General features: G+C 50.5%; 45 protein-coding genes (2 of these 45 only partly in view). 8 read left to right on the top strand and 37 right to left on the bottom strand.

Going from position 1 to position 57,671, the window contains the following annotated elements:
• Positions 1–388, top strand: the 3' portion of a protein-coding gene (locus WC959_04055; GenBank protein ID MFA5688305.1) for a hypothetical protein. It extends 155 nt beyond the left edge of the window; the window shows 388 of its 543 coding nt (coding positions 156–543); its start codon lies beyond the left edge, outside the window; its stop codon occupies positions 386–388.
• A gap of 373 nt (positions 389–761) precedes the next feature.
• Entirely contained in the window at positions 762–1,805 is a 1,044-nt protein-coding gene (locus tag WC959_04050) for an NAD-dependent epimerase/dehydratase family protein (protein MFA5688304.1), read from the top strand.
• A 3-nt stretch (positions 1,806–1,808) separates the two neighbouring features.
• Here the strand turns inward: WC959_04050 and WC959_04045 are convergent, their stop codons facing one another.
• The 7 genes from WC959_04045 to WC959_04015 are packed head-to-tail and all read right to left on the bottom strand — an operon-like array spanning position 1,809 to position 8,963.
• Positions 1,809–2,879 (bottom strand): Gfo/Idh/MocA family oxidoreductase, encoded by a 1,071-nt coding sequence (locus tag WC959_04045; protein MFA5688303.1) that lies wholly within the window; start codon positions 2,877–2,879, stop codon positions 1,809–1,811.
• Between the two features lie 20 nt (positions 2,880–2,899).
• On the bottom strand, positions 2,900–3,934 hold the full coding sequence (locus WC959_04040; GenBank protein MFA5688302.1) for an alcohol dehydrogenase catalytic domain-containing protein: 1,035 nt from the start codon (positions 3,932–3,934) through the stop codon (positions 2,900–2,902).
• Positions 3,935–3,944: 10 nt separating this feature from the next.
• A complete protein-coding gene (locus tag WC959_04035) occupies positions 3,945–5,147 on the bottom strand; it encodes a M20/M25/M40 family metallo-hydrolase (protein ID MFA5688301.1) in 1,203 nt (400 codons plus the stop codon).
• A 2-nt stretch (positions 5,148–5,149) separates the two neighbouring features.
• Positions 5,150–6,472 (bottom strand): aspartate aminotransferase family protein, encoded by a 1,323-nt coding sequence (locus WC959_04030; GenBank protein ID MFA5688300.1) that lies wholly within the window; start codon positions 6,470–6,472, stop codon positions 5,150–5,152.
• A gap of 1 nt (position 6,473) precedes the next feature.
• A complete protein-coding gene (locus tag WC959_04025) occupies positions 6,474–7,475 on the bottom strand; it encodes a C-terminal binding protein (protein MFA5688299.1) in 1,002 nt (333 codons plus the stop codon).
• Entirely contained in the window at positions 7,454–8,539 is a 1,086-nt protein-coding gene (locus WC959_04020) for a Gfo/Idh/MocA family oxidoreductase (GenBank protein MFA5688298.1), read from the bottom strand. Before WC959_04020 ends, WC959_04025 begins: the two co-directional genes overlap by 22 nt.
• Entirely contained in the window at positions 8,520–8,963 is a 444-nt protein-coding gene (locus WC959_04015) for a fumarylacetoacetate hydrolase family protein (GenBank protein ID MFA5688297.1), read from the bottom strand. The genes WC959_04020 and WC959_04015 overlap by 20 nt, the downstream gene beginning before the upstream one ends.
• A 123-nt stretch (positions 8,964–9,086) precedes the next feature.
• Between WC959_04015 and WC959_04010 the strand changes: the two genes are divergently transcribed.
• Positions 9,087–9,566 carry a uroporphyrinogen decarboxylase family protein gene (locus WC959_04010; protein MFA5688296.1) on the top strand — a complete coding sequence of 160 codons (480 nt, stop codon included), beginning with the start codon at positions 9,087–9,089 and terminating at the stop codon, positions 9,564–9,566.
• Between the two features lie 184 nt (positions 9,567–9,750).
• Here WC959_04010 and WC959_04005 read toward each other — a convergent pair whose 3' ends face one another.
• A complete protein-coding gene (locus WC959_04005; GenBank protein ID MFA5688295.1) occupies positions 9,751–10,539 on the bottom strand; it encodes an AraC family transcriptional regulator in 789 nt (262 codons plus the stop codon).
• Between the two features lie 102 nt (positions 10,540–10,641).
• Here WC959_04005 and WC959_04000 point away from each other — a divergent pair, with 102 nt between their 5' ends.
• Positions 10,642–11,739 (top strand): glycoside hydrolase family 172 protein, encoded by a 1,098-nt coding sequence (locus WC959_04000; protein MFA5688294.1) that lies wholly within the window; start codon positions 10,642–10,644, stop codon positions 11,737–11,739.
• 127 nt (positions 11,740–11,866) lie between these two features.
• On the top strand, positions 11,867–12,811 hold the full coding sequence (locus tag WC959_03995; protein MFA5688293.1) for a hypothetical protein: 945 nt from the start codon (positions 11,867–11,869) through the stop codon (positions 12,809–12,811).
• A gap of 61 nt (positions 12,812–12,872) precedes the next feature.
• On the opposite strand, the gene WC959_03990 is transcribed toward WC959_03995, so the two are convergent.
• From WC959_03990 to WC959_03955, 8 genes are all read right to left on the bottom strand, one after another.
• Complete coding sequence (locus tag WC959_03990) at positions 12,873–13,646, bottom strand: sugar phosphate isomerase/epimerase family protein (GenBank protein MFA5688292.1); 774 nt, start codon at positions 13,644–13,646, stop codon at positions 12,873–12,875.
• A gap of 34 nt (positions 13,647–13,680) precedes the next feature.
• Complete coding sequence (locus tag WC959_03985) at positions 13,681–14,904, bottom strand: Gfo/Idh/MocA family oxidoreductase (GenBank protein MFA5688291.1); 1,224 nt, start codon at positions 14,902–14,904, stop codon at positions 13,681–13,683.
• Between the two features lie 26 nt (positions 14,905–14,930).
• Entirely contained in the window at positions 14,931–16,277 is a 1,347-nt protein-coding gene (locus tag WC959_03980) for an MFS transporter (GenBank protein MFA5688290.1), read from the bottom strand.
• A gap of 29 nt (positions 16,278–16,306) precedes the next feature.
• Positions 16,307–18,715, bottom strand: coding sequence for a hypothetical protein (locus tag WC959_03975; protein MFA5688289.1), 2,409 nt, complete (start codon positions 18,713–18,715; stop codon positions 16,307–16,309).
• 447 nt (positions 18,716–19,162) lie between these two features.
• Entirely contained in the window at positions 19,163–20,104 is a 942-nt protein-coding gene (locus tag WC959_03970) for a PEP-CTERM sorting domain-containing protein (GenBank protein ID MFA5688288.1), read from the bottom strand.
• 146 nt (positions 20,105–20,250) lie between these two features.
• The gene (locus WC959_03965; GenBank protein MFA5688287.1) at positions 20,251–21,534 is read right to left on the bottom strand and encodes an alpha-L-fucosidase; all 1,284 of its coding nucleotides are present in this window, start codon (positions 21,532–21,534) and stop codon (positions 20,251–20,253) included.
• Positions 21,535–21,564: 30 nt separating this feature from the next.
• The gene (locus WC959_03960; protein ID MFA5688286.1) at positions 21,565–22,464 is read right to left on the bottom strand and encodes a hypothetical protein; all 900 of its coding nucleotides are present in this window, start codon (positions 22,462–22,464) and stop codon (positions 21,565–21,567) included.
• A 13-nt stretch (positions 22,465–22,477) separates the two neighbouring features.
• Entirely contained in the window at positions 22,478–26,152 is a 3,675-nt protein-coding gene (locus WC959_03955) for a LamG-like jellyroll fold domain-containing protein (protein MFA5688285.1), read from the bottom strand.
• A 513-nt stretch (positions 26,153–26,665) separates the two neighbouring features.
• Here WC959_03955 and WC959_03950 point away from each other — a divergent pair.
• From WC959_03950 to WC959_03940, 3 genes are read left to right on the top strand one after another with little or no spacing between them, the layout of a single operon-like run.
• Positions 26,666–27,298 (top strand): TetR/AcrR family transcriptional regulator, encoded by a 633-nt coding sequence (locus WC959_03950; GenBank protein ID MFA5688284.1) that lies wholly within the window; start codon positions 26,666–26,668, stop codon positions 27,296–27,298.
• A 36-nt stretch (positions 27,299–27,334) separates the two neighbouring features.
• The gene (locus WC959_03945) at positions 27,335–27,556 is read left to right on the top strand and encodes a serine dehydratase beta chain (GenBank protein MFA5688283.1); all 222 of its coding nucleotides are present in this window, start codon (positions 27,335–27,337) and stop codon (positions 27,554–27,556) included.
• 57 nt (positions 27,557–27,613) lie between these two features.
• The gene (locus WC959_03940) at positions 27,614–27,898 is read left to right on the top strand and encodes a hypothetical protein (protein MFA5688282.1); all 285 of its coding nucleotides are present in this window, start codon (positions 27,614–27,616) and stop codon (positions 27,896–27,898) included.
• A gap of 558 nt (positions 27,899–28,456) precedes the next feature.
• Here WC959_03940 and WC959_03935 read toward each other — a convergent pair.
• The 21 genes from WC959_03935 to WC959_03835 all read right to left on the bottom strand — a co-directional run.
• Complete coding sequence (locus WC959_03935; GenBank protein ID MFA5688281.1) at positions 28,457–29,863, bottom strand: MFS transporter; 1,407 nt, start codon at positions 29,861–29,863, stop codon at positions 28,457–28,459.
• A gap of 46 nt (positions 29,864–29,909) precedes the next feature.
• Positions 29,910–31,409: a glycosyl hydrolase gene (locus WC959_03930; GenBank protein MFA5688280.1), complete on the bottom strand. Its 1,500-nt coding sequence runs from the start codon at positions 31,407–31,409 to the stop codon at positions 29,910–29,912.
• Between the two features lie 9 nt (positions 31,410–31,418).
• Complete coding sequence (locus WC959_03925; protein MFA5688279.1) at positions 31,419–33,140, bottom strand: hypothetical protein; 1,722 nt, start codon at positions 33,138–33,140, stop codon at positions 31,419–31,421.
• Positions 33,137–34,483, bottom strand: coding sequence for a sulfatase (locus tag WC959_03920; GenBank protein ID MFA5688278.1), 1,347 nt, complete (start codon positions 34,481–34,483; stop codon positions 33,137–33,139). Before WC959_03920 ends, WC959_03925 begins: the two co-directional genes overlap by 4 nt.
• Before the next feature lie 86 nt (positions 34,484–34,569).
• Positions 34,570–35,664, bottom strand: a complete 1,095-nt coding sequence (locus WC959_03915) for a GntR family transcriptional regulator (protein MFA5688277.1) — start codon at positions 35,662–35,664, stop codon at positions 34,570–34,572.
• Between the two features lie 136 nt (positions 35,665–35,800).
• The gene (locus tag WC959_03910) at positions 35,801–36,535 is read right to left on the bottom strand and encodes a PEP-CTERM sorting domain-containing protein (protein ID MFA5688276.1); all 735 of its coding nucleotides are present in this window, start codon (positions 36,533–36,535) and stop codon (positions 35,801–35,803) included.
• A gap of 270 nt (positions 36,536–36,805) precedes the next feature.
• A complete protein-coding gene (locus WC959_03905; GenBank protein ID MFA5688275.1) occupies positions 36,806–37,552 on the bottom strand; it encodes a PEP-CTERM sorting domain-containing protein in 747 nt (248 codons plus the stop codon).
• 174 nt (positions 37,553–37,726) lie between these two features.
• The gene (locus WC959_03900; GenBank protein MFA5688274.1) at positions 37,727–38,422 is read right to left on the bottom strand and encodes a hypothetical protein; all 696 of its coding nucleotides are present in this window, start codon (positions 38,420–38,422) and stop codon (positions 37,727–37,729) included.
• A 158-nt stretch (positions 38,423–38,580) separates the two neighbouring features.
• Complete coding sequence (locus WC959_03895) at positions 38,581–39,243, bottom strand: hypothetical protein (protein ID MFA5688273.1); 663 nt, start codon at positions 39,241–39,243, stop codon at positions 38,581–38,583.
• A gap of 16 nt (positions 39,244–39,259) precedes the next feature.
• Positions 39,260–41,731: a 1,3-beta-galactosyl-N-acetylhexosamine phosphorylase N-terminal domain-containing protein gene (locus tag WC959_03890; GenBank protein MFA5688272.1), complete on the bottom strand. Its 2,472-nt coding sequence runs from the start codon at positions 41,729–41,731 to the stop codon at positions 39,260–39,262.
• A gap of 14 nt (positions 41,732–41,745) precedes the next feature.
• A complete protein-coding gene (locus WC959_03885) occupies positions 41,746–43,278 on the bottom strand; it encodes a sulfatase-like hydrolase/transferase (GenBank protein MFA5688271.1) in 1,533 nt (510 codons plus the stop codon).
• A 14-nt stretch (positions 43,279–43,292) separates the two neighbouring features.
• Positions 43,293–44,276: an alpha/beta hydrolase gene (locus tag WC959_03880; protein ID MFA5688270.1), complete on the bottom strand. Its 984-nt coding sequence runs from the start codon at positions 44,274–44,276 to the stop codon at positions 43,293–43,295.
• A 118-nt stretch (positions 44,277–44,394) separates the two neighbouring features.
• Positions 44,395–44,625: a hypothetical protein gene (locus WC959_03875; protein MFA5688269.1), complete on the bottom strand. Its 231-nt coding sequence runs from the start codon at positions 44,623–44,625 to the stop codon at positions 44,395–44,397.
• 29 nt (positions 44,626–44,654) lie between these two features.
• Positions 44,655–46,007, bottom strand: coding sequence for a sulfatase-like hydrolase/transferase (locus tag WC959_03870; GenBank protein ID MFA5688268.1), 1,353 nt, complete (start codon positions 46,005–46,007; stop codon positions 44,655–44,657).
• Positions 46,008–46,024: 17 nt separating this feature from the next.
• The gene (locus tag WC959_03865; protein MFA5688267.1) at positions 46,025–48,835 is read right to left on the bottom strand and encodes an FAD-dependent oxidoreductase; all 2,811 of its coding nucleotides are present in this window, start codon (positions 48,833–48,835) and stop codon (positions 46,025–46,027) included.
• Between the two features lie 16 nt (positions 48,836–48,851).
• Positions 48,852–50,417: a sulfatase-like hydrolase/transferase gene (locus WC959_03860; GenBank protein ID MFA5688266.1), complete on the bottom strand. Its 1,566-nt coding sequence runs from the start codon at positions 50,415–50,417 to the stop codon at positions 48,852–48,854.
• A gap of 3 nt (positions 50,418–50,420) precedes the next feature.
• Entirely contained in the window at positions 50,421–51,962 is a 1,542-nt protein-coding gene (locus WC959_03855; protein ID MFA5688265.1) for a sulfatase-like hydrolase/transferase, read from the bottom strand.
• A complete protein-coding gene (gnpA, locus tag WC959_03850; protein ID MFA5688264.1) occupies positions 51,959–54,082 on the bottom strand; it encodes a 1,3-beta-galactosyl-N-acetylhexosamine phosphorylase in 2,124 nt (707 codons plus the stop codon). Before gnpA ends, WC959_03855 begins: the two co-directional genes overlap by 4 nt.
• Positions 54,079–55,815 carry a hypothetical protein gene (locus tag WC959_03845; GenBank protein MFA5688263.1) on the bottom strand — a complete coding sequence of 579 codons (1,737 nt, stop codon included), beginning with the start codon at positions 55,813–55,815 and terminating at the stop codon, positions 54,079–54,081. The genes gnpA and WC959_03845 overlap by 4 nt, the downstream gene beginning before the upstream one ends.
• The gene (locus WC959_03840; GenBank protein MFA5688262.1) at positions 55,812–57,575 is read right to left on the bottom strand and encodes a hypothetical protein; all 1,764 of its coding nucleotides are present in this window, start codon (positions 57,573–57,575) and stop codon (positions 55,812–55,814) included. Before WC959_03840 ends, WC959_03845 begins: the two co-directional genes overlap by 4 nt.
• 2 nt (positions 57,576–57,577) lie before the next feature.
• Positions 57,578–57,671, bottom strand: partial view of a sulfatase gene (locus WC959_03835; GenBank protein MFA5688261.1) — the 3' end only. It continues 1,379 nt past the right edge of the window; only the last 94 of its 1,473 coding nucleotides appear in the window; its start codon lies off the right edge, out of view — the gene reads right to left on this strand; it ends in the stop codon at positions 57,578–57,580.

The following is a 57,671-nucleotide window of genomic DNA, read 5'->3' as shown; positions in this document are numbered from 1 at the left end:
CCGGTTTTATTCTCTGCTTGCGCGCTCAGGACAACAGCGGTTGTTTGTTTCAACCCATCGACTTGGTCGTTTTCTGAAAACATTTCAAATTCTCGAACAGGTCGATTATGCCGGATTAACCCGGGTGTTAACGGATAAATTAAAAGAAACAGATCACGCGGCCAGGCTGGAGCATTATATTGATGAATTCGAAATGGCTAATATCCGCAACTTTAATCCGGAACTGATTCAGCAAATTGAAACAGTCCGGCAATTTGCAGCAGCGCAGGATGAACCCGGACGGGAATGCCGTGTCGTTGCCGGCGCTTATGGAATTGATAACCGGTACCGGATGAAGTGCGTTCACCTAAAGCGATTGATGTCAGCAACGTCGCGATTACGATGGTGAGGTGTTTTGTGTCGCACGCACCATATCCGTAGATGTAGCCGTCACGTAATTCAGCGGCAAACGACGGAACGGTTATACCGGCACTAGATGGCAGTGCAAATGCAATTCGCCGGCGCGTAGTTTAAACGACGCAATCAGGAGGATGCCCCAGTTGCGTATCCATCAATTTCACCAAGGCATCATCATTGATTGCAGATATTCCGCCACGCGGATTTCATCGGTTAAATCAGTCCCCGGGGCACCCTCGGGACTTACACTCGGTGGTTTTATCAGGTCGCAAATAATTTTTTCAGACACGCGGCTATATGCAAAACGAAAAATAATCAAAAATTTGTGTTGCAGTTAATCCGCGCCGTAACTATTAAGTTACTTATTGATTGATACGTGGATTATGAATACTCCTTTTACAAAAAATACACTGGATAGTTTTATTTCCCGCCCGGGTATATGTGCGCTTGATACCGCCGGAAATTTAGATGATGACGTTCTTGTTCTGGGTGCCTCTGGAAAAATGGGGCCGCACCTCTGTTTGATGCTGAAGCGCTGTTTTGAACAAGCGGGAAAATCAAATCGGGTGATTGCTGTGTCCCGGTTTTCTTCCCCTGACTCAAAACGCTGGTTTAAGAAAAACGGAATACAAACAATTACCTGCGATCTAAGCGATACAGTACAACTGGAAAAATTACCAGATGCTGAAAATCTCTGGTTTATGGCAGGAGTAAAATTCGGCGCCAGTGATAAACCGGAACTGCTACATAAAATGAATGTTGAAATGCCGGGACTGGTGACGCAGCGATTTAAAAATTCCAGAATTGCTGCACTATCCACTGGCTGTGTTTATTCATTTGTGCCGGTGACTTCGGCCGGATCAACCGAAGATGGAGAGACTGCATCAGAAAGCGGCTATGCTGAGTCCTGCCGGGGCAGAGAAAAAGCGTTCTGCGATGCATCGGAAAAATCAGGATTACGAACTATACTTATCCGGTTAACTTATTCAGTAGAAATGCGTTACGGCGTGTTAGTCGATATTGCCCAGAAAGTTCTTCATCGCCAGCCAATTGATATCAGCATGAATCGCTTTAACTGCATCTGGCAAGGCGATGCACTTTCATATATTATTGCATCAATCAATCTAGCAAAAAGCCCGGCAGATATTTTAAATATCACCGGCGAAGAAATACTCTCCATCAGGGAAACCGCTATTACATTTGGGAAACTTTTTGATGTCAATCCGATATTTACCGGCGTAGAACAAGATACAGCTTGGTTGAATAATTCACAGAAGGCGTTTGATCATTTCGGGAAACCCTCTCTGACCTCAGAACAAATGATTCCATGGATCGCTGACTGGCTGAAAAACGGCGGCGAGACGCTCGGAAAGCCCACTAAGTTTGAGGTCCGCAATGGAAAATTTTAGCCGTTAATTTTTCCAAACCTCTGGATCATCAAAAATCGGCCACTGCACTGACGCTTTCCGGTAAGCGGACTGATACATCGCTAAAACAATTTCCAGAGTCGGGCGCACTGATTTTACCGGAATGACTACATCTTTGGCGGTATCGATACAATTAATCATATCCTGAACCACCACGGTGTGATCGACATGCCCGAAATCAGCCGCACCGCCGGCTCCAGTCGCCTGAGCGGCATTCCCGATTTTGCGAATATCGACATCTTCCGGCTGTTCCTCTTTAAACTTCCAGCATTGCATTACTTCGCCGGACATGATGGCAGTGCCATCTGTGCCATTCAGTTCAATCCGGATATCTGTCCCCGGCCACAGTGCAGTAGAAAGTTGAATAACGCCCTGTGCACCATTGGCATAATTCACAAAAGCAATCGCATCATCTTCAAGAGAAATATCAGGATGATTCAGATTGTTCATTTTCGCTTCCAGTTGAATTGCCGGACCGGCGAGATGTTGTAACAAATCGATATAATGAAAACCCTGCGCCACAGTGACACCACTGCCGGATTCCTGTTTTCCGCGCCAGCCGGAAGCGGTGTAATATTCCGGCGGCCGGTACCATTTCATATAGGCATCAGCACGTAACAGTTTGCCGAACCGTTCCTTTTCCACCGCGAATTTCATCGCTTTGATCGCTTTGCGAATCCGGCACTGAACAAAACACCCGAATTTCACTCCCGCCTTTTCACACGCGGCAATCATTTCGTCAGTTTCCGCCAGACTCATTGCCGGCGGTTTTTCCGTTAACACATGTTTTCCGGCTTCGGCAGCGGCAATAACGATATCGTGATGTAGATGATTCGGTGTTGCCACACAAACTACCTGAATTTTATCATCTACCAGCATTTCCACCAGAGAACGGTAGGCCTTGATGCCGAACTGCTCCGCAATTTTTCTGGCGCGATCAAGGTCAATATCAAAAATACCAACGGCTTTTCCGCCAGCAGAATCTTTAACCGCATTCAAATGAAACGGTGCAATTAAACCGGCACCGACAACTCCAAACCCTACTGTTTTTTTCATCTTATTTCCTCACAATAATATCATGGAGTCAGCACTGCTTTGATCGCCTCAAGATTTTCCACAGCAGCGAATGCGCCTTCCCAATCGGCCAGTTTTACCTTGTGTGTGATCAGCTCTTCCGCGCGGACTCTTCCCGACGCAACCAGATCAATCGACTTATCCCACGATGTATAAAATGTGGACATATTAAAGACGACCGTCAGCGCCTTGAATGCGAATTTATCCCACGCCAGCTCAACCTGCCGTCCGCCGGTTAAACCAATCACGCAAACCCGTCCCTGCTTGCGTAACAGATCCGGGATCAGCGGGATCGCTCTCGGCGCGCCGCTGCACTCGACGACGATATCGGCGCCTTTGCCGCCGGAAAGCTGCATCACATAATCCACCGGATCGGTTTCAGCAATGTTCACCAGATGTTTAAATCCAAGTTCCGCCGCTTTTTTAAAACGGGTGCCGGCATCCGCCGGTGTTCCAAGAATGACGACATCGCGCGCACAGACGGCTTGTGCAACCATAGCGGCGAGCAATCCGATAGCGCCGGGGCCTTGAACAACCACCAGATCGCCGGCGTCCACGCGCGTGCGCTCCAGCAAATCTGTTACGACGTTAGCTACCGGTTCAATCATTACTGCCTGATCCCATGTCATGTGTTCCGGAATGCGGTGCAACAGTTTTTCGGGATAGCAGATGTATTCCGTCATGCCGCCGTCGATGCCCCAGCCGGGACTGCGTTTGTCCGGACAGATTTGTATGTTGCCGGTGCGGCATAAATAGCAGTGTCCGCAGGCTTTGGTGTGCGGTTCGGCGACGACGCGGTCGCCGGTTTTAAACACGCGGCAGTCTTTGCCGGTTTCTACCACCGTACCGGTAAATTCGTGGCCGAGAATCACCGGCGGCCAATACGGAAAATTATCATGCTTCACATGAATGTCTGTGCCGCAAATTCCGCAAGCTTCAATTTTGATTAATACTTCATTGTCCTGTGGACGCGGTGCGTCGACCTCGCGCAGTTCAATATTGCCGATGCCTTTGGCGATTTTTACGAGTGCTTTCATAACGCTCCTTTTAATTGACCACCATGTCGAAAATGGCAGCGGCGGCCTGTTCAATTTCCTTTAACTGAATATGCTCATTTTTTGAATGCGCAACGGACAGTGATCCCGGCCCGAAGACAACCGTCGGAATCTTTAATATGTTGTTATACAGCCACGCATCGCAGCTCGCCGGCATCGCATCAATTTTAGAATCGAAGCCGTGCTGCCGGCAGCTTGCCAGCAGCAGCTGCGGCAGCTCGCCGGCGGGATCGGTGACGCTGCAATCGTGCTGGTAGGTAAACGTCAGTTTAAAATCGTCCGGACCCAGGCCGGTGCCGAGAAGCGCCGCTTCCATTTCAGCACAGATTTCTTCTTTGGTTTTGTTCGGCAGCAATCCTAATACACCTTCGAGCGTTGCGCGGTTCGGCGCGGCCGCCGGCCAGTTGCCGGCGATCAGTTTGCCGAACGTAATCGGCATCGGATTTTCATAATCATCAAACAGCGGAATGCCTTTCGATGCCGCCAGCAGATTCCGGTGATAGTCTGTTAGCGCGCTGATAGCATCACACGCCGTTAACAGTGCGCTGCGGGTTTTACCGGCCTGTCCGCTGTGTCCGGCCACGCCGGTAAACTCAATATTAAACCAGACGGCGCCGCGGATTGAGGTGAGAATTTTCCCTTCGGTGGGTTCGAGCACGATACATCCGTCCGCCTTTTCACCGTGACGAACCATGGCCAGCGAACCGTTTCCGCCGTTTTCTTCTTCCACCACCAGATGAAAAATCAAATCGCACTCCGGAGTTTTATTCTGTTCCTGAAGCATGGTCAGCAGACAGAAAATTGTGGAAAGCGGACCCTTGGTATCGCACGCGCCGCGCCCGTATAAAATTCCATCCTCAATTTTTCCCGACCACGGATCGTCCATGCCTTCAGACGGCGGCACAACATCCACATGCGCGTTGAACGCCAATGCACGGTGCGAATTTCGCCCTTTGCACACAACGCGCAGATTATAACGTCCATCGTAGGAGATATCCGGTACCGGACTGCTGTAGTCCGGATCGGATTTCAATGCATTGGACATGGGAATTTTTTCCACCGTGACATTAAACCGGCTGAACTGTTCCGCCAGCCATTCCATTGCTTCGGCTTCCTGCCCGGAAACCGAGGGAATCTGAACAAGTCCGGAAAGAAATTCCACAGTGCGATCGTAAGCGGATGAGGAGTTTTTCATAATTACAGCTTCAAACCTTTCAGTACTTCACTCATCACCGCCAGACTTTCGTCCGCCAGTTCGCGGGTAATCACCAGCGGCGGCGCAACGCGCAGCACATTGCCGTACATGCCGACAGAACCGACCAGCAGCCCGCGCCGTCCGCATTCATCAATCACCGTTTTAATTAATTCCGGCGCCGGTTCTTTCGTCCGTTTATCGCGCACAAATTCCAGTCCCATCACGAGACCCATACCGCGCACGTCGCCGAGATACGGACAGCTCGCTGCCATTTCCTGCAGCCTGCCTTTCATGTATTCGCCCATGACTTTGGAATTTTCGACCAGATTTTCTTTTTCGAAAATATCCAGTACCGCAGTGACCGCTGTGCTGGAAACCGGATTCCCGCCGTAGGTGCTGCTCATTTCGCCCTTGGCGAGACAGCCGAAAATTTCGGTGGTGGATGCAATCGCCGACACCGTAATACCGCTGCCGATGCCTTTGCCCAGCGTGATAATATCCGGCTGAACGTCTTCGTGTTCCATCGCCCACATTTTTCCGGTGCGGCCGTACGAACCCTGCACTTCGTCGAGCGTAAACAGCAGTTCTTTGCTACGCGCCCATTCATGCAGTTTTTTCAGCCAGCCCGGCGGTGCGAATACAAAACCGCCGGCGCCCTGATACGGCTCAACAATCACGCCGGCGAGTGAGCCGGTGGAGCTGGTCGCAATCACATACTCCAGATATTCAAAATATTTTGTAAACTCCGGATCACCGTCGCAGAAGCTGCACGGATCGCGATACGGATTCGGATAGAGCGCACGGATCACGCCGGGCACGACCGGTCCGTATTTCTTTTTCGGTCCGGCAAGTCCGCCCACCGCCGCCGCGCCGGGCGTGCGCCCATGAAACCCCCCGCCGAAACTGAGGATTTCATGTTTGCCGGTGTAGCGTTTCATTAAACGCAATGAGCCTTCCACCGCTTCCGAGCCGGTAGAAAGGAAAAAGCATTTATCCAGATGTGCCGGCAGTGCTTTCACTAAGCGTTCCGCCGCTTCAATCCGGTAGGTGTTGGCACACTCATAGTTGTTCAATAAATCTTCGCTGGCGCGTTTGGTTGCCTTGACCAGATGCGGATGGCAGTGCCCGACATTGGTTACCAGCACGCCCGATGTCCAGTCGATGAACACGTTGCCGTCCACATCATGAACCAGACAGCCTTTGCCGGATTCCCACACCACGGGCGCCTGATATCCAACCACATCCGCTTCATACTGATGCCATTTTTCCAGCAGGGCGGAACTCTTCGGTCCCGGAATTTCTGTTTTAATTTTTATGTGTGCCATTTTAGCTTCTCCGTATTTCATTTACCACGCAGCGAGCATCCCGTCCGGCACAGCCGGCCAGAATGTCGTCCAGAATACTTTCTCTGATTTCCCAGCCAGCTTCTTCCGACGCCCAGCCGATGTGCGGCGTTAAAATAATATTATCCAGTTTAAACAGTTCAAATTCCGGCGCCGGCGGCTCCACTTCATAAACATCAATTGCCGCGCAGGCGATTTTTCCGGCGCTCAACGCTTCTGCTAACGCCAGCGAATCCACCATGCCGCCGCGCGAGGTATTCACCAGACATGCTGTCGGTTTCATCAGCGCCAGTGTTTCGGCATTTACAATATAACGCGTATCCTCCCTAAGCGGCGTATGCACCGTGATCAAATCCGCTTCTTTGAAAAGCGCTTCTTTATCCACCCACTCGATTCCCTGAATTGCCGCGCGGCGTTTTTCAGACAGATATGGATCGTGACCGATAATGCGGAATCCAAAACTCTGCATTTTACGCACCACATGCGAACCGATGCGACCAACTCCGAGCACGCCCAGCGTTTTGCCTTCCATCCGGTAAATCGGAAACAGGCCGGTGAAATCCCACTGTCCCGACTGGCTGGATTCATCCAGCGTTTTGCGGCTGCGGCATACTTTGCGCGCGCAGGCAAAGATCAGCGAAATCGCATGTTCCGCCACATCAATCTGGCAGTAGTCCGGCTGGTACGCAAACTGGATGCCGTACTTCGTGCACGCGTCCACGTCCACATTGTCATAGCCGATGCCGTGCCGGATAATCAGTTTGCAGTTTTCCAAGCGTGAGATTAGTGATTCCGGAAACTTCACCATGTTCACTACGATCACATCGGCATCGCGCACTTTTTCCAGCACCTCATCTTCCGGCAGGAATTTTAACTGATGCGCTTCAAACTCAATGCCCTGCGCTTTCAGCTGCTCCGCTTCCCACGCCATGTCCGGTTCAATATAATCCGTTACAATAACTTTCACCGTTTTACCTTTTCCCATTGTTTTTTCTCTGCTGATTTATAAATAGCATCCACCACCTGAAGCACTGCGACCGCATCATCCGCCCCTATTTCCGGCATTGCACCCTGCTGGATCGCCGTAGTGAAATTTTCGACATATGCTTTGCCGAGAACACCGGAATAACCGTCAACCGCATCCAGTTGAAAAGAAAATTGCTGCGCCGATACACCGTTCATATCGTTGGAACTGCTGTACAGCTCAAGCACATCCGTATGCGCCCCGCCGCCTTGTTCGCCGGCATAACGGGGACTGAAACTCATCACGCCTTTCGTTCCGCGCAACCCGATATACAAATCCCTTCCGCCGGGAAATGAATCCGGAACAATGTAGCTGGTGGAAAGCACACCGGACGCGCCGGAATCAAAATTCATCAGCACCAGCGAACTTTCTTCGATATCATATTCTGACGATGTAAAAAGATTCTGTGCGCATACTTCAGCGATACTGTCGCCGGTAATAAACGCCGCCGTATCCAGCCAGTGAACACCGAGATTCATTATCGGACCGCCGCCGGATTTTTCTTTTTGCAGCATCCATTCCGAATGGCCGGTAATGTAGCGCTCGATCCGTCCGGCAGCTAATCGCATCTCAATTGAAACCAGTTTTCCAATGCCGCCGCCGGAAAAAATTTCTTTCATCGCAACAACTGCCGGGTGATACCGCCAGCAGTAACCAGTTGTCATTTTTACTCCAGATTTTTTAACCACGTCGGCAATTTGCATCGCACCAGTCAATGAATTGGAAATCGGCTTTTCAATCATCAGATGAATACCGCGTTCAGCGCATTTTACAGCAACAGCAGCGCACTCCGAATGAGGAAGAAACAGGGCCGCGAAATCCGGAGACTGTTGATCCAGCAGTTTATCAATATCAGTATATCCGGTTAATCTAAAATCGCGGCAAAACTGCTGAAGCATATTTGCGTCGGGATCATATGCGCAAGTAATTTCAACGGCGGCGTTACTGCAAAACAACGGCATATAGCCGCGCGGATGAAGATGCTGCAGGCCGATCACAGCGCCTTTAAGAACCGACGTAGACATTGCCTTCCTTTTCAGAAATCACCATGTTGGCTGAATGCAAAAAATTTCTTAAACTTCGGAGCCGATCTACACTTTTCGATGTTCTCATTAGCACAATTGTTCCAGCAAGCAACGTCGATCTCTGAAACAAAAAACCACCCCGTTTCGGCACGGTATGAATCATTATTTTCGTGCTCGCCTCCGGCACGACGTCACCATCCAGAATCATCCGGACACTCAAATTATTAGGATCGCCAACTTCATTCACCGACATTAGAAATTGATTCGGCAATGCAAACGTATCAAAACTTTTCCCGTCTATGAATTTAATTGCAGGTAAATTCATCAATAGCGAGTCACCTGAACAACAGAGTAATTTGGCGCTTTCATTTTGTAAAACCAGTACGATCTGTCCGGTCTTATCGTAAATTTGGCCAAGCTTCATCAAAAACATCCTTTATCAGTTTTCTTAAAGAAAGTAACCGATTGTTTACGAATGTCAATTGTTTACCGTCCCGCCGCAGAGAATATTTATTTTTCTAGAGCAATTCACGATTGATGCGCCGCAATGTGCCCTGATGCTTCAGGCATGCAGCGATGGCACGTTTACGTATCTGTTCAGTTGCGATTCCCATGCTCGAAACACTATAAAGAACATGGCGGTTTTTTCTCTTTCCTGCACAAATACCCAAATTTGTGCCATCAACACAACATCTTTTATGTTCAGCATTCATGCGATGTGATCCGTAGTATCATTCCATATTTTATTGAGTGCGGCGTCGATGTTCTTGATCCGATTCAGAAAGTTACCAACATGGAACCGGAAGGGTTAAAAAGAGACTTCGGCGATAAACTTTGCTTCCACGGCGGAATTGATACACAAAAACTCCTTCCTCATGGGACTCCGGAGGAAGTTCGCGCGGAAGCCGAACATTTTATTGAGGTGCTCAATCGCAATGGCGGATATATTCTCGGACCGAGCCAGAATTTTGAAGGCGATGTTCCCGTTGAAAATATCTTAGCTTTGTATGCCGCCAGAGGTTTATAACCGTGAATTAAAATTGGTGTGTCGCGTCGCTGCCGGCAGGCATGCAAATTAAGGTGCACGGCTGCATCTGGTGATTCGCGCCTTTTAATTGTTTCAATTGATGTCGGCTATAGATGAATAATGATAAACGGTTATCATCTTTCAGTCTCAAAATTTTAATTAAGCAATATAAATCCAGTTGAAGTTATTTCGCATGAAATCGCATTCCGCTGGGACTGATTTTAAAATGCTTCCGGAATGCACGTGAAAACTGATAAATATCGTCATATCCCGCTTCTGCAGCGATTTCCGAAATCCGTTGGTTATGATTCGTCAACAAATGTGCGGCATGTTCTAACCGCAGCCGGTTCTGGTACGCCAGCGGTGATGTCCCGTAATATTTGCGGAACAAGGCGCTGAAATGCGGCACTGAATACCCGCTCATTTGCGCCAGCTGCGGCAGGTAGAGCCGCCGGTTCGGATGGTTGTCCAGATATGTTTTAACGGTTCGTATCTGATCCGGTATCGCGACTGTTTTCGAGCAATATTCACGAGCGGTTTCACGGATCAGCAATTCAAATAAAAGCCTGATGATTTGTGCCGAATGGCCAGCGGTCAGTTCAAGCCAAAGATCGTACAGACGTTTTTCCAATACTTCGGCGTTGTTCAAAACCCACGGTGTATTTTCCGGAAATCCGGTTTCGGCGATCAGTTCATCGGCCACGGTGCCGTGAAAATGCATCCAGCTGTGTGTGAATTCGGCGTCATTGCTGCCGTAATAATGACTGGCCTGATCCGGCCAGAGAAACAGAGTTCCTGCCGGACATGAAATCATCTGATCCTGGATTTTGATGACAACGGGATTGTAAAAATACATCAGCATCCGGTCACGCGTGCCGTTGGGACGGTTGATGATGCGCGGCTTCATTGGTTCGCGCACTCCGACGCCGGAAATATGCAGCTCTGTTTCAAACCGCTGTTCGATGTACTTCATGTGTTTAAACGGAATCATAATAAATGCCAAATTTTCAATCGGTTATGCCATTTAAAAGACTGCTTTACAATATAATATGACAGGCAATGAAAGGAAACGTGCATGGAAAATTTTAACGGATTGAATATGTCTTTGGGGGCACTGTCGCGTGTGTCGAATGCGGAAACCAGATCGATTTCAGCGGAAAACCGCACCGGAGCGAAAGGCGCGGGAGGCATGGACCCGGCGCGGCCGGATTTTCCGTCCCGCGATCTGGGGCTCGGCTGGAAATGTCACGCCTACGACACCATCGAACCCGGTGAAACGTATGTTGCCGCCGATATTGAAGGTCCGGGAGCCATTCAGAGTATGTGGGTGACCGGCGAAATGGGACGGCACATGATTTTGCGGATTTACTGGGACGGACAGGAACTGCCGGCGGTGGAATGTCCGGTTTGCGACTTTTTCGGAATCCCGTGGCATAAGCAGAATAATCCGCATACCATGGATTATTTTCCGGCGCTGAACTCCCTGCCGGTGGCCGTTAATCCCCGCAATGGAATGAACTGTTTCTGGGAAATGCCGTTCCGTAAACATTGCCGTATTACACTGGAAAACATTCATCCGGTTGCACCGGCGATCTCATTTTATCAGATCAATTATACCTTGACCGACGTTCCGGCGGACGCCGCATATTTTCATGCGCAATTCCGGCGTGTCAATCCGCTGCCGTATAAAGATGTCTACACGATTCTCGACGGTGTTAAAGGGCAAGGACATTATGTCGGCACCGTCATGGGCTGGGGCATTAATAATAACGGCTGGTGGGGTGAAGGCGAAATCAAGTTTTATCTGGACGGCGATCAGGAATTCCCGACCATCTGCGGCACCGGCACTGAGGATTATTTCGGCGGTTCCTATAACTGGGATGTGGGAGAATATCAGATTTATTCCACTCCGTTTATGGGACACCATCAGGTGCTTCGCCCGAACGGGTTGTATCAGTCGCAGCACCGCCACGCGATGTATCGCTGGCACGTCATGGATCCGGTGCGTTTCAAAAATGATATCCGGGTGACAATTCAGGCGCTCGGCTGGCGCGACGGCCGGCGTTATCTGCCGGAACAGCCGGATATCTGCTCGGTGGCATTCTGGTATCAGCACCAGCCGGCACAGCCGTTTCCACAACTGCCCGAACTTGAGTATCTGGAAATAATTTAAAGGACGCGATTGGATAAAACGGCCAGTGAGGCGCCGGCCGGGATACGGGACCTGTTCTGAAAAAAGTGAATAATACAAAACAGTTTCTGGCGTAAGCAAACAGGCAAAATAAAGAAAAGGAGAAAGGATGAAAAAGACGATTACAGGAATAATCGCAGCGGTGTCATTGCTGGCATCGGGATTACATGCCGCAGTGTATATCTGGAACGACGCGGTTGATGCCGATTGGAATAACGCTGCGAACTGGGAAGGGAATATCATTCCTGCCGTGAATACAGACGGTGCAGTTTATAGTTCGACGAATACAATCCGGATTACAGCCGGAACCTATATGCCGGCGATTAATGTTCCGGCGATGGCCAGCGGCATGAATGTAAATCTGACCACACCGTTGTTCATCATTGACGGCGGCGCATCGTTAAGCATGAATTCAGCTACCGCCGGACTTGATGTCGGCGCACAAAATGCGACCGCTGTAACAATTGGATCGGGCGGTTCTTTAACGTGGAGCGCGGGCAGTGTCATTTCATTAGCGCGCAACAGTGGAGTCCAGACGTATAATATCAATGGAACATTCACGGTGACAGCGCCACGTTTCAACCTTGGATATATGGCTGGATACCTTATCCGTATGAATCTGGATGGCGGTACATTAATGATTAATGCGAGTGATATTTACGCGACCAGAACAGCTTTTTCAACCGTACAGACGGAACTGAACGAAATTATTCTTAATAACGGATCTCAGGTGATTCTGAACGGAACCATCCGGCAAATCGGTGAAAACGAAGGCGGATATGACCAATCGCTGGTGTTTGATATTCTGGACACTGCCAGCCGTATAACATTCAAACTTGCGACGTCAAATTCGACCAGAGATTTTCATAATCTGCAGGCTGTAGAAGACAGTCTCGGAAAATTCTTTATCAGTTCAACACTGGGCAATGATGCGTTATTTGTTACAGATAATGGTGACGGAACTGTAACAGTCGGTGCGATTCCTGAACCGGGTTCTGTCACGCTGTTTCTGGTCGGTTCAGCGGTGTCACTTGCTGCTAGAATTCGCAAATAATCAAACTCAACCGGGTTTATCGGAAAGGAGGCGTTAGGCTCCTTTTTTTTAAAATTCCGTTTCAATTGTTGAGCCATTTTTTAAGGACAGCAGCATCGCTCCGGAACTGACCGACATCATCGTTGCGTACAAATTCAATAAATGCAAAACGTTCTGTGCCCGGTTCGTCAGCCGCCTGAAAGCAGGCCGGCCAGAAGGCTTCGCCGGATTCCAGCGGGAAACGGCTGTATTCCGGCGGATTATCCCAATGATAAACGTGCAGGTTTAAAAGCCGGCCTTTGCTTTTCAATATCTCAATCTGCCGCCGCCGTTCTGCAAGATTATCCGCATGCCGCGGCTGCCAGTAGACATACAGATTCGGATGCATCGCCGCGTCCAGCAATTCCACCGTCCCTTCGATTGTTTCAGTGAACGTTCCGGGGTGAAATTCGAATCCGACTTTTATACCGGCGGCCTGCGCAACATCGGCGATCCGCCGGCTCTGCTGAACCACGGTGTCGAAATATGCTTTTGTTTTTTTCATTTTCAACGACCCGGCCCAGATACGAATCGACGGTGAGCCGAGAGCGGCGGCAGTTTTTACTACCGGTTCACACTCCGCCGGCGGAGTGTCCGGAAGATCAAAGGCGGAATAATACGATCCGTATCCGGCCACCGTCAGGCCGGCTTCACGTGTCAATTTTCCAATCTGTACAGCTTGCTGAATATCGCTGATGGGAACATGCCGGTCTCCGCCCCACTCAATGCCGGCAAGGCCGGCCTCTGCAGTCAGTTGAATAACCTCTTCCACCGTCCTGTCGCGAAACGTAACGGAACACATTCCCGGCTTAATCATTGTCAGTCATCCTGTGCAAAGTTGCATAAATTTTTTATTCGCCGGTGTTACCGCCGGTGAATTGTTCATAGCCGGTCATCGGTACGCGGATTCCGGGCTGCGCCCAGTCGACATCCAGCTCACTGAACAGTTTTTCTTCGTCGAATGCCCGGTCGATGATCTGCTCGATATTTTCAATTTCAATATGCATCGCGCCGGATTCTTCTTTTTTTTTCGATTTATACTGCGACGGAATCGCATGAACCGCCGACGATTCATGCGCACCGTTGCAACACAGCGTTTGCGAGACGGCAATATCCAGATCGCAGATAAACGCCGCTGGATCCGCCAGCCGCCGGCACAGGGCATCAAACAAATGACGATAATGCTCTTTAACCGGTGTGCGCGGCAGCGTACGTACGGTTCCGTCATTCAGTTCAATCACCGCTTCCGGGCTGGCAATATCCAGGATCAGCCGCCCTTTTTCTCCCGTGATCATCAAATCCGGCAGACGGCTGACGGAACACGCCTGAGTGGAATAGAAACAGATCGGCGCACCGCCGGCAGTTTCAATGCGCATACAGGCGGTGTCGGCATTTTCAATCGCGTTCGCTTTATACAGTTCCGCCTGCACCGTTTTAATTTCCGCAGCGTTTCCAAATTCTTTTCCGGCGAAAAAGCAAAGCAGATGCAGATAATGTGCATGGGCATTATTAAACGGACTGTCCAGCACCCACCGTCCGTTTGCTTTCAATTTTCCCGCCCAGTGGTTGCGCGCATAATACGCACTGTTGCGCAGTGTTGTTGCGCGGCCTTTGAAACTTTTTAATTCGCCGAGTACACCGTCGAGCAGCAGTTGTTTTATCTGATGAATACCCGGTTGATAAATAAACTGATATCCCACCGCCACAAATTTTCCGGTTTCCCGCGAAACCTGTTGAATTTCCCGCACTTCCTGAATGGTGGCCGCAATGGGTTTTTCAACATACACATTCGCGCCGGCGCGCATGGCGGCGATGCTCATTTCAGCGTGCAGTGCAATGCCGGTGGGAATAAAACAAATATCAATCTGATCGCGGAAGCGGTTCAGCATTTCATGATAATCGGTGAATAATTCCGCGCCTTGGCTGCGCAGCCAGTCGCACTTTTCCTTTTCTTCGTCCTGATTAATCACGGCGGCGGCGGCGATCACCGCCGCGCCGTTTTCCGCTTCGCGTTTTAATTCGGTGTAATGAACGTTGCCGTAGCCGGAGATTCCAATGATGGCCGCTTTATACATTGCACTGCTCTTTTCTATAACCGCAATCAGGCCGGTTGACAGTCATCGATCTTGTTCGCCGGTTTGCTCAGCATCAGCGGAATTACACTGCTGAAAGAAAACACCGCACAGCCGAGAAAGTACAGGTGATAATGATTAACCACGCTGCCGAACAATGTGGTTTCCCAGCCGCGCAGTGAATGCATCACACATCCACCGAGCGATACGAACAGCATAATTCCCGCGCCGATTAAAATGCGGGCGAAGGCGAAATAGGCCGCGCGGCCTTTTTCCGGCAGCACTTCCAGGCCGAAATTAATACTGAGCATCGAGTGCGTATGTCCCGCCGCGCCGTTGATCACCTGGAAGACAATAATGGCAGCCAATCCGGCCCAGGCGGATACGAGCCAGAGCAGCATGGAACAGGCGACGCTGCCGGAAATGATCATCAACGGTTTGCGCGTTCCGATTTTGTCCGTCAGATTTCCCATCAAATACAGCATCACAATGCTGACGACATTGGAGATCAGCAGAACGGGCACAATCTTGCTGAGAGTCATGCCAAAATAGTCGATCATATACAACGTAGTAAAACTCCAGAACATGGTTCGCCCGCCTGACCAGCACAGGAAAAACCAGATGTAGCGCCACAAATAAGGATTGCGGTAATTCACGCGATCCGGGTTATCTTTTTTACCGAAAAACACCGTCGTCTTCGGCTTCCGGTCAGTCACGGTGGACATCAGGAACATCGCGATGAGCGTCGTGATGGTCATGTAAATGAAAAGGAACATATAGGTTAAAAATCCGGGACGCCAATCAGCAATCCGTCCAAAAAACACCAGCATGATCATTCCGCCGAGGACGGCAATAATCCACTTCATGCTGGTAAACCAGCCGCGCAGACGGGTCGGTGTTAAATCGCCGATCCAGTTGGTTTCCACATTCAACTGCATGCCGGTGGTGCCGGAAAGTCCGAACACAAACGCAATATAGAGTACCAGATACACGCCCATGTACGCCGGCAGAATATTCGCCAGCACCATCGTCACCGCCAGCAGCGCACTGGCAATTGCACCGCCGAGCAGCGAGATATTCATCGCCTTCCGGTTTGATCCGTAGAACCGCAGCAGCAGCGAACCGATCCACTGCGTAACGGATTGCGACTGGCTCATGCCGGCAAACAAAATTCCCTGCGCGATATCCGTCCCGCCCATTGCGCGGATAATCACATTATGAACCGGGCCAAACGCGCTCTCCTCACTTTGATACATAATCGAGGCGATCCCGAATTTAATCCGGTCCCGGTTTAAAATATTCTTATCCGTAATATGTCCGCACAAATCCTCCTGATCCGGGGAAAGCTGCAGTTTTTTCTCTCTGCGTTTAAACATCACGTTCTGCTCCTTGAATAATTGCTGATTCAGTTTTCACTACCGGCACATTTCTGCACGGCCGGCAGCGACATTTCATGAGGTAACATTTCAATACTGAAACCGGCCGGCAGATCCGCCTCATAAATAATCTGCCCGTTCTCCAGTGTCCATTGTAAAACAACGGTGGCATCGCCAACCGGAATGGATGCCCGGCACCATTCTAAACCGGTGTCAACAAACCGCAGCGAAACCATTTTGCGAACCGGATCAATCTTATACACACCCAGAATATCCCGCAGCAGAATCACCGTAATATGCGAGGCAAAACCGTGACACAGGCTGGCCTTGTCATCCACCATTTCCCACAGCGTGCCGGTGCGCTCCGCCATATACATCAGATATTCCACCGCTTCGTTAAGAATCTGGCGGCTGAGTCCCGCGTCCGACAGCAGTTCCAGCCGCAGCATATTTCCGATAAACGCATTGGCGGGATGAACTTCATTAAACGCACCGGCCTGCGCCCGGTCCGGCCCGAACTGATCCCGCAGTCGCGCCCATAATTCCGGATGGCTCTGCCGTGTTGCAACGCCGAAGAAAAACGCAAAATACTGGCAGACTTCCGTCCGGTTCCGGGAAACCTCAAGCACACCATTTTCGTTGCGCACCGCGTTGTCGACAAAAAACTCCCCGTCAAACGACTGCTGCCGGATTGTTTCGCGAATTAACTCCGCTTTCCCGCTGAATTCCGGCAGATTGTATAATTCCGCCACCGCATCCAGCATGCCGGCGTACAGCATATTACTCGGATAATTAACGTCCTGTGTAAATTTATTTGCCATTGACCATTCAACAAAAACCCACCCGTCCAGTTTTTCCAGCAGGCCGTCGGCATTTTCAAACGGTGTAAAATAATCGAGGAGGCTGAACACTTTCGGTTTTAATTCGTCGATCAGCGGCGCATCGCCGCTACGCAGAAAATATTCCCGGAGTTCAATTACAAACCACATCGCCCAGTTCGGGATAAACCGGCCGTAACGGTCCTGTTCTGCGCGCGGATAATGATCTCCCGGATAACTCATCGGCAGCATGCCGGCGGGCATATAACGGAAATGTTCCGGCCGGCTGTAATTTTCAAAAAACACTTTTTCAACGCGTGTATCGCCGGAAAGCGCCAGCGCCGAACGTGCTGTGAAAAACGAATCACACAAATACGCAGCGCGCTCGCGGGACGGGCAATCCATGAAAACATCGGTGGCATTTTGCGCAAATGTGTTTCTGCCCGCTTCAAACAGCTGTTCCAGCCGTTTATCCGAAGCCTGAAACACCGCCCGCCGTGTGTCCGTGTTTTCAAACGACCGGATGCAGATGTTTCCCACCGCGCCCGCGCCCTGCAGCACCATAAGTTTTACATAACGCATCGTATACGGCTCGAACGATTCCAGTGTGTAAACGCCCGGCGCCAGCGTATAGGAAATCACATTAACACAACCGCCGCGGTTGAATTGAATCGCACTGTCAATCAGGGTTTCATCGAACACCAGAAAAATCCGGGCGGTCTCGCGGCAGGTGAATGTAAAAAAAGGAAACCCGGTGAGATTCCGCCCGAAATCGAACTGTAGAAACTCGCCGGCGGCAAGAGTAAACCGGCTCTCCGGCGGAACCGCCTGTCCGGTGCTTTCTGTCGCGACGATTTCCGTCTGTTGCATTTCGGTGGAAAGCACCGAGTCCAGCTCGCTTTCAGAAAAACCTTTATAGTTCGGGCCGATGCCCGTCAGACTGCGGTCTTTCCACAGCGATTCACGGCATACATTCTGAATAAAGCGCCCTTTCGAATGCAGCCGCTTCGCCGGCGTTGTATAAAAATCAAAATACGGCACGTGGCGCGGCAGCCAGTGAAATTCAGGAAACTCATCCAGCTCAACTTCAGCGAACGGTGCCTCCGGCAAACTCATCCAGCTGTTCCAGCCCGGTGAAAACGCGTACTCTTCAATGAATGCCCGCATATAACTGTAGCGCTGAACCTTTTGTTTCCGCTCCTTAATCACCGTTGCCGCAAAGGCTTGTGCTCCGCGCCTGCCGGTCGCAGCCAGCAATTCATTTTCCGCCGCGATTTCCGCCTGCAAAAATGACGGCTGATCAATAATACTGTTGCCGTTTATATTATAACCGGAGACCTCGATAGAGACGACATTTCTGCCCGGCCTGAGCCAGGCGGAAAGATCGTATTGATCCACACGGTGTTCACCCAGCGGCCCGCGCGCCGGGCCGCAACCAACGAATTCCCCGTTAACGCGCAACCGGTAAAATGAATACGCCGCCTGCCGAAGTACCACCGGCGTCTGTGCCGGCGCAGTGAACACCGCCCGGAACCCGGCCATTAGATTCATTTCTGTGTTCAGCCCTGCCGGCCAAACCGGTTTGGCCCAGCGAAATGCCGCAGTTTCTTTACATAACATGGATCAATTTTTTCCTCAAAATTTACTGCAGCCGCCGGCCGGCAGGTTTTTTCGTAATTGTTTTTATGAACAATGAATCCGCCGGCGCCACAGCATACAGTATATGCCCGCCACCAGCATCAGTCCGCTCGTTACAGGCTCAGGAATCGCACGAATTGTTACGGTGTCATCACCATTATCAATAACATACAGTGCGTCGTTGCCGAGGTTTGTACGTTATCAAAAAATCACAAAATTCGCAAAGTTCAATAACGATTTTCTGCATTGTTCACCTTTGTTACCTTCTATAAAAAATCTATTTCTATCTGTTTATATTCGCGGTAATTTTTAAACCGTAACCATATTAAACGCATTTACTATAATACCGAAACTGCGGATTTCCAAAACCAACACCGCACCGGACGATCGAATATCGACCGTCCGGCGGATTTTTTATATCTGTTTTTGTTAATGATGAATACGCCGGCGATAGATCATCAGTGTCATCCCTGAAATCAGGAATATTGAAATCGTTCCCGGCTCAGGAACTGCGATGACGGTCACGGTGTCATCACCATTATCAATGGCACGCAATGCGTCATTCCCCAGCGTTGAACTGATAAAGAATTCACCGAAGCTGTTTGTTACAGAAGCATAAGTAGCAAAGTCTCTCACTGCATTTTTTGACAGTTTAAATGTGATACTGCTGGCTGTGTCTTTTATATCAAATTGCACGGTTTGATAAGCCCCTTCCGCTTCTCCTGCCATGCGGAATATTCCCTGGTTAATAAACTGAGATCCGTTATCAAGAGTAATCCGGTTAAAATCTCCGGCTGAAGCAAACGTGCTTCTGGTTGTGTAAATTTCGGTGCCGGTTGATATAAATGTTCCCCCGTCTAAATTTATATGTGAAAGAGCTCCGACCTGATATCCTAAATTCAACCGAGGAGTAGACACTGTGAATGTCCCGTTGATATTATATGTTTGCACACCGGCATTTCGCCCGAAGGTAAGCGACGTAGCTACTGTCCACATTAATGAACCACCGGGTTCCACCGTCACAGCGGTCATATCGGTCGCGCCAATGTAAGAGTTGGCATCATACGAAGCCATGCTTAGTGATGCCCCGCCCTCAATGATGAATATCGGTGTAGTCAAATTGACATTGTGACTGCTGGCAAATGTGGGAACATTGATTGTGGGGGCAAAATTTCCGGTTTTAATTCGAATCGTATTGGCGGCGTTGATAACAGAGCCGTTTGCATCCGTCACGGGGATTCCACTCGCTTCCCAGTTATTTATGTCGGCCCAGTCGCCGTTAACACTGCCGTTCCAGATATATTCTGCGGCATGTAGGCCCGATGCCAGCAATGACACCGTCACTATTATACTTGTAATCGCTCTCTTCATCTTGTCCTCCTTCTCCTTATTTCCCCTCTCGCTTACACTGGAATCTGTCCTGTATACTTATTTTTTCGGAGACAGATTCTGTGTCCTGACCAGCACCTCACTGATCATTTTTATCTAAAAATTCTTTCCGTTAATTTTTATACTCTTTAATTCATAATCAGTTCAATGACCGGAACTTCACCGCCGGTGGGCAGCGACACCGGCAGCAGCAGCGTTAAAGCGCCTTCGATCATGCTGATGTTGCAGTTATAATGCACCTCTTTGCTTTCCTTTTTGAAACAGATCTCACTGCCGTCCGCCAGCAGTTGTGCATAGCGCACTTTTCCCGCCAGTCCGGGCAGGTGGATGTGTTTGAACGGCCAGGCGAAAAGATGCAGATAAAGCCGGCGGGTCACCGGGTTCCATGTGTAACGGCAGTCAAGCGGCGCCTGATATTCTTCCGGCGCGGCACCGCAGCCGTAAATTGCACGGGAATTAAAACGCATCCATTCGGCGAATCCGTTCAGACAGTTTAACGCCCGGTCGTCAATATAACCGCGCGCGGTCGGGCCGACATTCATCAGCAGGTTTCCGTTGCGTGACACATGATTGACCAGCATTTCAATACACATCTTCGGTGTCTTCCAGCTGGTTTCATCGCGGTGGTATCCCCAGGATCCCGAAAAGGTCTGGCACCCTTCCCACAGCGCCGGATTGCCGTCTTTGTCGCGCATCGGTGCGTCCGGCGTATACTGCTCAGGCGTTGTGATGTCACCGGCTTCAGGCAGGTCGATCCGGTTGTCGATCAGCACATCAGGCTGGAGTTTGCGAATCAGCTGGATCAGTTTTTCAGATTCCCACTCATTGCGGCCTTTCCCGCGGTCAGGATAAGAATAGTCAAACCACAGGATGTCAACTTCCCCGTATTCCGTCAGCAGTTCAGTCACCTGATTGCGCATATATTCCGTGTACCGTTTCATGTCGCGGCCTCTATTGAGCTTTTCGCGGTCGGGATGATCCCACAGCGGATGTACCGGATCGATAGTAAAGTCCGGATGATGCCAGTCGATCAGTGAATAATAGAGTCCGATCCGCAATCCCTCTGCCCGGAATGCGTCCACCACTTCGCGCAGCAGATCGCGGCCGGCCGGCGTGTTCGTTACTTTGTAATCGGTGTATTTTGAATCCCACAGACAAAATCCTTCGTGATGTTTGGCTGTAATCACAAAATATTTCATGCCCGCTTCACGCGTCGCTTTGGCCCAGGCTTTGGGATCAAACAGATCGGGATTAAACAGATCAAAATAGACCTGATAGTGCTCAGCCGGAATCAGTTCACGTTTAAGAATCCACTCGCCTCGCGCCGGCAGCGCATAAAGTCCCCAGTGAATAAACATACCGAACCGGGCTTCGGTGAACCACCGGCTGTCACCTTTTTTATACTTTCCCATAATGTTTTCTTTTCTGTTTATTTTTGTTGGTTATTTAGCTCCGGATGCCGTGATGGTTACGGTGCGATCCGTTCTGTTCTCTGTTACAACCAGCGCCTCATTGCCAAGAGTTGAGCTGATAAAGAATTTGCTGAGCGCTCCTTCGACCGCACTGATATGGCAAAAGTCCCGCACCGAATTGCCGGAGAGTTTAAATGTGACACTGCTGGCGGCATCCTGAATATCAAAAACCAGCGCCTGATGCGCCTTATTGCCAAGAATCAGTTCGTTCTCGCCGATCACCCGGAAAATTCCCGTGGTAATAAATTTAGCACCGTTGGTGAGGATAACTTTGTTGATGGCGGCCTGCTCGTTGGTATATCCGGACCGGCTGGCATAGATGTTTACTGTATTGAGCTCCAGTGTACCCCCGTCCAGATTAATCTGCGAAAGGCGGCCGGCGGCGTAGCCGAAATTAATCCGCGGCGCTGTGAGCGTGAATGTTCCGCGAATATTATAGGTTTGAACACCGCTGTTGCGCCCGAACGTAATGGACGAGCTGGCACTCCACGCCAGCGAACCGCCGGATTCCACCGTCACGCCGGTAATATTTTGCGCACCGATAAACGGATCGGACGAAAACGCGTTTATATCTAACGATGCACCGTTTTCTATGATGAACACCGGCGCCGTCTGCGTAACATTGCTGCCACCGGCAAATGAGGGCACATTTTTGGTTGGCTGATGTTTACCCGCCTGAATCCGAATGGTATTGGCGGAATTAAACACCGCACCGTTTTCATCCACCGCCGGAATTGATTTTTCCTCCCAGTTAGCGGCATTCTTCCAATTATTATCGACACTGCCATTCCAGACATAATCCACCGCCTGCGCGGTAAATGCTATTACAGTAACAACCGGAACAATTGATTTTAGAATTGCTTTTTCCATTTTATTTTCCTTTCTACTCTTCGCTTATCCAATAAGTGATTCCCGGGATGCTGACGCTGTCGCCGGGGCCGATATGGCTCACCGCATATGTCCGGCCAAAATATTGGCGGATATTTGCCACCGGCACCGTGAATGTAATTTTTTGCGTGTCGCCGTTATCTGTAACCGTTTTCACCTGCGTCCACCGGTCGCCGAACAGACACCACAGACCCGGCTCGAAAAACCGGTCTTTATGCGCAATATCAAGCACCATCGGATAAATCGCGGTGCCGTTCTCTTCTGCATTTTGCAATATCTTGATCTGATGCCGCGCCGGCAGATTAAGCGTCAGGCGGGTTGCGCCGTTCCCCAGCGCGTCCACTTTTTTAATCGTCCACACGGTGCGGTTTCCGACGGCATGGTTCATGAACAACGTCCGTCCGACCGCTGCCGACGGCACTTCAAAATCCACCACAATGCTGGCCATCTGTTCTTCACGCAGATCAACGTTCACACCGCCGGGATGAGCGGTGACCGTCCCCGCCAGCGTTGCTTCCGTTGCATTCACCACCGCGGTTCCCGCCTGAATCTGCGAACCGTCGACCATCATCATGGCGCGCGGAATCCGGTTGGCATCGTATGAAATGACTGCGACCTGCCCGTCCACGGTTATCTGCCGGTTCTCAATCGTCATTTTTCCGGGAGCTGTGGCGGCCATAATAATATCAAAGCCCCGATCCGTTTCGACTTCCACCGCCGCCGGTGAGTTATTGCCTTTAACCGTCAGCCGCTGCGCCTGGCGGACACGTCCGGCATTCCCGCTGTAGCCTTCAATCACACTGGTGAATATACTCTGCAGCGGTGCCGTTCCCGTTCTCCGTGAAACTAATTTGTGCATTTTCCGTTCCAGATCCGGCGATGAATTGGTCTTCTCATACCGGTGTCCCGGCGCCAGCCCGACCCACACTGTTTCTGAATCTTCCGGCAGCCGGAAAACTTTCAGTTTTTTGTTCTGCTCGCCGCCGAGATCCCACACGGCATTCCACACTTTTTTGTTTTCAACCCTGGCGGTTTTCAGGGCGGTGATGTGCTCATATCCGGTGGACTTTTCCGAACTCGCACCGGTCGTCATATCCCGCAGCGTTCTGGTTTGGTTGGACAGTGGCGCCAGCGTCAGATTTTCGGTGAAAAAAGATTCCACTGGTTCAAAAATTCCGGACTGGGCATGCAGAAAATAGTCGTGCATTTTCCCGCCGGCGACGTGGAACACATCCACCGCATAGCGCGGCTGCTGCGGATTTTCTGTTGAACCGACCAGCACGAGTGTGCGCCGGAAATCCTGATTATCAGGATAGGTGTGTCTTGACCGCGCCTGCACGGTGGAAAATTGCGGAGTCTCCGCCCAGACAATGGGGTCGCCCATAGAATCAATGCGCGGATGATTCACCGCATCAACCACCACGGTGTTGTGCGCTGCCGCCGTCGCCCGCCACCAGGTTTCTCTGATATCCTGACGGTCGATCACATAGCCTAAATCCGTCATGAGGAGCTGATTTTCATTCCAGAAAATAATGTTGAGCATGTCGTTATGCGAATGGCCGTCGCCGGTGCTGCCCCAGTTCAGCGCGGTTAGAATTGTATTCGTGCCGGTTCCGGCGCGCAGTATGCCGACCCCCCAGCTGGGATGCACCGTGCTTTCCCCCTCAACGATCCCATCCAGCGTGTCATGATATGTATCTCCGAGCGGCATCACTTTTCCGTTCGGCAGACTCAGATCATACGGCGCCGTCATACACCGCTGCACGAACGCTTCCGTGCCGAAGTTCAGGTTTTCAAACCGCGTCCATTCCGGATCGGACGGTGTATACCCCGCCGGATCCGTATAACCGGTAATCTCGGGAATCAGCTTGCGCAGGTGTGAAAGAATCATTTCCTGATACGCCGGCGCGCGTTCATGCATCAGCCCGTCGGGATAAAAATACCGGCCGAACAGGCCGAACATACCGTCGACACCTTCAAAAATTTCGTGAATCGCATCGGCGCCGCGCAGCACCCGCTCCTGACCGAAATCGCGTTCATACACAAAATCGTGCAGTTCCAAATCAGGAAAAGTTTGCACCGCTTTAAAAATATCTGCACGGCATTGAATGGATGGATTTCCCAAGCCACCGGACTGTTTATAATAAGCAAACGTGGCGTAATTCAGCATGTGCTCAATGAATTTTTTATATGCTATCCGGTCTTCTTCGGTGACAACGCCGGTCGCCTGAAGTTTTTCAAACGTCTCACACATCCGGCTCGGCCAGGCGTAATCGCCGAAATGTCCCAGTTTCCCCCAATTGGCCGGATTCGGCCAGCCGGTAACGTACGTGAGCGCATCGTCGTCCGAAAGTTCATTGGAATAATACTCCCCGTAATATTTATCGCCGGCGATATGGCGTCCGGTACGGAAAATATTATTCTGATACATCTGGGCGTACGCCAATAAAATATCCAGTGTGCTGCGCGCCAGTTTCGGATCGTTACGGGTTTCCGCCAGCGGCGCCAGATCTCTGGCGGTGTATAATGCGTGCAGCGATTTATAATAACGCAGACGCGGTGTGAGGAAAAACCGTTTACCGTCCGCACTTTGATGAAATTCCATCTTTTTCCCGCGCACAATTAACTGCCCGGTGTTCGGAAACTCTTTGCCCGGAAAACTTTTTTTGCAGGTTGGACAGGTGAAAATATCGGGTTCCGATAGCGACCAGACATCCAAATCCTTTGGACGGGTACCCTGCGCATTATATTGAATCGCCTGATTATATTGTTCGCACTTTGGGTTCGGACATGCCACCCGGTTGTACGTCCAATCAGTAAGCGCACCGCCGGATAGATCAATGTAGATATCAATCCATTCTTTTGATCCTATCGCCGGCAGAGCGATAAGCTCTGTCTCTCCAAAAGGAACCGCGCGGTTTAATATTCTCACCTGATCAATATATCCGGGAAACGCCGCATAACCCGCAACTCCCCGTTCTCCGATTGCAACAACGCGTCCGCCCGGTGTAATTTCCTCTCTGCCCGCATGAGTTTCTTCGCCGACAATTTTATTATTCACACAAATCCGGCCGTATCCGTTTCCGTCATATACGAATGCGATATGATACCATTTCCCGGGAGTGAATGCGACGGCTTTCGACCGGTACATTGAAACCCCGCCGGTGTCACCGAATCCCAGATACACCGTGATCATGTGCTCCGTGCCTTTCTGGTCGAGGCGAATCATATAATCGCGCATGCTTTCCTGAACATGCTGGCCTGTGATCGCCATTTTATCAATCAGATAGGCGCTTTTCGTTTCTGCAAGCTCCGGCTTGGGATTAATCAGCAGCTCAATGGTAAACGCACCGACTGGTGATAAGGAAGCATGATAGCCCGCCGTGGCGCCGCAGCGTCCCTGCCCCGAAAAACCTTCTAGACACGATCCGAATTTTCCATTAGAAGAAAATTTTCCTGCACCCTGAAGCGTGAGCGTGTGTCCGTTGCCGGACGAATCCTGCGTTTCTTTGCCGGGCATAAACTGCCATAATGCAATCACATCCGGCCCGGTGGCATTCGTGCCTTTATACAGGGTGATCCGGTATTCGCTGTCGAATGCGAGCTGGAACGATAATACAAATTCAGTCGGCAACAGTAATAAACATAGAAAGAATCTCATATTTTTCATTATTCTACTTTCCGAGTCAGCTTAATCACTTTGCTTCCGAGTAATTCTCAAAAACTTGCGTGTTCCTCTGTGTGATATATTTTCTCTACCCCATGCCAATGTCTCTTCCTTTTGTTTTTATTGATGGTTATTTATTTTTGTAACTGAATGGTAACTTTTATTTTCTCATTGTCAAGGCAGATTGTAAACTTTTGTAACCGAACGGTAACTTTTATTTTCTCGTTGTCGAGGCAGATTATAAACTCAGGTATCCGGTTGGAGTTACAACCTGCCGTTCATCCAGTGGGTTGTACAAAACGCCAGTCGACGCCCTGCCATTCTGGCACAAAACATTATCAGACTTCTTGTATGTTTCCATGCATGCTATCTTTGATCTCCTTTCAATGACACTTCGGTTACTGAAGGGCTCACTGAAAGAAGTGAGACTACACTGTGTGATCTACCTTAAAAACTAGGCAACGGATTTTAAATCTGTCTTGTTTTCTATCACTCTCATTGTAATCTCATTTGAATATGAAAATTTTTACAGCCAAGGGTGAACAGAGCCGAAAACGTATTTTGAATGAAGCGATCCGGGTTTTCGCAAAAAAAGGATTTGCCGGGGCCAGCGTGGACGAAATTGTTGATGCTGTTAAGGTAAATAAACGCATGGTGTATCACTATTTCGGCAACAAAGAAACGCTGTTTCAAACGGCGCTGGCCACGGTATACGGCAAACTTGAAGCGCTTGAAATCCAGACATTGCATCCGGAAGAACCGATTGAAAAAATTATCGGCGGCATTGTTTCAGCATACTTTTCATTCCTTCAGGATAATCCTGAATTCGTTCATCTGCTTCTCTGGGAAAATCTGAACCGCGGTGGACATCTCGACAGTATGGCGGTGCCGTTAAATAAAGATCCCATGCTGAATCTGCTGGTAGAGGCGATCACCATCAGCAAAAAAAACGGAACCGTCAGAAAAGATGTCGACCCAAAGTTTTTACTAATAAGTTTGATCGGCAACTGTATGGTGTATTGTTCCAATCGGTATACCCTTTCCCACGCACTGCGGATTGATCTGCATGATCCGAAAATATTAAACCGCGCTAAGAAAACTGTGATTCAGCTTTTAATCAACGGTATAATACCGGATGGCAAGAACTAACCGTATAGTTATATTTTTGATTACATCGATTCGTTGATGCGATACATGGTCGGCATGGAATCGTTGTGTGAGCTTTATCGTACCGGCACCGGACCGTCCAGCAGTCACACGATGGGACCGCGCATTGCGGCCTCAACATTTCTGGGAAAACATCCGTCCGCCGCACGCTACCGGATTACCCTTTACGGCAGTCTGGCGAGTACCGGGCGCGGACATCCGCCGGACGCCACGCTGAAGCAGCCTTTGCTGATCATTTAATAAAAATTATCTAAAAACCGGAAGTTGTGCCGCCGTTTCATCCGAACGGAATGAAATTTGAAGCGGTGCGGGCTGCCGGGTGTCGAAAGTGAATGGACTGCCTATAGTGTCGACGACGGAAAAATTACTGATGAACAACACGCCGCGCAGGAAAAACATATTTATCCGTTCATCACATTTGATGAAACCCGTGCCTATTTAAAACGAAGCGGAAAGGCTCTCTGGGAATATGTGCTGGAAATCGAGCTGGATTTAATGCCGTTCATCACGAATGTTTACACCGCGATGAACCAAAGTATAGAACACGGCTCCATTTTGACGATGTTCTGCCCGGCGGATTAAATGTCGCACGCAAAGCCCCAGCCCTTTTCCGAAAAGCAAAACTGAGCGGACATTTCAACCGCCGTACCGCGTTTTTATCAGCCTACGCACACGCGGTACCCGAAGAAAATGCCGCCGGCGGAATTATTATCACTGCACCGACCTGGGTGTACTCCCAGCAGTACTGTATTATTTAAAAGAAGAATTCCGGTGCGACAATTCAGAAATACTGAAAGCATTGATGACAGCCGGGCTGATCGGAAATTTTACTAAATAGTCGACGCTGAAAAATTGACTTGATGCAATGTTCTCAAGGGTGATGTTGTTTTTTTAGTGGAAGTTTCTGCCAGGGTTTTATGGCTTTGTGATAAAAACCTTGCAATTATTCTCCCATGAAAGCTGCTAAAATTGCTCATACCCCGCAGGGCAATCTGTTCCGTATGGAACTGGTTTGCATCGTTGATCCGCACCATGCGCTAGTGCGCCTGAGTCAGACGGTGGACTGGGCGCGTTTTGAGGAGGCGTTCGGCAATATGTCGCCGCCTGAAAACCGCCTTTTTCAGCGGCGACTGTTTATTATTATACGCCGGCTGTATTCCGGCGGGCTTCAAGTCCTTTCCGGATTTCGTAAGCGCGCTTTTCAGTCAACGGATAGAGACGCATCAGAATGAATCCAACGACGATGACAAGCGCCGGAACGGCAGTAAACAGAATCCGCATGGTTAAAATTGCCGCCGGTGTCTGCTGTGCGCCGAGCGCAGCGTTGAAGCCTGACCATTTTAAAATAAAGCCGGACAGAACCAGCGCGAGCGCAACGCCCATTTTAAATGTCCAGCTGTAGATTGCACTGAACATACCTTCGCGGCGCGTTCCGGTTTTCAGTTCATCCAGATCAACCACATCAGGAAGCATCGCGTTAATCAGCGTCCACACACCGGCCATGCCGGCGGCCATAACGAGCGACGGAATGAAAATTAAATGCGGATTCGCCGGCGAAAAGCAGAACCATTTTGACAGCGTGCCGAAGAACGCCAAAATCATTGCGCCGAGCATGGTGGCACGCTTACCAATCCGCTTGGAGATCCAAGTCAGCACCGGAATTGCGGCAATGGTTCCGATCTGATATCCATAGCCCATAAAGGCGAGTGCACGCCCGGATTCAATGCCTTTGTTGCCGCCGAAAACATGGTATACGCCGACATAATAACCGAGATGATTGACCATCGTCAGTCCCATCAGCATAAATACTGTCACGCCGATCAGCAGAAGAAACGGAACGTGCCGCATCGTTTCTTTTACACTGAGTGCAATTGATGTTTTATTCTGTTTTTTCCCCACCGCTATCAAGGAAGGATGTTCGCGGGATGTGAGTGCCGGAATTAATGTGATTAGAAAAACCAATATGCCGACCGCGATGCCGACATACTGCATTCCTTCCGCGCGATCCGCCCAGCGCGTCAGACTCGTTGCCCAGAACAGACTGGAAACAACAAACCCGCCGAATTGTGCCATCACGGAACGGTATGCAACCACGCTGGTACGTTCATGATAATCCGGCGAAAGTTCCATTCCCAATGCAATATACGGAACAGAAAAAACGGTGAATCCGACATAAAATATAAGCGATGAAAGCAGGAGCCAGAAAATATAAAAACTTTCAGACATTCCACGGGGGAACAACCAGATTGCGGCGAATGAAATGCCGCAGAGGAGCGCTGACAGTGTAATCCACGGGACCCGGCGCCCCCAGCGCGACCGGGTATTATCGGAAATATTCCCCATGATCGGATCGGTCACCGCATCCCATATTCGTGAAACGCCGAGAATTGTTCCGATCCAGCGCGGGTCAACGCCGAGACAGTCGTTGAACACAGGATTGGCCATCTGTGACAGTGTATTCGCCTGAATATTATACGAAAGCATACCGGAGCCGTACCCGACTTTTCTCCAGAAAGAAACTTTATCTCCCGATCCAGTCTTATTCATTTTTCACCTCATTCCCAAATTTTCTGTCAGGGTCAATTCCGCGTTTTTAAAGCCCGTCTATACTTAAAAATCTGCGATTGATTTTCCGAAACTCCGGCTTTTCAAGCTGAAGATATGCATTGCCGGCCGGGCGCGGAGAAAGATCGTTTAGAAATATCCCGAAGTTGCTCTCTTTATCATCCGGTGCAGTTCCCTTATTTCTCAGATTATACCAGAAAATTTTCTCAACTTTCGGGTGCCGCACCAGAACAGAATACAAATCGATCAGATATTTTTTCTGGGCATCCTCGGAATAGCCTCTGCCGTTTTTTAAAAAAGTGCTCATTCCTATTTCTGTAAGCCACAGAGGTTTATGCCCGTGTCCGTTTTTCTTCATGACATTATAAAACCGGTTGACTCGATAGATGGCGTCTTCCACCGTTTCTGTGTACATGTGCTGGCTGAAAATATCGATATATTCTCCGGCGCCGCGATCAAACATCTTCTGCAGCCACTGCTGTTCAATTCCCGGGCCGGCAAGTACACCGTCAGAGGAGAGCCCGCCATGAAGGATCTGTATTTCCGGATTGATTTCTTTTAAAATTACCGTCGCCCGCCGCAGCGATTCGGCGTATTCATCCACGGTCCCGTTCCAGAAGTGCCAGTCCGGCTCATTTAAAATCTCCCAATAGCAGGTGCGGTTTCCGTAACGCTCTCCGAGAAAGCGCACAATATTCTCCCAATCAACCAGGTCTTTCGGAGGATAATTCCAGAACGGGGCTTCGGTGGAGGAAGATGCCCATCCGGCGGTACCGCCAATTTGTATATAATACCGGATTCCGGCAGCATCCAGCCGGTCCATAATTTTTTCAAGCCGCGCCAAATACTGCTGATTATAACTTCCCTTCTGCGGTTCAATTTCGCCCCAGCCCATGGTAATACGCACCCACTGCGTCGGACTGCTCTCAAGAATATCCAGTGCTTCATCTGCTTCACTGTCCGTAAATGCACCCCAGCCGGCGGGACGACCGGCAGGAGCATTAAGCCGGTCAATGTGATGGCACATGGCAATCGGCTCAAATAAAGGATCGGCAACCGTTTCCAACCGGTTGGTTCCATACAGCTCGTCTGTGGTCAGTCGCGGAAGCTCACAAAGAACCGCTTTTTTAATGCCGGCGTTTAATTCACCTCCTGCGAGTACGCGAACTTTATATATTTCTCCGTCCGGCAGCAGAAATGTGGTTTCAACCCGGTTCGCCCCGCCGGTCGTATCCAGTTTATAAACTCTGGTCCAGTGATTTTGGCTTACCCGGTTCGGCACCAGCCGCACGGTCAGCGAAGCATTTGTTCCGGCAGACTTCACATCCCAGTCAATAGCCAGTCCGTATCGTCCTCCGCCGTTCAGTGAACAATTGAATAACGGCATATTTACTGTTTGAGCAGACGAATTCAGCAGTATATTCCCAACCTGTTCAACACTCTTTGCATTCGCATTGAAAAACAGACCCAGGATAAGAATCCATTGCATCATTTTCTCCTTTTTAACTGCCGGTCTCATCTTCATCATTTTTTCCTTTTATCCGAGCGATGGCTGAAAACCGGTTGATATGACGGAGCCCGGCTGCGTGTGATTACACTCGACGCTCAATCCGGCGGCATCAACGTTCATATTCCGGCACGCATCCAGGACAATATTCGCCGGGAGCCGTCCGGCAGCCGGATATGAATGCGAGAGCGTCACCGTATTATTGTTAAACGTTAAGCCGTCGACGGAACGGGCATAAAGAATTCCGGTATCGAAAGTGCAGAATGAATTATTTTCAATACGGATATTCCGGTGAAAACATTCCGGATTTTTCCACGGATCGGCAATTTCCGGATCAATATCAATCACCGCTTTGCCCCATTCCGCCGGACCGTAGCAGCAGTCGCCGAATTCATTATTACGAATTACCACATCACGCACTGCGCCGGATTCGAACCAGTAATTTGCATCGCCGCTGATCTTAATTCCGGCGCCGGACGATCCGATCCGGTTGTTTTCAATCACAACATTTCCCGGCGTTGAAATCAAACAGCCGCGCGCACGGTTATTTCTGCCGGTACAGCCCGCAATCCGCACATCCGGCGTCCAGCTCATATTTTCCAGCACATGATATTCTTTTAATTCCGGCGGCAGATCATTCTCAAAACGTATAATTGAATAGCGCGAATTAATCCGTTCAATGTTTTGAACTGTATTCGAGGCATACGCCAGCAGCGTCACGTTATCGGAAATATTCATCCGGTCGCCGGGAAATCCGATGTCTGTGCCGTGCTGTTCATGGTGCACAAGTTCGGTAATCACTGTGCGCCGGTCGATGATTTTTTTGATGCGCGTGTTAATTCCATGAACATTGATAAAATCATCCATCTGGTTCGAAAAAAAACAGTCCTCAATTCTGATCAGTCCGCGGCAGTTCACAAAATGCGTTGCATCGACCGTTACCGAAAAAAAGCGTCCGCTGCCGGCAGCCGGACGGACAGAACTGTTTTTCAAGTGAATATTTTCGCAAAACTGCGCAATTAATCCCATCCCGCCGGCATGATTCAATTCGACATTTTCGATACAGATATTCCGGCTCTGCCGGAGATGAATTCCGGGACAGAGGCGCGGATAATGACGCAGCAGCAGAACATTGCCGGCGTTCGCGCGGCGCTGAAACGGCGCATTCAGCCGAATCGTCTGTTCATCAAGCTGAACCGCGCGAAACTGCGCCGGCGGAATATACCCGCCGAGCGAATCACCGCTCAAATATGCCGGGCCGCCGGTGTTTGAATCCATTTCAAAAACACCTTCATTGATTGAATGCGACCAGCCTTCGCCGTCAAATATGATCGTTTCATTTTCGATATGGTACGGGTACCGTTCCCGGTCAATTTTCAGCTCAATGCCGTTTTCATCCACGCCGGAAATTATTCCCTGCGAATAAAACGGACGCTGCCAGTCGACAGAGAAATTCTTCAGCGTAATTGCTGACGATTGTTCAATTACAAACGGAATGATTTCGCCGTGAAAGATAAACTTTGCACCGCCGCCGTTAATTATAATATTTTTCTTGCCGGTGACCGGAAATGCGACGCGTTTTAAACCATGCCGATTATTTGAAATATAATAATAGCGTTCAAATGCAAAATCCGGATAAAAATGGAATTCTCTGCCGGAAAAATAAACTTCCAGATTATCGCCGCCATGCATCAAGGCAGCAAAAATTTCCGGCACGGCATCCGCAGTATTTTTAATTTCAAACCGGGTCATCTGCAAAGTTCCATTAGCAGTTCCCGGTTATAAAAGGACCGCACCGGCCCGTTCAGCAGCGGATCGCCGGTTTCTTTCATCCAGCTGATCAATTTTTCTTTCAACTGTTTTTCAACGTCCGTCTGTTCCGGCATTCCGCTGAGGTTATTCTGTTCCCACGGATCTGCACTCAAATCATACAGTTCATATCGCGGACGCAGCTCCATATATTTTTCAACCGCGGTCCGGTAAATCTCACCCTGCTGAACATCTGACGGTGCGTCGTATGCAACATTCAATTCAAAATTAATAATGTATTTATAACGTTCTGTGCGAATGCAGCGGATCGGATCGTAATCGCGGTGATATGTTTTTTCGGCGAAGATTTCTTCTCGCGGCTGATGCGCCCTGCCGGTAAGTTGCGGCATAAAACTTCTGCCCTGCACATTTGCCGGAACCGGAAGGTTTGCCCATTCAAGAAGTGACGGAAAATAATCAACATTCGAGATCAGATTTGAATACCGGATATTTTCCGGCACACCGCCGCCCCATAAAATCAACGGCGTTTCAATTCCGGCGTCGTACAGCGTACATTTCGCGCGCGGCATGGCGAGGCCGTGATCGGAGGTGAACAGCACCACGGTATTTTCTTTGAGTCCGTGCGCCTCCAGGCTGTCGAGCAGTTTTCCAACGGCTTCATCCATCTGTTTAATGCAACCCTGTACCGCGCCGAATTCTTTTTCCGCCGCCGTGCGCTGCTCCGGCGTTTCCTGCGGAATATACGGCGGAATCCAGCATCCTTTCTCGGTGTCCGGCACACAACCGGCAAAATCAAACGGACGGTGCGGTTCAAAAATTCCGGCATACATAAAAAACGGTGTGTCAGAATTTTGAATCCGGCCGAAATAAAAATCTGCGCGCGCCGCCAGATCCGGTGCACTTGGATGTGTTGCGTTTTGATTTACATCAGAACTCAATTCAAATTGATTGCCGTCACGCACGACCGTTGTCTGATAGCCGACATTATTAATTCGGTTGTTCTCGTGCCAGTTGCCGAGCAGGCAGGTATCGTAACCGTTTTCTTTGAACACCTGCGCGAGATGTTTTTCATTGGCATTCAGCCGCCATAAAAAATCGGCGTGTGTTAATCCCATTACACCGTTGCAATGCGGATAGCGTCCGGTAAAAATCGCGGCGCGTGACGGCGAACATCCCGGCGACGTACAGAAGTTTTTTTCAAACAGCGTTCCCCGGGCTGCCATCCGCTCAAGGTTTGGTGTATTTACAGTTTTTACGCCGTACGGGCCGATGTGCTGTCCGAGATCATGTGCGACAATCAAAAGGATATTTTTACGTTGTTTCATAGTAAATTTAATATGTATTATGGCGACCTATTACACCAATTATTGAGCCGAAGTCAACCTGTATCTGACGAAAATATGATCCCGGTTCAGCGGATACTTCCGGCAACGGTGACATACGGCTTCAGCAGTTGAAGCTGCGGCGTTTTGGAATTAAACAGTGCGTCCAGCCCTTTATCCGCCAGTTCGGAATACCGGAAACCGGTGGTGGAAAGCGGCGGATTGGTGTATTGCGTATATTCGTAGGCGCCCTCGCCAATCACCGCGACATCGTCCGGCACCGCAATGCCGGCTTCCGCTAATGCGCGTAACGCTGCAAATGCCGATGCCGAATTGCTGAAAATCAATCCGTCTGTTTTTTTGATTTTCGCGGCGTTCTGTTTAATCAACCGGTAGCCCGATTCGTGCGCGCCGAGATTCCGGTCCGCCGCCGAATCCATGAATGACAGCAGCGACCGGCTGGAAAGTCCGGCCTCGCGCAGCGCGCGTTTAATGCCGGATTTCTGCAAGCCGTGAATGCTGAAAAACTGATGTGTATCCGTTTGAACATACGCCAGTTTTTGACAGCCATGATCCAGCAGCGTTTTCGCCATCAGAAAACCGCTCTGTTCAAAATCCGGCGTAATCGACCGCGTATTCGGGAACTCGGAAAGATTTTCCACACCGCTGTCCAGCAGAACCACCGGCAGATTCAGCGTGTTCAGCATATCGAGATGGCCATAAAAAAGGTCTTCCATTCCTTTCAGCAGAATTCCGGCGACGCCCTGCTGTTTTTTAATAAACTTCACCAGCGACTCCAGCGAATCGGCGGAGTTCACTTTATAATTGAGCAGATTAAATTTTTTAATCCGGCACAAGCGCTCAATTTCATGCACCACCTGCCAGGTGGTTGCCGAAAAATAATCTTTATAGGCCATCACCACAGAACGGTCAAAGCCGGCGTTTTTATGTTCCGTCAATACTTCGCCCTCATGCGCCTTAATGAAACAGCCCTGACCGGAACGGACCTCAACCAACCCCTGAGAAATGACGTGCTGATACGCCTTATTGATCGTGACGATTGAAAATCCGAACTGCCGGCGCAGTTCGCGAACCGACGGAAGTTTGTCGCCGATTTTTCCGGTGCGGATTTTCTCCAGCACATAATCGTAAATTTTTCCATACGGCAGCCGCTGCTCAGACATATACTTCCTTCTGCTTAGTTTCAGAAAAAGTATGCAAGTGAACTGAAACAGTCAAATTGATAAACCGGACACGCACCGAAAAACAAAACCGGACACAGCACTGCTGTGTCCGGCATAACTCTCGTGTACAGTGCCGTTATGTTCTAAACCGGCGGAACAGCAGCAGCGCTGCCGCCGAAATTGAAACCAGCCCGGCAGTCGCCGGTTCCGGAACCGGAGTGATCACAAACCGGACCGGACCGATGCCGATATCACCATCACCAGTTACGCCAATTGTAATCGGCGCAGGATCTGAACCGCCGGTAAATACCGGAGTTGAAAGTTCAACATCACCACTGCCATTGCGAACATACCCGGGATTTGTATTCGTCACGCCGTTAATTGAATAGTTGCCGTTGGAATTTGCATAACCGGTTGTGAAAGCATCCATCTGGAATGTATATCCAGTAGGCAGACCGGTTAAATCCCAGTCGAACGTAATTGTTTCGTCGCGGCTGATACGGAGACGTTCCCCCGCTGCTTCTGCGGATGTTGAATAAGTATTAACTCCAAATCTTCCAGTTGGATGAATTCCGAAAGAATCTCCGTTGCTCGTCATTTTCAATGAAAACGAGGTATTAAATAACGCCGAGTCCGCAATCGTTTCGGCAACAGCGGCGACACCGCCGGCTACGCTTGTAAAAAACTGATCAGCGGTGCCGGCGGATACAGTGATATTACCGGAACCATCGATCGTGAAATCGAATTCCCACACTGAGCCGGCGCTCGCAATATTTGCAGCCCCGCCTGTTAACGTTAAATAAAGATCCGCATGTATTATCCCGCTGCACAATACGATTATCCCAACGACACTCATCCATTTCTTTCTCATAATGCCGACTCCTTTTGTTTTTTGAACAGTTCCCATAACTGCTCATTTTTAATATTTGTATATCAGCGACCTATTACAGTCAATTACTTTTCTCAATTATTTTACTGCTGATCGTGACAGTTGAGGAACCGAATTGCCGGTACAGCTCATGAACCGGCGGAGGTCTGTCACAGGTTGTCCGGTACGCCAACTGCGTAAACCTGACATCTGCCGGAAAAACAAAACCGGGCGCATGACAGCGCCCGGTATATCCTTTCCATTTCGGTGCGGTTATTTTTTAAGCCGGCGGAACAGCAGCAGCACCGCCGTCGAAATTGAAACCAGTCCGGCAGTCGCCGGCTCCGGGATCGGAACAATTGAGAACACGATCGAGCCGGGCGCGATGTCGCCGCCATTCACCGCACCGATTGTAATCGGCGCAGGATTTGAGCCTCCGGTAAACGCCGGCGTCGTCGAAAGATAAATAATATCCTTATTGTTCTTCACGAACCCGGCATCCGTTACGCCGTTAACCGAATAATTCCCGTTCGAATTTGCATAACCGGTTTCCAGTCCTGTCATCTGGAAGGTGTATCCGGTTGGCAGACCGGTTAAATCCCAGTCAAAATAGATCAATTCTCCGGAGGATTCGTCAATACGGTAACGATTTCCGGTGGCTTCTGCAGTCGTCGAAAAAGAATTAACGCCGAACCGTCCAAAGGTTGCATTATTTGTATGAAATCCGAAAGAATCTCCGTTGTTCGTCATTTGCAATGAAAACGAGGTGTTAAACAGCGCTGTATCCGTAACCATTCCGACAACGGCGGCGGCGCCGTCAGCTACGCTTGTAAAAAACTGATCAGCTGCGCCGGCGGATACAGTCACATTTCCTGAACCGTCGATCGTGAATTCGAATTCCCACACGCTTCCGGCATTAAGAGCTTGTGCAGTCCCCGTTAAACGTAAAGCAAGATCCGCATGTATGACTCCGCTCCACAATGCGATTATTCCAATGATACTCATCCATTTCTTTCTCATAATACCAGCTCCTTTTGTTTTTTAAACAGTTCCCATAACTGCTTGTTTTATATCTTTGTATATCAGCGACCTATTACAGTCAATATTTTTTTATTTTTATTTCCTCAAAATTCACGAACATACATCTGTCAGGTTTCAGCGTGGAAACCGCCGGATTCTGCTGTCCGCCGGCACTCAGGGTGAAGAAATAAGGATTAAACTGATCTTTGCTGACGAAGTGAGTGTAAATCGAATCGGGCCGACACCGATATCACCGCCGTCAACTATACCGACATTAATCGGCGCAGGATCTGAACCGCCATTAAATACCGGAGTTGAAAGCTCAACATCACCACTGCCATTGCGAACATACCCGGGATTTGTATTCGCCACACCATTAATTGAATAATTGCCGGCAGCATTGGCATAACCAATGCTTAATGCATCCATCTGGAATGTATACCCGGCAGGCAGACCGGTTAAATCCCAGTCAAACATAATTGTTTCGTCGCGGCTGATACGAAGACGATCTCCCGCTGCCTCTGCAGATGTTGAATAAGTATTAACTCCGAATCTTCCGGTCGGATGAATTCCGAAAGAATCTCCGTTGCTCGTCATTTTCAACGAAAACGAGGTATTAAATAACGCTGCGTTCGTAACCGTTCCGACAACAGCGGCGGCACCGCCGGCCACGCTTGTAAAAAACTGATCAGCGGCGCCGGCGGATACAGTGATATTACCGGAACCATCGATCGTGAAATCGAATTCCCACACTGAGCCGGCGCTCGCAATATTTGCAGCCCCGCCTGTTAACGTTAAATAAAAATCCGCATGTGTTACTGCACTCCATAATGCGACCAACCCGACAACACTCATCCATTTCTTTCTCATAATGCCGACTCCTTTTTGCTTTTTAAACAGTTCCCATAACTGTTTGTTTTATATTTTTGCATATCAGTGACCTATTACGGTAAATAAATTTTTTACGGTTTTTGCACATCCAATTTTTCACATCTGGAGCGATCACAAAACCGGCGACCTTTAATTTTTTACGGCAGAACGTCTTTCATTTCGGTTCCGATTCGCAGATCACCAAACTCCGCGGTGCCGCCGGCGTTCAGCACCAGCGTTTGAATCTGCGCGCGGGAAACCGAATCGAAACCGGAATCGGCCAGAACTGTGCCGGCGGCAGGATCTGATTCACCGGCAGGGTCAACCCACACACTCAGCCGTTCCGCATTTTTTTCTGCATTGAATTCCAGCTTTCCAACGATCCGGTGTGCTTTCCCCTGCGTATAGTTTCCGAACGGTTTCTGTCCGCTGCCGCCGATTGCTCCCATAAATGTTTTTCCGGTAACGCCGATTGACGCGACCAGTTCGGCTTCCGAGCGCAAATCGAATTTTGCAGTATACACACCATCCTTTTCGCCGGTCACGCAGCACAGGAAGCTGAAATAAACGGTCTGATTTTTTTCTGTTGCCGGAAAATTCCGACGGTGGCTGGAGGAGATATTCTCCGCCCTGACCCGCCCGTTATTGGCAATAAACTGCATCGGCGGTTCGTTCCAGCCCCAGCTCCAGCCAAAACCGGCTCGATTTCCTCCGAGCGGTCCGGAATACGGAAAATCATCAGCGGCAATCATTTTAGCATAACCGGTACTGCCGGAAAGCAGGATTCCCGTCACGATAAGTATGATCCGTTTTTTCTTCATGCTGTTCTCCTTCTTGTTAGTTTTCTACAACCTGCCAAACGGCAAATTCATCTGCCGGAACTGCCACCGAAACTGCTTCGTTCATCAGCGCTGCGCCGGAAAAAGAAACTTCGCCGGTATTTGCAGTGATGTTTTTCAGTGTCACGGTTCCGGCGCCGGCAAAAAGTCCAAGACAAAGTTCTATGTGCGGCACACCGGTTTGATTATATGCGATTAAAAGATTCCCTTCCGGATAGTAATAAACAAATCCGCCGGCGGTTTTACAATCCAGCAGCTGCAGCCGTCCGGATTTTCCGGCGGCATGAAACATCAGCCGTTTAAAAAAATCGAAGCCCGGTTCCGTGGCAGGAACACCGGAAAGATACCACGCGGTACCGGCGCCGGAATTCCGGCGCGTAAACAGCGCCTGAGTCGCCGCCGTGTCCAGCCGTTCCGCTGCCGGCAGTGCCGTCATTTTTGAATTATACAGCGCACTGCCGATCTGCGTTTCCATGCCGAGTTCCGCCGCGATCTGCGGTTTTAAATTCAGTATCGGCCAGGCCGCATTCGGCACCGGAGAAATAAACCGGCGGATTGCATCTTCGCCGTTAAAAATTTTCAGTGCCGCCCGCTCCGTTGCGGCGCCGTTATATGCAACGCCGAGCAGGTTCGACAGTACGCACACACCGCCGGTAACGCCGGGAGCGTCGATGCCGATAAATGCGCCGCCGGAATTTACAAACGCTTCAATCGCCGCCGCCGCCGCCGGCGTCCATTCCTCGCCGCCGCTCCAGGCGCTGCCCGCTTCGCCGGCATTAATTAAAACATCAATATCCGCCGGAATTCCGGCGGCGAGAATCTCATCAAAACTGAGCCACTGCACATCCACCGGCAGATCGGTTAATCTCTTCCACAGCCGCTGTGACCAGTTCATTGTAAATTCGCGCGGCCAGGCGCGCAGTGCGCCGTAGGAATTGAGCACACCGATTTTCAGATCATGTACGTACGCTTTTTTTCCGTTGAGCAGACGATATAAAAAATTAAACTCGGCAAACCGCGCGGTCATATAATCTTCAAAGCCGGGTTCTTCATTCATCAGCCTGACGACCGGCGGACCGCCGAGACTGATGCCTTCCGGGAATTCCCGCAGCGCCGCCCGCAGAAACGCCGCCCAGTCTGCGGCGAACCGGTTGATTCCATTGCCCGGTTCAACTTCCCAGAATCCAATGCGCGAACTGCGGCGCACACGGTGGTCCACCGTCATCAACCGGCGAACGTCCTGCGGAACAGAAACGGCCGTAACAATTTCGTCAAAACCAGCGGAAATAAAATCCGGAGATGACGGTTCAAGGCCGACCCACGAATCGCCCCAGAACATCCGGACGCGGACATTGCGGCGGTGCTGATGAAATCCGGCGGTAAAACGCGGCGCAAAATCCTGTGCAACTTCACGTTGAAGTTCCAGCAATTCCAGATAACCGGCATGCTTTTCGTCGTTCGTTGAGCGAACCACACCGAAATCAAACAGGCTGTTCAGATCAAAGGTTTTGTTAAAGCGCGCTTCATAACGCTCAATAAAGCTGCGTCCGAGAATCATGCAGGGTCCATACCAGTCACGGAACGCGCCGGTGGGATAAAGCTGATTGAAAAAATAAAATGCAAACTGAGTCGGGCGAACCATGGACGCGACATCAAGATCAAGAATGCGCTGATAATCGTTGAGCACGATCTGTTGCGCATTGGTTGAAAACATATCCAGCCGGATGCCGGTGTCTTCATCCACAATCGAAAAACCGGCGCTGTATTCACTGCCGGCAGCGGCGGAAAAAATTTCAATGGTGCCGTCTGTATAACCCCATCCGTCCGCCGGAATTTCTGTGCGCGCCGTTCTGTTCCATACTTTCCAGTATGGACGAAAAAACAGATCCTCTTCCAGCCGGTACGATTCGGGATATCCGTCCAGTAAATTCACAATGAGCGCGCCGGAATTTGCGGCGGTTACCGGTTTCGATGCAATGAAACGGCGCGGCCGGTATTGCGGATATAAGACCGGCCAGTCCGCATTGTTCAGCACTTTATAGGTTTGCATCGCCGTAAGCCCAGCTTCTTCTACAGCTTTGGACCCCGCCCGCGCGATCATCCAGACGGTGTTTCCGCCGGCGGCGATGATGCGCGCCGGTTCAAGCGGCGCAGTGCCAAGGTTCCACATCAATGTTGTCATTGGTCCGGCGTCCGGCGCCACGCGGAAAAATTCTTTTTCCTTCAACCGGTTTGTAACGGAAAGTTCCGCGCCGTTTCCGGCGAGCAGATTGCCGACGCGCGTCCACGCGCCGGAATTTAAATCGGATGAAGATGAAACCGAATAAAGCTGTCCCGTTGCGCCAGTCCATGAAATCACAACATTTGTTTGCGCCGGAGAAATGGTCAGTGTTGCATCCGAAAAATTATAATTAAAATAAAGGAGCAGAACCGCGACGATCCATTTGAATCTGTATATTCCGGAATTCATTATTACCTCATTCATTAATCATCTGATTCCGTCGAAAACTTAGGGCGCAATATTTTTGCGTATTCAGGCATCTCCATTCCGTCAACGCAAAGCGCGCCGGGCTTCCATGAAAAGCGTTTGTTCATTTTATCTTTTGCTTGAGAAATTTTTTCCTTAAATCCGGCGGCGCCTGCCAAATTATTCTGTTCCAAAGGATCCGCAGCCAAATCATAAACTTCCCACCGGTTTTCTTTACTGCTGTAAATATATTTATAATTCCCTGAAACCAGCATGTCTTCCCACAATCGGGAGTAGGCTTCGTTTTTCCAGTTTTTCGCGTTCCCGCAAAGTAATTCTTTCAGGCTTTCGCCCTGCATTCCGGAAACAGAATTTTTGAGTCCGGCCAAATCCAGCAGCGTCGGCATAATGTCAATCAATTCGACGATTTCCTGAACATTACGTTCAGGCTTTATGTCAGGCAGCCATTTTTCGGGAACAGAAATAATCAGCGGAATCCGGGCAGAACCGTCGTACATACAGCTTTTGAAAAAACGTCCCCGTTCCCCCAGCATATTTCCATGGTCGGAAGTGAAAACAATAATTGTATCCTCTTCCATGCCGCGCTGTTTTAATTCGTTCAGAATCAGTCCGATCTGATCATCTACAAATGTAATACTTGCCAAGTAGCTCTGTGTTAAATCGCGCAGCATGTCTTTATTTGCAATGTGCTGCCGCTGCTGATTGCGCGGCATTCCAGGGCGGGCGTTAATAATCTCTTGCGGAATTTCTGGTAGAGGAATTTCTTTATCCCGGTACATTGAAAAATACGGTTCAGGAAGAACGTACGGCGAATGCGGACGGTTAAATGATGTAAAAAGAAACCATGGCCGGCCGGTATTCTGCCGCCGGATAAACTCAACGGCATATCTTCCGATCCATGATGTTTCGTAATCCGCAATATCATGCGCATATTCCCCGTAATCACGGCCAAGCGGATCGCTCGCATAAATCTGACTTCCGGGTTTTCGTGAATACCGGTTCTTCACCGGATCGCCGTATTTCTGTGTTATAAAAAAGTCATAACTGTTTTCAAATTGCGTACCTTCATTTCGATAAGAATAAAATTCATCAAAGCCGTAGTCCGGTCCTTTAGGCTGAAAATGAAGTTTCCCTGAAATTGCAGTTTTATAACCGAAATACTGAAAAATTGACGGAAGAAAAATTTCACCGGCGTTAACATTGTGCTTGTTTGAAAGAACGCCATGCACCGGTGTGTACCGTGACGTAAATAATGAATTCCGCGCCGGAACACAGACCGGAGAAGCACTGTAGGCCCGGCTGAAACGAACGCTGTTTTCTGCTAAACGGTCAAGATTGGGAGTTTTTACCACCGGATGCCCGGCGCAGCTCATGGCATCCCAGCGCATTTCATCAACCATCAGAAACAGAACATTCGGCCGCGGCTTTTCTGCGGCTTTTGCCGCACTGAAAATTGAAACAAAACAAACTGCACGCGAGACTCCGCAGTTTAATACCGTCATCAAATTTTTTATTATGCTTCTTTTCATTAATCAAACATCTTTCATCGATTTAACTGCTCAGCAATAAAGTCTGCACACTGTTTTACGATTTCCGGTTTCACTGGAACCGGATTGTATTCAGCATCTTTTTTCCAGCCATGTCCTGCATTTGCTACAGTAAGAAACCGGAACGAAGCGGTGACTTCTTCTGCGCGGCTCTGCATCAATTCCATTTGCCGGTATGAAATCGTCCGGTCCGTATCGCCGAGAGCAAACATCATCGGCGGTGAATCTTTCTTCATATACAGAACCGGACTGATCTCCTGTTTTATCCGGATAACTTCTTCCGGCGAAGTGCCTGCGATGAAAATACGGTTTCGCCAGCGATGATGATAGGCCGCGTCTGAGGCCAGATCAAATAACTGATAATGTACAAAGTCCGACGGACCAAACCACGAAATTCCGGCGGCGGGCTGAACGGAATGCGGCAGAAGAGATGGATCGCCAGGAAAAGATTCCGGCGGACTCAGTGCTGTCATTTGTGCCAGATGACCTCCGGCGGATCCGCCCCAGACCGCAATCCGTTCTGAATCAAAACTGTATTTTTCCGCATTTTTTACGAGGAACCGGATACTGTCCTTACAATTGGTAACACAGTCGTGGATAAGAACATTATCGGGATCAAAGTTGCACAGACGATAGCCGACCGATACAACCGCAAATCCTCTACCGGTCATCTCCTCTAAAACTAATGTGTCAATATCTTCTTTTGCACCCAGCTGCCATCCACCGCCATGAAACCAGACAATAACCGGCACCGGTTTTTGTGCATTTTCATTTGGCATGTAAATACCTATCAGGCCGAACCAGTCATTCGTCTGTTTATACAGAACATTCCGGTAAACCGGCGCAGAACGGGGATATGAACGGATGTTTATCGTTAATCGTTCAAGCCGGTCGGCCTGCCAGACATCAATTTTCGTTTGAAAAGATGATGTATCCTCGACCGTATCAGAAAAGGCGGCAAAACTTTTCAGTACAGCCATAAGTAACATTATGTTTGCCGTTTTTTTCATTTCAGTTTTTCTTTTTGAAATTCAGCTAAACTCCCCGCGGTAAACCACGGGGTATTTCCGCTGATTTTTGAGAAACCGGCAGGCAATGCTACTTTTGATAAACGGCCTGTTCTTCTTTAGTCAGAATTCCGTCTTTATTTGCATCCATCATCTCGAACTTTGCTTCCGCTTTTTCTTTGCTGAAATTCCAGCCTTTTTTCTGCGCCAGTCTTTCGGCAAACCGGAGATATTCTTCTTTGGTCATTCCTTCAACTTGATCGGCCGATGCAAAACCGGCGGCCAATAAAACGATACCTGCTATAGCGACTAACCTTTTCATCTGCTTCCGTCTCCTTTCTGTTGCTGTGTTCATTTCTGCGGACCGGATAATCCGCGAAATACCGGTTCAATCATTTCCTTTTCCAGTTCATCCCACAGTGCTTTAAGCTGGTCCACTTTTTCCGGATACTGATTGATTAAATCTATTTTTTCTCCGATATCGTTCGATAAATTCATCAACTGAACCGCCGGTCCGGTTTTTACCAACTTCAAATCATCATAACGAATGGCATACCGGTCCTGATCAAACTTGCGCCACCACAGCATCCGGTGCGGACGTTCATTATTTTTTCCGGCGACATACGGAACCAGATTTACACCGTCCAGCGGCCGGTCGGCGGACGGCGCTGCGCCCGCAGCCGCAACCATTGTCGCCGCAATGTCCAGCGACGAAACCGGCAGTTCATACACTTTATTTTCCGGCAGAACTCCGGGCCAGCTCATCAAAAACGGAACCCGCACACCGCCGTCGTACAAACTGCTTTTCCCGCCGCGCAACGGCTGATTGTTCGATCCGTTGTTCCATGCACCGCCGTTATCCGACAGGAAAAAAATCAGGGTATTCTGTTTAAGATTCAACTCGTCAAGCAGGCTGAGAATTTCGCCGACACCGTCATCCACTGCACTGAGCATTGCGGCATACGTGCGGCGGTTTTTATCCTGAATATCCTGATGCCGCGACAGATATTTTTCAGTCGCTTCCAGCGGAGTATGCGGCGCGTTATATGCAAGGTACAAAAAGAACGGCGTATCTTTGCTGTCCCGGATAAACTGCAGCGCTTCACGCGTCAGAATATCCGTCAGATATCCGGTTTCTTCCGCCGGTTCTCCGTTGCGTTCCAGCGGTGTTAAATACTCGGAACTGCCGGAATTCTTCCGCAGCGCTGCATATTCCGCCGGAAAATAACGGTGTCCACCGCCGGTGAATCCGTAAAAATAATCAAACCCGCGCCGGTTTGGATGAAACTGCGGATGATCGCCAAGATGCCATTTACCGACCGCGCCGGTACGATATCCGGCAGACTTCATCAAATCGCCCAGCGTGTTTTCGCTCAACGGCAGGCCGATCGTCGGATCGGTCCGGTCATACGCCGGATTGCGTTCAAATCCGAACCGCTGCGGAATCCGTCCGGTCATTAAACCGGCGCGGCTCGGGCCGCAAACCGGGTATGTCACATACGCTTCCGTAAAGCGCACGCCTTCTTTCGCCATACCGTCCAGAAAGGGTGTTTTAATATCGCTGCTGCCTTGAAAACCGGTATCGGCATAGCCCTGATCGTCCGTCAGAATAATTACAATATTCGGCACCGAAATTTTTTCCGCATGAATTGTTCCGGAAAAAGAAAACGCAATTCCGGCGGTCAGCAGATTTTTGTTGATCATAATTTTTCTCCTGCAAATTAATATGCCCGGATTTCAAAAATACGCGCGGACGCATCGCCGCCGGTTTTCGTAACCAGCACGCGAAGGCGATCGGTTGTTACCGGATCAAGCTGATGAATGCGCAAACGCTGAATATTTCCGCGCTCCGCAGCAATCGTCTGCCACGAATGATTAATCCACGCCTGAAGTTCATAATCGCTGACGCGCTCAGGAATTCCTGGATTATCGACGTACTGCCAGCGGTCAAGGTTTGTATCAAATATCAGACGCACTTCTTTGATTTCCTGCGGTTTTTCCCAAGCCAGCTGAACCCACTGCGGCAGCGGCTGAGCCGGATCCGACGACCACATATTTACCGAGCCGTCCGGCAGACAGCGGGTCAGTCCGTTAATCACATTTTCCGCCGAAAAGTCATAATCCCATTGCAGCGCCGGTTGCGCAAAGAATGCCGGAAGTGTTTTGTCCTCATACACTTCTTCGCCTTTGTATGAGAAAAACGAACACATCTGCGGCGGATTTGACTGGCTTTGCAGCCAGTAGACCTTCGCGGCCGAACCCGATTTTTCTGAAAACCGCATGACCAGAAATTTTCCGGCGATGTTCTGATTCACTTCCACCGGCAATATTCCGCTGAAATTCGCCGGAATTGTAACCGGGATTTTTACCGCCGCCTTTATATTTTTAAAATCGCGGAACTGCAGCGATGCATGAATATTAAGAAAAACTTCGCAGTCTGTTTTCTGCGTGTTTTCAACATAGAAATTCAGCGTACCGATCTTCTGCTGTTTTCCCACCGGACACATCACCCACCGCGCGCACAGCGGCAGTGTTTTTACGCCTTTCTGCAGCGTTCCCGGACGCCGGTAATAATCCGCATCAATTTCCCACACATCCTGTACGCTGGATGCGGTGCAAACCGCGTTGCGCGCCAGATCCGCCGGATCTTCATTTTTAAGCGCCGGAATATATTGATCATCACGCAGCAGACGCTGCTGCAGCTCATGGATATGATCGCGGCCGACATCCCGCGGAGTGATTCCGCGTCCGGCAGCCATCGCCGCCGCCGTTCCGGCGGCCTGGCCGGTCGTTGCGCAGGTCATCATAATCCGTGTGGTTCCCAGCGCATAATGCGACACGCTAATGCATCGTCCGGCCATTAAGAGATTTGTAATATTTTTTGAATACAAACACCTGAACGGAATTCCGCCGCCCATCGGCACTCTGTAATTGCACTCAAAAGGTCCCTCGGTGGAAAAAATTCCTAACGGATGGTGCACATCCACATACCAGCCGTAATGCGTAATTGAATCTTCAAACCAGCGCGCGCCCAGAACATCATTAAGATTTAATACATAGTCTCCCTCCAGGCGGCGTGATTCGCGCCGGCCTAAAAACACGCCGACATTATCTACATCATATTTCTCCGCCTTTAATTTTTCCGGCCACCGGTTTTTTAAAAAATCCACATAGCCGAAAGAAATTCGAATCAGATAATCGCGCGCCTCTTCCGCCTGCCAGAGATCATCAGTATCGCCGGGATATTCGATCCACCAGTAGCGCATTCCCAGCCCGGCAATAGGACGGGAAAAACCTTTCGGAAGCTGTGCTGCCCACGGTTTCGGCGTGAATTGAACCGGCGATCCTGTATTTCTTAACAGCGGCCCGCCTTCACTGTTCAGACAGGCGCTCATGGTGATATTATCCGCCAGTTCCGGCGCAACAGCTTCATTAAATTCTGATCTGGCTTCACGTCCCAGCCGGAAATCAGCGCTGGCATAATATCCGACCCAGCCGTCACCCGTACAATCAATAAACAGCGCTCCATAAAATTCAAAGCGACGTCCGTCCAGCGTATGTACCGCTTTCACGCCTTTAATGACTTCATCGGATGTCATCAATACACCATCCACCCGCATATTTAAAAACACGGTCAGATTCGTTTCGGCATCCGCAAGCTGCTGAAACGCCGGGCTGAATCCGCCGCTTGTGCTGATGGCGTGCATCATTACGGCCTCATTAATAATTCCGCCTTCACGCATGTGCGCGTTTTTGGAACCGGCGCCGTTCATACGGACTGCAAATTCGTAACCGCTGTTTCCTCCCAGTACGGGACGGTCCTGAATCAGCGCAGTTCTGGCGCCGTGCCGTGCCGCCGCAATCGCGGCCGACGTTCCGGCGGGTCCGCCGCCGATAACGATCACATCAAATCCGTCAAAAATTTCCGGTTGCAAATCCAACCCTGTATATTTCGCGCGCGCATCCGCCAGCGCTTCAAACGGCGGCGGAACAAATGCCGGATCCAGCGTCAGAACCAGCGCGTCGCAGCGGCCGTAATATCCGGTCTGATCCATCAGGCGGAGTCCGGTTTCGCCTGCCGTTAAATCATACGACCCGCCGTTCTGCCACACCCATTCTTCACCGGGATCATTGCCCAGAAGTCCGCTGATTTTTTCTCCGACCTGAACCTTGAATGTTCCGGGCGCGAACCCGGCATCCCAGTTTCTTGAGCGCACCCATAATGTATACGATCCCGGTTTTTTCACTGAGATTGTTGTAACCGCATCTTTAACCGGCGTGCCGGTTCCGCCGGCGAGAAGATATCCTGAACCCATCAGGTGAATAAACTGCGTATCGTGATACCAGCCGCCGTAATCTGAAAAATCCTCCGCATCAATCCAGATGGTTCCGGGAACAACCTCTTCCAGCACCGGCCGGCTGTTTTTTTGCAACGCCTGCGACACAAACGGAGCGGGATACTGCCCAAACGCTCCGTTCAAAAAAGTTAACAGGCTGAGCATATATGTAATAATAATTTTTTTCTGATTCACTGGGTTCCTCCATTCTTTATTTTGTCAAATCGAGCAGTTCTTCAAAGCGGGCTTCATGATTCAGCGCCGGCGGGGATACCGTTTCAAGCCACGCATGCAATTCACTTCTCATCCGCCATGTTTTTTCCGGAAATTCCTCTGTCACATTTTTCAACAGCATCGGATCGGCAGTGAATCCAAACAGCTCTTCCTGCGCCGGAATTCCGGCGGGGAATTTTTTATATAACCCGGGCACCGTTGCAGTGCGAACCAGCAAAACATCGTCCGTTGTAATTAATGCGCCGAACAGCGGACAGCGCGTCGAGTCCTGCCGGTTCCGTTCGCCAAGTTCATAGCCGTACGACCAGCGCGTGGAGTGCAGGCCTGCCGCCGGCAGAATTGCGCGCGGTGTTGACTCGGCCTGCTCCGCTAAAAACGGACGCAGCGATTTCCCGTCAATATTTTCCGGCAGAGCAATTCCGACGGCATCCATAAACGTCGGAAAAATATCGATGAGTGAAACGACGCCGGCGGTGGTTCCGCGCCGGGTGACGCTGGCGCCGGAAATGATGAGCGGCACGCGCAGTCCGCCGATCCAGCCGGTGCCTTTGCCGCCTTTGAACGGCGCGTTGTACGGCGGCATATTGATCGGCTGACCGTTGTCCGTTGAAAAAACAAACAGTGTATTATCGAACTGTCCATTCTGTTTCAGCAGATCGCCGATTTTTTTCAGAAAATCATCCACAGCACGCAGGTGCCCGGCGAACTGATCGGTAAAACGAATGCCGGAATTAAAGTGGTCGGTATAATGATCCGGCGGCGGATCAAGCGGTCCGTGGTTCGACATTGGACTGTAATATAACACGAACGGTTTGCTGTTTTTTACAGCGTTGCCAGCGAATGCCAGTGCTTTTTCATTAAACAGATCCGTCAGAAATTCGCCGGCGGGGCGTTTCGGAACGGCACTGCGGTTTTCCCAAAGATCGGCGGATTCGTAATAGGTGGTTGCATAAGAGTTGTAACCGAAATAATAGGTGAAGCCTTGATCGAGCGGATGATCACCGGCAATCGCCGACGATTTAAAGCCCGGCGTACCGGCGGCGGCAGGATCATTCCGCGCGATGTGCCATTTGCCGACCACCCCGCATTCATAACCCGCCTGTTTGAGCGGCTGCGTCAGACACGGAAAGGTTTTCAACAGACCGGTCTGTTCAATATCCGCGTTATCATAGATGCGCCAGCGCTGTTGAAACGTTCCGGTTAAAAGTCCGGCACGTGACGGTCCGCAGATAGACGCCGTTGCAAACGCGCGGTCAAACACCACGCCGTTATCCGCCAGTGCTGCGAGCGCCGGCATCGCCTCTTGCGCCGTTAAAATATGCCGTTCCAGATCAACTCCGGCGGCTTTGCCTTTCCACTGCCGGTACAGTTCGACAATTTCAGGCTCTATGTTTTCCGGCGTCAGCCGTTTTGCATACGGCGGAATCCAGCCGGGACCGACATCGTCCAGCAGCACAAACACAAAATTCGGCCGGCTGTTTTCCGCCGCACCGAGCAGTCCTCCGGCGAGCGCAAGTGTTGATGTGATGAGCGATTTTTTCATAATTTATTTGCCGGTTTTAAATTCGCCGAACACATGCGGCAGTCCGGCGGCGTATTGTTTCAGCAGCGTTTGCATTTCCTGCAGCACCGGCACAAATGCCGGATCGGCGGCAAGATTTTTCTGTTCCGCCGGATCATCATTTAAATTAAACAGCTGATCGCAGTCGGAGTACGCCGGAAATTTCCGGCGGAACCATTGCGGCGAACCGCGCGTCGATCCGTCCCAGATCACTTTATCCGCTTCCAGCAGCGGTTGAAGTTCCGGCGGATAACGCAGTGCAATATATTTCCACTTCTCCGTCACCACACCTTTGGCAAAACCGAATTCAAGAAAAATACTTTCGCGTACCGGCGACGAGCTGCCTTTCAGCAGCGGCAGTAAACTCACACCGTCAACCGCGCCGGGATTTACAATTCCGCCCACTGCTTCAACCAGCGTCGGCAGCCAGTCGATCGACGCCGCCAGCCGGCCACAAACTGTTCCGGCGCTCACCACCCCCGGCCATTTCACAATCATCGGAACATTCACGCCGGCTTCATACAGCATCCGTTTTCCGGCGCTCTGATGATCGCTGAGCAGAACCACTATCGTGCGTTCCGCAATGCCCTCTTCTTCGAGCGTGCGCAGCAGCGCACCGACTGAATCGTCGAGCCAGGTGATGATCGCCGCATTTTCATTTTTAATTCCGGCAGCGGACACCCGCGCAAACACATCGTCGAGCGGCGGCTGAACATCCGGAACATTTTCCAGAAAACCGGCGGGCGTCGCGCGCGGATCGCGCTTACGCAGATTCACCTGCATACCGTCGGACGAAGCAATGCCGTGCGGCAGCGGACTGGCATAATAAAGGAAGAACGGCTGCTTGCTGTTCGCACGAATAAAATGAATCGCTCCTTCCGTTACCCACGGTGAATTATCAAACTGAATTTCTTCAATCGGAAACGCCTCTTTATTCTCCCAGTAAAGGCGGTCAACCACATCAAAACCGGTCTGCGCTTTTACACGCGCGACAGTTTCCGCATAATGCTCTTTCAGTTTTTTCAGTGCCGCCGGATCACGCGCATCGCTGCCGAAATTCAGATACGGGCGCTGCAGCGAAATGCGGTCGTTATGATATTTGCCGACCATCGCCGTGGCATAGCCCAGTTCATTAAAATAATGCGCAATTGTTTTTTCTCCGCCGCCCGCTTCGATGAACACGCCGGATTTCCCCTGCAGTTCAACATTCTCCAGACTCACCGGTTTATCCGCCGGAATTTCCTGCGCCAGCCGGTTATTTTTGCCGGCATATTTTCCGGTGAGAAACGCATAGCGGCTCGGAACGCAAACCGGACTGGTGACATATCCACGCAAAAATTTCATGCCGTCTTTCGCGAGCTGATCCATGTGCGGCGACAGCACCAAGCCGGATCCCCGATAGCAGCTGATTTCATTAAAATCCAGATCGTCCAGATGAATAAAAACCACATTCGGTTTTTCATTGCCGGCGGCAGTCGCCACCGAAAATCCGGAAAGCGCCATTATCATTCTAATTATTTTTTTCATCGTGCACCTTTCTGCAGCTCATACGGCTGTAATTTAAAAATTTCTTTTTCGCCCGCCGGATTATACACCGCCGCCGTTTGCGGCGCCGGACTGTTGTTTGCCACAATCCATTGGTTTACTGCCGGAAAAAATACCGCATCCACTGCCGGATTTTCCGAACTGCATTGGCTCAGCTCATCCTCCTTGCCGGCGAGCCACAGCAGAATCCGGCGCAACGCCTGTACCTGTTCCGGAACACAATCAATCCGCGAAAGATACACTGCGCGGCCGGCGCCGTATTCATGCGCGGCCAGCAAAACATGATTGTTTTGCGCGGCTAGAATCTGCACCGTCGGCTGTGCCGGAAACACATTGGTTTCCAGCGCCGGTACCGGCAGATTCTTTAAAAAATGGTTTTCCGGCGGCACGGTTTTCGCCGGCGCGCAATTCCGTGTTGCGCCGGATTCTTTATCGACACCGAAGACATCCGCCAATTGGAAAATACGGTTCGCACCGGCGTGTGCCGATGGATCGCTGACGCCAAGCAGCGCGCCGCCGGATTTTACAAATGCACGAATTTTTTCCTGCACATCCAGATCCGCCCACAGTTTTCCGCCGCTCCACGCCGAACCCTCGCGACCTTCATTAATCAGCACGTCAATTGAATCCAGCGCACCGGTTTTTATATCGTCAAAATTCAAAAATGAAACGTCGAACGGCAGACCGGAAAGCGCTTCAGAAAGTCCGCGCCCGTTAAATTTTTCATACCAGCGCGGACCGGTCATCCACGACCGGCATCTGCCCCACGCATTTAAAATTCCGACACGCGCCACGGTGTACGGCTTCTGTCCGCCGACCGTTTCAATAATATCGCGGAACTCGTTGCAGATGGATTCCACTGCCGCAACAAACGCTTCATCTTTCGCCGCTAAACTTAAATATCCGCCGTAACCGATCCGGTCGATCACCGGATTGCGCAGCAGTGCACGCCGCGCCGCAACCCACATCTGCCGGGCGGTTCCGGCGGTGTTATGCTGACCGTCAAACAAGTCCGGAAAAAGATACGGCTGCATGCGTATCTCTTTTTTGATGCTGCCGGGAATGTCGGCAATCCGGCGCAAATCTTCGCCGCAGGTTACAGAACCGACAACATAATCGAATCCGGTTTCAGGAAACCCGGCGAGGTACGGCTCGGCGCCGATCCAGTGATCGCCGAAAAAGAACATCGAAATTTTTCCGGCGGCGTGAATCAGTTCATTCACTTTGCCGGCATAGGCGCGGACAAATTTCTGAACGAAATCCATCCAGTCTTTCACCGCCTGATCGGGAATCCGGTGCGCACCGTTATAACTTCCGCCGTCAATAAATGTTTCGAGCGCCGGACGGTAGCCGTGTTCCTGTTCAAAGAGTTCCAGTGCATATGGACTGACGGCATCGTGATAGCCGAACCAGTCGGTATGGCGCGGCGAACCGTCGGTGCCGCCGGTAATGGTGAAATGATAAAAGAGCGATGTCAGCCGCACGACATCCACCTCCGGATTTTTTTCCAACCAGTGTTTCAACCAGTCGAGCAGATAATTTCCGGCGGAGGGGAAACGCGGATCAATTCCCATCGCTTCGCGGCGCGTCCAGCCGTTGGTCAGATGGTTATACATCGACGTCGGCTCCCAGATCTGCCGGACAAAAAAGTTCACCGTATAAACATGTCCCGGCGCCGGCGCTTGAATGATCACTGTTCCGGAATTTTTATCCGCGCTCCAGTTTTCCGGCGCGACAAGATCACCGGTTGTGCGATCGATCACTTCCCACCAGTTTTGCGGATCGTCGTCCCAATCGATTTCAAACTGGCGCGCGAAAAAACCGGCGAGCAGTTCAATTGTCAGCGGAGAATTTCCCGCTGTGCGCGGATCGCTCATTAAAACGCGGTGGTGTACAAACTGCCGGTGCGCATAGGCATAATCCTGATCGGCGCGGATCAGACACAGCGTAGAATATACCGTTGCGCCCAGTGCGTTGATGCCGGCGGAAAGTTCCGTGCCGTCAGAATTGCGCACGGCATCCGCACCCCACCGGCGCATCAGCTCCGCTGTCTCTTTTTCATAGCCCGCTTCAGCAGGCAGTGTAACCCGTCCGTAATTCATTTCGATTCCTGTAAATTAATGGTCGAAGCATTTTTAAAAATCAGTGTTTGAGGATAAGCCGATGCCGTGACGGCAGCCGTTCCGGCAGAAAACGTCCGCACAACATTGCCCATGGCGTCCAGCAGCTGGATTCCGCCGGCATCCGCCTTGAAGGAAATGTTTTTCTTCGTTCCGCCGGCACGTGTTTGAAACAGCGTGAAAAATGCAATCAGCCGGTCATTACCGCGGGAGAATTCATAGACAAACAGATCCTCTGTTTCGGCAAGCTTGCGTTCAAAACGCGCACCGGCATACACATCTGCAAATGCGCCGATCGCGCCGTAGGCAAAACGCGGGCAGAAATAATAATCCAGATAGCCCCAGCCCGCCGGCGTCCCGCCGTCCGCCGGCGGAATCTGCATACGCGGACCGCCCTGCCAGCGGGTCGCATAAAACAGCCAGCCTTCGGCACCGTTCGCCCGGCCGAAGAAAAGTTTCTGCATGTGCGTCACGGCCTGGGAGATTTCTTTATCAAGCCGCCACGCCGCGTCACCGCCTTCGGTTTGAATGAATGAAATGTTTTTAGCGCCGGCGCGTTCTGCGATGGCATTCAAATTTTCATAATGCGTGCGAATGCGTGTTAAATCGCCGTGCGCATGAAACGGAATAAACGGTGAATCGAGCGCCGCCGTTAAAATTCCGGTTGTCTTCTCTTGTTTAATCAGATCATCCGGCGCGGCAAGCGGCGTCAGTCCGCCGCAAAGCAGTTTAACGGGCCGGGAAAGTTTGCGGCTTTCTTCCGCCGCAATTTGAAAAATCTCAATATATTCATCTGCGGTTCCACGCCAGAAATGATCGTTATCCGGCTCGTTCATCACTTCAACAAATGCGGCGTGTTTTGCATACCGGGAGAGAAATTCTCCGGCGAAGCGCCGGAAACATTCAGTTTCCGGCGGAAGCTGCCACCACGCCGCCGCACCGGAATTTCCGGCGCGCTGCATCCACGGCAGGCCGCCCAGCTGCAGTGCAACCTGAAATCCCTTTCCGGCGATCAAATCAACCAGCTGATCCTGCGCTGAATAATCGACCGGAAACCCGCCGGATTTCCGGTTGCTGTCCACCAGCGCCGAACAGCTGATCCGTTCAATGCTCAGTCCCAACCGCGCATCCAGTTCGAGTTCTTTATTAACTGTTTCATCCGCCGTCAACGGCGCCGGACAGAACGGACCGAAACTGTTTTTACCGTTCAGCCGCGCCGGAAACATGCACGACCCGAGAAAAAATTCTCCGTCCATACTCCAGCGGCTTCGCTGCGCTTCATTCGATGGCAGCACTGCAAAACTTTTCGGCAGGCGCGCAGCAACTGTTCCATTCTCAACCTGATCCAGCGTCAGCAGCCAGGTTCCGCGGCCGGTGATGTTAAAAATCAGTGTTTCGTCAACCGGACAGCGCAGCGTTTTTTTTGCAACCGGAATGCCGTTCCAGTCCCAAACCGTTAAGTGCAGTTCGCCGCGCTGGATATTGCCGGATGTACACCGGAGCTGAACGGTCTCGCCCGGAGAAAAAATCCAGTTGAACGGCGTTTCCGGTTCAATTGAAAAACCGGCGCGAATAGCGGCGGTTTCCTGCAGCCAGCCGGCGGAACTCAACGTCGCTTCCGTTTCAACCCGCCGCATTTCCGGCGCAAGGTTGAAGACGGACTGCCCCGCTAAGGAGAGTCCGCTCAACAACAAAACCGGAAGCATCCGCATCATGGAACCAGCTCCGCCTCTGTTGCATTTTTCAAACGCAGTGTTTGCGGATAAACACCGGCGGTGAGTGTGATGGTTCTTTCCGCCGGCGTAGAAATAATATTACCCATCGCATCAATTAATTCCGCACGGTCGGCGACGGTGCGAATTGAAATTGTTTTTTCCGGCGCCGGACCGGCATCGCTCTGCAGGACAAAAAAGCTGATCAGCCGGTCGGATCCTTTTGAAAATTCATACACGAAGAAAGAATCTGTTTCCGCCAGCTTCCGTTCAAAATGCGCGCCGGCATAAACATCCGCAAATGCTCCGATGGCGCCATAGGCAAAACGCGGGCAGAAATAATAATCCAGATAACCCCAGCCCGCCGGCGTTCCGCCGTCTTTCGCCGGAATCTGAACTCTTGGCCCGCCGTGCCAGCGGGTTGCATAGAACAACCAGCCGCGTGTGTTATTCGCCCAGGCATACAACACTTTCTGCAGCGCCGTTATCGCCTGAATTTTTTCATTCGCCAGACTCCACGCACAAATACCGCCTTCTGTTTGTACGAACGGCATATCCGGCTTGCCGGCGACGGTGCACATTTCGCGCAGAATTTCCATGTGCTTGCGCGCGCGCTCCAGCGTGCCGTGCGCATGAAATGAAAGATACGGCGCGTCAATTGTTCCGCTGACGATTTCCTGCATCCGCGCGCGCTTTACCGGATCTTCTTCCGATTTCACATCCGGTGCTTTCAGCGGCGTCATCCCGCCCGCCAGCAGCGGCGCAAGCCGGCGCGGCGCGGCGCGCACGGATTTGCGCGCAGTGAGCGCCGTTTGAAACAGATTAACATATTCCTGTCCGCTGCCGACCCAGAAATGCAGATTATCCGGCTCGTTCATGATTTCCATAAACGCCGTTCTGCCGGAATAACGGAGCAGAAACTGCTGAACCAGTTGAGAATACGCTTCCGGTTCCGGCGGACTCATCCAGAATGCATGTCCGGCGTCGGCATAATCTTTGCGCGTCATCCACGGCAGCGGAATAATCTGCAAGGCCAGATCCAAACCGGCGTCGGAAATCATATCCGCAATGCTGTCGAGCCGTGAAAAATCTGCCGGGAATCCGGCGGTGGAGCGGTTGTCCAGCATCAGTGCATCGTTATCAAAGCGTTCAATTTTCAAGCCGAGCCGCGCATCCAGCGCCAGCTCGCGCTGTGTTGTCTGCCGGTCGGTTAATCCCGGCGGTGTCATTGCGCCGAAGCTGTTTGTCCAGCCCGTCCGGCACGGAAACAAACAGGAGCCGAGAAAAAACTCTCCGTCCATGCCCCAGAAATTTCTTTTAAGTTCGTTCGATGGCAGCACCGCGAAACTTTTCGCCAACCGGCTGACGAATTCGCCGGATTCAAACAGATCGAGCGTCACCAGCCACGTGCCGCGTCCTTCAACAGAAAATGAAATCTGTTCATCGAACGGCGCGCACAACTGTTTCTGCCATACGGCATCACCGTTCCAGTTCCACGCCGTTAGAAACACATCGCCGGCGCGCAGTTTTGCATCCGAAAAAAGATGAAAGCTGATTTTTTCCGCCGGTGCAAAAACCCATTCATACGGCTTCGCCGGTTCAAGATGAATTCCTTTACGCAGCGTTTCTTCGTCGAATTCAAAACCGGTGTTCAACGCCGGAACCGCATTTTCTTTCAGCGCCGGCATCCGCCAGCTCAGCTCCGCCGCCGCAGCGTTTAATGATACGATGAACAGACACAACCGTTTTAACAGAACACGCATGATTATTTTTTCCAGAATTTTTCCATGAACGGATCGCTGGTGGAATCCAGCCACGCAACCACTTCAGCTTTCAATTCATCCATTACTTCGTCCTGA

Source organism: Kiritimatiellales bacterium (assembly GCA_041656295.1).
Classification (GTDB): Bacteria; Verrucomicrobiota; Kiritimatiellia; order Kiritimatiellales; family Tichowtungiaceae; genus Tichowtungia.
Note: the sequence above shows the minus strand (reverse complement) of the source record. Positions and strands in the feature narration are given on the sequence as shown.

Bases quoted from the DNA above. Each gene is read 5' to 3' on its own strand.
- WC959_03990 (MFA5688292.1), bottom strand. From the start codon at position 13,646: ATGATTAAGCCGGGAATGTGTTCCGTTACGTTTCGCGACAGGACGGTG.
- WC959_03970 (MFA5688288.1), bottom strand. From the start codon at position 20,104: ATGAAGAGAGCGATTACAAGTATAATAGTGACGGTGTCATTGCTGGCA.
- WC959_04005 (MFA5688295.1), bottom strand. From the start codon at position 10,539: ATGAAGTACATCGAACAGCGGTTTGAAACAGAGCTGCATATTTCCGGC.
- WC959_03900 (MFA5688274.1), bottom strand. From the start codon at position 38,422: ATGAGAAAGAAATGGATGAGTGTTGTCGGGTTGGTCGCATTATGGAGT.
- WC959_03895 (MFA5688273.1), bottom strand. From the start codon at position 39,243: ATGAAGAAAAAACGGATCATACTTATCGTGACGGGAATCCTGCTTTCC.
- WC959_04030 (MFA5688300.1), bottom strand. From the start codon at position 6,472: ATGGCACACATAAAAATTAAAACAGAAATTCCGGGACCGAAGAGTTCC.
- WC959_03920 (MFA5688278.1), bottom strand. From the start codon at position 34,483: ATGAAACAACGTAAAAATATCCTTTTGATTGTCGCACATGATCTCGGA.
- WC959_04020 (MFA5688298.1), bottom strand. From the start codon at position 8,539: ATGTCTACGTCGGTTCTTAAAGGCGCTGTGATCGGCCTGCAGCATCTT.
- WC959_03930 (MFA5688280.1), bottom strand. From the start codon at position 31,409: ATGATGAAGATGAGACCGGCAGTTAAAAAGGAGAAAATGATGCAATGG.
- WC959_03910 (MFA5688276.1), bottom strand. From the start codon at position 36,535: ATGAGAAAGAAATGGATGAGTGTCGTTGGGATAATCGTATTGTGCAGC.
- WC959_03845 (MFA5688263.1), bottom strand. From the start codon at position 55,815: ATGATGCGGATGCTTCCGGTTTTGTTGTTGAGCGGACTCTCCTTAGCG.
- WC959_03860 (MFA5688266.1), bottom strand. From the start codon at position 50,417: ATGAAAAAATCGCTCATCACATCAACACTTGCGCTCGCCGGAGGACTG.
- WC959_03925 (MFA5688279.1), bottom strand. From the start codon at position 33,140: ATGACCCGGTTTGAAATTAAAAATACTGCGGATGCCGTGCCGGAAATT.
- WC959_03875 (MFA5688269.1), bottom strand. From the start codon at position 44,625: ATGAAAAGGTTAGTCGCTATAGCAGGTATCGTTTTATTGGCCGCCGGT.
- WC959_04010 (MFA5688296.1), top strand. From the start codon at position 9,087: ATGTGCCCTGATGCTTCAGGCATGCAGCGATGGCACGTTTACGTATCT.
- WC959_03980 (MFA5688290.1), bottom strand. From the start codon at position 16,277: ATGTTTAAACGCAGAGAGAAAAAACTGCAGCTTTCCCCGGATCAGGAG.
- WC959_03960 (MFA5688286.1), bottom strand. From the start codon at position 22,464: ATGGAAAAAGCAATTCTAAAATCAATTGTTCCGGTTGTTACTGTAATA.
- WC959_03890 (MFA5688272.1), bottom strand. From the start codon at position 41,731: ATGAATTCCGGAATATACAGATTCAAATGGATCGTCGCGGTTCTGCTC.
- WC959_03965 (MFA5688287.1), bottom strand. From the start codon at position 21,534: ATGGGAAAGTATAAAAAAGGTGACAGCCGGTGGTTCACCGAAGCCCGG.
- gnpA (MFA5688264.1), bottom strand. From the start codon at position 54,082: ATGAATTACGGACGGGTTACACTGCCTGCTGAAGCGGGCTATGAAAAA.
- WC959_04035 (MFA5688301.1), bottom strand. From the start codon at position 5,147: ATGAAAAACTCCTCATCCGCTTACGATCGCACTGTGGAATTTCTTTCC.
- WC959_04000 (MFA5688294.1), top strand. From the start codon at position 10,642: ATGGAAAATTTTAACGGATTGAATATGTCTTTGGGGGCACTGTCGCGT.
- WC959_03905 (MFA5688275.1), bottom strand. From the start codon at position 37,552: ATGAGAAAGAAATGGATGAGTATCATTGGAATAATCGCATTGTGGAGC.
- WC959_03870 (MFA5688268.1), bottom strand. From the start codon at position 46,007: ATGATCAACAAAAATCTGCTGACCGCCGGAATTGCGTTTTCTTTTTCC.
- WC959_03950 (MFA5688284.1), top strand. From the start codon at position 26,666: ATGAAAATTTTTACAGCCAAGGGTGAACAGAGCCGAAAACGTATTTTG.
- WC959_03955 (MFA5688285.1), bottom strand. From the start codon at position 26,152: ATGAAAAATATGAGATTCTTTCTATGTTTATTACTGTTGCCGACTGAA.
- WC959_03935 (MFA5688281.1), bottom strand. From the start codon at position 29,863: ATGAATAAGACTGGATCGGGAGATAAAGTTTCTTTCTGGAGAAAAGTC.
- WC959_03880 (MFA5688270.1), bottom strand. From the start codon at position 44,276: ATGGCTGTACTGAAAAGTTTTGCCGCCTTTTCTGATACGGTCGAGGAT.
- WC959_03855 (MFA5688265.1), bottom strand. From the start codon at position 51,962: ATGAAAAAAATAATTAGAATGATAATGGCGCTTTCCGGATTTTCGGTG.
- WC959_03945 (MFA5688283.1), top strand. From the start codon at position 27,335: ATGCGATACATGGTCGGCATGGAATCGTTGTGTGAGCTTTATCGTACC.
- WC959_04025 (MFA5688299.1), bottom strand. From the start codon at position 7,475: ATGGGAAAAGGTAAAACGGTGAAAGTTATTGTAACGGATTATATTGAA.
- WC959_03840 (MFA5688262.1), bottom strand. From the start codon at position 57,575: ATGCGTGTTCTGTTAAAACGGTTGTGTCTGTTCATCGTATCATTAAAC.
- WC959_03915 (MFA5688277.1), bottom strand. From the start codon at position 35,664: ATGTCTGAGCAGCGGCTGCCGTATGGAAAAATTTACGATTATGTGCTG.
- WC959_03975 (MFA5688289.1), bottom strand. From the start codon at position 18,715: ATGTTATGTAAAGAAACTGCGGCATTTCGCTGGGCCAAACCGGTTTGG.
- WC959_03995 (MFA5688293.1), top strand. From the start codon at position 11,867: ATGAAAAAGACGATTACAGGAATAATCGCAGCGGTGTCATTGCTGGCA.
- WC959_04015 (MFA5688297.1), bottom strand. From the start codon at position 8,963: ATGAAGCTTGGCCAAATTTACGATAAGACCGGACAGATCGTACTGGTT.
- WC959_03885 (MFA5688271.1), bottom strand. From the start codon at position 43,278: ATGAAAAGAAGCATAATAAAAAATTTGATGACGGTATTAAACTGCGGA.
- WC959_03985 (MFA5688291.1), bottom strand. From the start codon at position 14,904: ATGTATAAAGCGGCCATCATTGGAATCTCCGGCTACGGCAACGTTCAT.
- WC959_04045 (MFA5688303.1), bottom strand. From the start codon at position 2,879: ATGAAAAAAACAGTAGGGTTTGGAGTTGTCGGTGCCGGTTTAATTGCA.
- WC959_04040 (MFA5688302.1), bottom strand. From the start codon at position 3,934: ATGAAAGCACTCGTAAAAATCGCCAAAGGCATCGGCAATATTGAACTG.